Source organism: Brevibacillus formosus (genome assembly GCF_003013405.1).
Classification (GTDB): Bacteria; Bacillota; Bacilli; order Brevibacillales; family Brevibacillaceae; genus Brevibacillus; species Brevibacillus formosus.
Genome location: NZ_PXZL01000025.1, coordinates 1 through 57,671 on the forward strand (window position 1 = coordinate 1; position 57,671 = coordinate 57,671).

Annotated in this window: 55 protein-coding genes and 1 riboswitch (1 of these 56 running past the window's edge); of the genes, 18 read left to right on the plus strand and 37 right to left on the minus strand. The window is 47.6% G+C overall.

All coding sequences use genetic code 11. From position 1 onward, the window contains the following. The 6 genes from C7R91_RS20755 to C7R91_RS20780 all read left to right on the plus strand — a co-directional run. Positions 1-2,350, plus strand: a 2,350-nt coding sequence (locus C7R91_RS20755; RefSeq protein WP_106786216.1) for a discoidin domain-containing protein, incomplete at its 5' end; no start/stop codon positions are given. A 66-nt stretch (positions 2,351-2,416) separates the two neighbouring features. Then, positions 2,417-3,151, plus strand: a complete 735-nt coding sequence (locus C7R91_RS20760) for a hypothetical protein (RefSeq protein ID WP_047072295.1) — start codon at positions 2,417-2,419, stop codon at positions 3,149-3,151. A 3-nt stretch (positions 3,152-3,154) separates the two neighbouring features. After that, complete coding sequence (locus tag C7R91_RS20765; RefSeq protein ID WP_047072297.1) at positions 3,155-5,740, plus strand: hypothetical protein; 2,586 nt, start codon at positions 3,155-3,157, stop codon at positions 5,738-5,740. Then, the gene (locus tag C7R91_RS20770) at positions 5,740-8,238 is read left to right on the plus strand and encodes a hyaluronate lyase N-terminal domain-containing protein (RefSeq protein WP_047072299.1); all 2,499 of its coding nucleotides are present in this window, start codon (positions 5,740-5,742) and stop codon (positions 8,236-8,238) included. Before C7R91_RS20765 ends, C7R91_RS20770 begins: the two co-directional genes overlap by 1 nt. A gap of 86 nt (positions 8,239-8,324) precedes the next feature. Then, a complete protein-coding gene (locus C7R91_RS20775) occupies positions 8,325-8,678 on the plus strand; it encodes a hypothetical protein (RefSeq protein ID WP_047072301.1) in 354 nt (117 codons plus the stop codon). A gap of 166 nt (positions 8,679-8,844) precedes the next feature. Continuing rightward, the gene (locus C7R91_RS20780; protein ID WP_047072302.1) at positions 8,845-9,141 is read left to right on the plus strand and encodes a hypothetical protein; all 297 of its coding nucleotides are present in this window, start codon (positions 8,845-8,847) and stop codon (positions 9,139-9,141) included. An 81-nt stretch (positions 9,142-9,222) separates the two neighbouring features. Here the strand turns inward: C7R91_RS20780 and C7R91_RS20785 are convergent, their stop codons facing one another. Genes C7R91_RS20785 through C7R91_RS20805 form a run of 5 tightly spaced genes read right to left on the minus strand, consistent with a single transcriptional unit; the run spans position 9,223 to position 14,236 of the window. Then, complete coding sequence (locus tag C7R91_RS20785; protein ID WP_047072304.1) at positions 9,223-10,359, minus strand: M20 family metallopeptidase; 1,137 nt, start codon at positions 10,357-10,359, stop codon at positions 9,223-9,225. 12 nt (positions 10,360-10,371) lie between these two features. Then, entirely contained in the window at positions 10,372-11,172 is an 801-nt protein-coding gene (locus tag C7R91_RS20790) for an ABC transporter permease (protein ID WP_012684369.1), read from the minus strand. After that, positions 11,169-12,011 carry an ABC transporter permease gene (locus C7R91_RS20795; RefSeq protein ID WP_047072307.1) on the minus strand — a complete coding sequence of 281 codons (843 nt, stop codon included), beginning with the start codon at positions 12,009-12,011 and terminating at the stop codon, positions 11,169-11,171. Before C7R91_RS20795 ends, C7R91_RS20790 begins: the two co-directional genes overlap by 4 nt. A 3-nt stretch (positions 12,012-12,014) precedes the next feature. After that, a complete protein-coding gene (locus tag C7R91_RS20800) occupies positions 12,015-13,109 on the minus strand; it encodes an ABC transporter ATP-binding protein (protein WP_047072309.1) in 1,095 nt (364 codons plus the stop codon). Between the two features lie 8 nt (positions 13,110-13,117). Next, entirely contained in the window at positions 13,118-14,236 is a 1,119-nt protein-coding gene (locus C7R91_RS20805; protein WP_047072310.1) for an ABC transporter substrate-binding protein, read from the minus strand. Positions 14,237-14,464: 228 nt separating this feature from the next. On the opposite strand from C7R91_RS20805, the gene C7R91_RS20810 reads away from it, so the two are divergent. Then, positions 14,465-15,226 carry an IclR family transcriptional regulator gene (locus tag C7R91_RS20810; RefSeq protein WP_047072312.1) on the plus strand — a complete coding sequence of 254 codons (762 nt, stop codon included), beginning with the start codon at positions 14,465-14,467 and terminating at the stop codon, positions 15,224-15,226. 168 nt (positions 15,227-15,394) lie between these two features. After that, entirely contained in the window at positions 15,395-15,931 is a 537-nt protein-coding gene (locus tag C7R91_RS20815; protein ID WP_047072314.1) for a hypothetical protein, read from the plus strand. 83 nt (positions 15,932-16,014) lie between these two features. Here the strand turns inward: C7R91_RS20815 and pdxR are convergent, their stop codons facing one another. The 7 genes from pdxR to C7R91_RS20850 form a co-directional block, all read right to left on the minus strand. Next, a complete protein-coding gene (pdxR, locus tag C7R91_RS20820; RefSeq protein ID WP_047072315.1) occupies positions 16,015-17,472 on the minus strand; it encodes a MocR-like pyridoxine biosynthesis transcription factor PdxR in 1,458 nt (485 codons plus the stop codon). Between the two features lie 81 nt (positions 17,473-17,553). Next, complete coding sequence (locus C7R91_RS20825; protein ID WP_047072317.1) at positions 17,554-18,261, minus strand: ABC transporter ATP-binding protein; 708 nt, start codon at positions 18,259-18,261, stop codon at positions 17,554-17,556. 14 nt (positions 18,262-18,275) lie between these two features. Then, complete coding sequence (locus tag C7R91_RS20830; protein ID WP_007717354.1) at positions 18,276-19,052, minus strand: ABC transporter ATP-binding protein; 777 nt, start codon at positions 19,050-19,052, stop codon at positions 18,276-18,278. Between the two features lie 21 nt (positions 19,053-19,073). Then, the gene (locus C7R91_RS20835) at positions 19,074-20,357 is read right to left on the minus strand and encodes a branched-chain amino acid ABC transporter permease (protein WP_047072319.1); all 1,284 of its coding nucleotides are present in this window, start codon (positions 20,355-20,357) and stop codon (positions 19,074-19,076) included. Positions 20,358-20,366: 9 nt separating this feature from the next. Next, positions 20,367-21,413: a branched-chain amino acid ABC transporter permease gene (locus C7R91_RS20840; protein ID WP_083995144.1), complete on the minus strand. Its 1,047-nt coding sequence runs from the start codon at positions 21,411-21,413 to the stop codon at positions 20,367-20,369. A gap of 61 nt (positions 21,414-21,474) precedes the next feature. Continuing rightward, complete coding sequence (locus C7R91_RS20845; RefSeq protein ID WP_047072321.1) at positions 21,475-22,710, minus strand: branched-chain amino acid ABC transporter substrate-binding protein; 1,236 nt, start codon at positions 22,708-22,710, stop codon at positions 21,475-21,477. A gap of 216 nt (positions 22,711-22,926) precedes the next feature. Beyond that, the gene (locus C7R91_RS20850; RefSeq protein ID WP_047072472.1) at positions 22,927-24,684 is read right to left on the minus strand and encodes an adenine deaminase C-terminal domain-containing protein; all 1,758 of its coding nucleotides are present in this window, start codon (positions 24,682-24,684) and stop codon (positions 22,927-22,929) included. Between the two features lie 193 nt (positions 24,685-24,877). On the opposite strand from C7R91_RS20850, the gene C7R91_RS20855 reads away from it, so the two are divergent. The 4 genes from C7R91_RS20855 to C7R91_RS20865 all read left to right on the plus strand — a co-directional run bounded on the left by C7R91_RS20855 (position 24,878) and on the right by C7R91_RS20865 (position 27,345). Continuing rightward, a complete protein-coding gene (locus C7R91_RS20855; RefSeq protein ID WP_047072323.1) occupies positions 24,878-25,417 on the plus strand; it encodes a YgaP family membrane protein in 540 nt (179 codons plus the stop codon). Positions 25,418-25,435: 18 nt separating this feature from the next. Then, positions 25,436-25,570: an EYxxD motif small membrane protein gene (locus tag C7R91_RS29775; protein WP_255322517.1), complete on the plus strand. Its 135-nt coding sequence runs from the start codon at positions 25,436-25,438 to the stop codon at positions 25,568-25,570. Between the two features lie 171 nt (positions 25,571-25,741). Beyond that, positions 25,742-26,125 carry a MarR family winged helix-turn-helix transcriptional regulator gene (locus C7R91_RS20860; protein WP_047072325.1) on the plus strand — a complete coding sequence of 128 codons (384 nt, stop codon included), beginning with the start codon at positions 25,742-25,744 and terminating at the stop codon, positions 26,123-26,125. A gap of 11 nt (positions 26,126-26,136) precedes the next feature. Beyond that, positions 26,137-27,345 carry an MFS transporter gene (locus C7R91_RS20865; RefSeq protein WP_047072326.1) on the plus strand — a complete coding sequence of 403 codons (1,209 nt, stop codon included), beginning with the start codon at positions 26,137-26,139 and terminating at the stop codon, positions 27,343-27,345. Positions 27,346-27,432: 87 nt separating this feature from the next. On the opposite strand, the gene C7R91_RS20870 is transcribed toward C7R91_RS20865, so the two are convergent. From C7R91_RS20870 to C7R91_RS20890, 5 genes are all read right to left on the minus strand, one after another. Beyond that, complete coding sequence (locus tag C7R91_RS20870; protein ID WP_047072327.1) at positions 27,433-27,849, minus strand: hypothetical protein; 417 nt, start codon at positions 27,847-27,849, stop codon at positions 27,433-27,435. A 63-nt stretch (positions 27,850-27,912) separates the two neighbouring features. Continuing rightward, the gene (locus C7R91_RS20875) at positions 27,913-28,941 is read right to left on the minus strand and encodes a hypothetical protein (RefSeq protein WP_047072329.1); all 1,029 of its coding nucleotides are present in this window, start codon (positions 28,939-28,941) and stop codon (positions 27,913-27,915) included. 246 nt (positions 28,942-29,187) lie between these two features. Then, positions 29,188-30,465: a phosphoribosylamine--glycine ligase gene (purD, locus tag C7R91_RS20880; protein WP_047072331.1), complete on the minus strand. Its 1,278-nt coding sequence runs from the start codon at positions 30,463-30,465 to the stop codon at positions 29,188-29,190. A 79-nt stretch (positions 30,466-30,544) separates the two neighbouring features. Continuing rightward, a complete protein-coding gene (gene purH / locus C7R91_RS20885; RefSeq protein WP_047072334.1) occupies positions 30,545-32,095 on the minus strand; it encodes a bifunctional phosphoribosylaminoimidazolecarboxamide formyltransferase/IMP cyclohydrolase in 1,551 nt (516 codons plus the stop codon). A 180-nt stretch (positions 32,096-32,275) separates the two neighbouring features. Then, the gene (locus C7R91_RS20890; RefSeq protein WP_047072336.1) at positions 32,276-32,653 is read right to left on the minus strand and encodes a hypothetical protein; all 378 of its coding nucleotides are present in this window, start codon (positions 32,651-32,653) and stop codon (positions 32,276-32,278) included. 219 nt (positions 32,654-32,872) lie between these two features. Next, positions 32,873-33,041, plus strand: a riboswitch (M-box (ykoK) riboswitch). A gap of 293 nt (positions 33,042-33,334) precedes the next feature. Here C7R91_RS20890 and C7R91_RS20895 point away from each other — a divergent pair. Continuing rightward, positions 33,335-34,270: a magnesium transporter CorA family protein gene (locus tag C7R91_RS20895; RefSeq protein WP_047072338.1), complete on the plus strand. Its 936-nt coding sequence runs from the start codon at positions 33,335-33,337 to the stop codon at positions 34,268-34,270. Positions 34,271-34,330: 60 nt separating this feature from the next. On the opposite strand, the gene purN is transcribed toward C7R91_RS20895, so the two are convergent. From purN to purC, 7 genes are all read right to left on the minus strand, one after another. Next, a complete protein-coding gene (purN, locus tag C7R91_RS20900; protein WP_047072340.1) occupies positions 34,331-34,939 on the minus strand; it encodes a phosphoribosylglycinamide formyltransferase in 609 nt (202 codons plus the stop codon). Further along, positions 34,933-35,973 (minus strand): phosphoribosylformylglycinamidine cyclo-ligase, encoded by a 1,041-nt coding sequence (gene purM / locus C7R91_RS20905; RefSeq protein ID WP_047072342.1) that lies wholly within the window; start codon positions 35,971-35,973, stop codon positions 34,933-34,935. The genes purN and purM overlap by 7 nt, the downstream gene beginning before the upstream one ends. Positions 35,974-36,186: 213 nt before the next feature. Continuing rightward, positions 36,187-37,605 (minus strand): amidophosphoribosyltransferase, encoded by a 1,419-nt coding sequence (gene purF, locus C7R91_RS20915; RefSeq protein ID WP_047072344.1) that lies wholly within the window; start codon positions 37,603-37,605, stop codon positions 36,187-36,189. Next, positions 37,590-39,833 (minus strand): phosphoribosylformylglycinamidine synthase subunit PurL, encoded by a 2,244-nt coding sequence (purL, locus tag C7R91_RS20920; protein ID WP_047072346.1) that lies wholly within the window; start codon positions 39,831-39,833, stop codon positions 37,590-37,592. The genes purF and purL overlap by 16 nt, the downstream gene beginning before the upstream one ends. Further along, positions 39,814-40,506, minus strand: a complete 693-nt coding sequence (gene purQ, locus C7R91_RS20925; protein ID WP_047072348.1) for a phosphoribosylformylglycinamidine synthase subunit PurQ — start codon at positions 40,504-40,506, stop codon at positions 39,814-39,816. The genes purL and purQ overlap by 20 nt, the downstream gene beginning before the upstream one ends. A gap of 4 nt (positions 40,507-40,510) precedes the next feature. Continuing rightward, complete coding sequence (gene purS / locus C7R91_RS20930; protein WP_047072349.1) at positions 40,511-40,759, minus strand: phosphoribosylformylglycinamidine synthase subunit PurS; 249 nt, start codon at positions 40,757-40,759, stop codon at positions 40,511-40,513. Beyond that, positions 40,752-41,471 carry a phosphoribosylaminoimidazolesuccinocarboxamide synthase gene (purC, locus tag C7R91_RS20935; protein ID WP_012684340.1) on the minus strand — a complete coding sequence of 240 codons (720 nt, stop codon included), beginning with the start codon at positions 41,469-41,471 and terminating at the stop codon, positions 40,752-40,754. Before purC ends, purS begins: the two co-directional genes overlap by 8 nt. Before the next feature lie 561 nt (positions 41,472-42,032). On the opposite strand from purC, the gene C7R91_RS20945 reads away from it, so the two are divergent. Together C7R91_RS20945 and C7R91_RS20950 are read left to right on the plus strand one after the other, a co-directional pair. Continuing rightward, positions 42,033-43,232, plus strand: coding sequence for an iron-containing alcohol dehydrogenase (locus tag C7R91_RS20945; protein WP_047072350.1), 1,200 nt, complete (start codon positions 42,033-42,035; stop codon positions 43,230-43,232). A gap of 96 nt (positions 43,233-43,328) precedes the next feature. Continuing rightward, positions 43,329-44,444: an aminopeptidase gene (locus C7R91_RS20950; protein ID WP_047072352.1), complete on the plus strand. Its 1,116-nt coding sequence runs from the start codon at positions 43,329-43,331 to the stop codon at positions 44,442-44,444. 210 nt (positions 44,445-44,654) lie between these two features. On the opposite strand, the gene C7R91_RS20955 is transcribed toward C7R91_RS20950, so the two are convergent. From C7R91_RS20955 to C7R91_RS20975, 5 genes are read right to left on the minus strand one after another with little or no spacing between them, the layout of a single operon-like run. After that, positions 44,655-45,746 carry a sensor histidine kinase gene (locus tag C7R91_RS20955; protein WP_047072353.1) on the minus strand — a complete coding sequence of 364 codons (1,092 nt, stop codon included), beginning with the start codon at positions 45,744-45,746 and terminating at the stop codon, positions 44,655-44,657. 42 nt (positions 45,747-45,788) lie between these two features. Then, positions 45,789-47,942, minus strand: coding sequence for a serine racemase VanT catalytic subunit (vanT, locus tag C7R91_RS20960; protein WP_047072354.1), 2,154 nt, complete (start codon positions 47,940-47,942; stop codon positions 45,789-45,791). Next, positions 47,929-48,726, minus strand: coding sequence for a M15 family metallopeptidase (locus C7R91_RS20965; protein WP_047072355.1), 798 nt, complete (start codon positions 48,724-48,726; stop codon positions 47,929-47,931). Before C7R91_RS20965 ends, vanT begins: the two co-directional genes overlap by 14 nt. Before the next feature lie 3 nt (positions 48,727-48,729). Next, positions 48,730-49,782, minus strand: a complete 1,053-nt coding sequence (gene vanG / locus C7R91_RS20970; RefSeq protein ID WP_047072356.1) for a D-alanine--D-serine ligase VanG — start codon at positions 49,780-49,782, stop codon at positions 48,730-48,732. Between the two features lie 5 nt (positions 49,783-49,787). Next, positions 49,788-50,663, minus strand: coding sequence for a M15 family metallopeptidase (locus C7R91_RS20975; RefSeq protein WP_047072357.1), 876 nt, complete (start codon positions 50,661-50,663; stop codon positions 49,788-49,790). 144 nt (positions 50,664-50,807) lie between these two features. Here C7R91_RS20975 and C7R91_RS20980 point away from each other — a divergent pair, with 144 nt between their 5' ends. Then, positions 50,808-51,755 (plus strand): helix-turn-helix transcriptional regulator, encoded by a 948-nt coding sequence (locus C7R91_RS20980; protein ID WP_047072359.1) that lies wholly within the window; start codon positions 50,808-50,810, stop codon positions 51,753-51,755. A 65-nt stretch (positions 51,756-51,820) separates the two neighbouring features. Then, positions 51,821-52,342 (plus strand): DinB family protein, encoded by a 522-nt coding sequence (locus tag C7R91_RS20985; protein WP_047072361.1) that lies wholly within the window; start codon positions 51,821-51,823, stop codon positions 52,340-52,342. On the opposite strand, the gene C7R91_RS20990 is transcribed toward C7R91_RS20985, so the two are convergent. Next, on the minus strand, positions 52,339-53,115 hold the full coding sequence (locus C7R91_RS20990) for a DUF169 domain-containing protein (RefSeq protein ID WP_047072363.1): 777 nt from the start codon (positions 53,113-53,115) through the stop codon (positions 52,339-52,341). The genes C7R91_RS20985 and C7R91_RS20990 overlap by 4 nt on opposite strands. Before the next feature lie 207 nt (positions 53,116-53,322). Between C7R91_RS20990 and C7R91_RS20995 the strand changes: the two genes are divergently transcribed. After that, the gene (locus tag C7R91_RS20995; protein WP_047072364.1) at positions 53,323-53,883 is read left to right on the plus strand and encodes a hypothetical protein; all 561 of its coding nucleotides are present in this window, start codon (positions 53,323-53,325) and stop codon (positions 53,881-53,883) included. A gap of 77 nt (positions 53,884-53,960) precedes the next feature. On the opposite strand, the gene C7R91_RS21000 is transcribed toward C7R91_RS20995, so the two are convergent. The 7 genes in view from C7R91_RS21000 to C7R91_RS21030 are tightly spaced (at most 35 nt apart) and all read right to left on the minus strand, a layout consistent with a single transcriptional unit that may run on beyond the window. Further along, positions 53,961-55,274, minus strand: coding sequence for a VWA domain-containing protein (locus C7R91_RS21000; protein ID WP_047072365.1), 1,314 nt, complete (start codon positions 55,272-55,274; stop codon positions 53,961-53,963). A gap of 35 nt (positions 55,275-55,309) precedes the next feature. After that, positions 55,310-55,510: a hypothetical protein gene (locus tag C7R91_RS21005; protein WP_047072366.1), complete on the minus strand. Its 201-nt coding sequence runs from the start codon at positions 55,508-55,510 to the stop codon at positions 55,310-55,312. Positions 55,511-55,542: 32 nt separating this feature from the next. Continuing rightward, entirely contained in the window at positions 55,543-55,743 is a 201-nt protein-coding gene (locus C7R91_RS21010) for a hypothetical protein (protein WP_236697939.1), read from the minus strand. Positions 55,744-55,769: 26 nt separating this feature from the next. Then, complete coding sequence (locus C7R91_RS21015; RefSeq protein ID WP_047072368.1) at positions 55,770-56,438, minus strand: Tad domain-containing protein; 669 nt, start codon at positions 56,436-56,438, stop codon at positions 55,770-55,772. Further along, positions 56,438-56,884, minus strand: a complete 447-nt coding sequence (locus tag C7R91_RS21020) for a TadE/TadG family type IV pilus assembly protein (protein WP_233220600.1) — start codon at positions 56,882-56,884, stop codon at positions 56,438-56,440. The genes C7R91_RS21015 and C7R91_RS21020 overlap by 1 nt, the downstream gene beginning before the upstream one ends. Then, positions 56,874-57,596, minus strand: a complete 723-nt coding sequence (locus C7R91_RS21025; RefSeq protein ID WP_047072369.1) for a hypothetical protein — start codon at positions 57,594-57,596, stop codon at positions 56,874-56,876. The genes C7R91_RS21020 and C7R91_RS21025 overlap by 11 nt, the downstream gene beginning before the upstream one ends. Positions 57,597-57,619: 23 nt before the next feature. After that, positions 57,620-57,671, minus strand: partial view of a hypothetical protein gene (locus C7R91_RS21030; protein WP_047072370.1) — the end only. 803 nt of this gene lie beyond the right edge of the window; only the last 52 of its 855 coding nucleotides appear in the window; its start codon lies off the right edge, out of view; its stop codon occupies positions 57,620-57,622.

Below are 57,671 nucleotides of genomic sequence, written 5' to 3' on the forward strand. Positions count from 1 at the left end.
TGGGGGTGGCGGGGGAAACAATGGGGGAGCCTCGAGCAGTTCATTTGATTTACAGTCCCCAATCAATATTTTACTGAATACCTTCCGTGATGCGGAAACACATAACAGACCCGCCTATCGTCAAAACAACATGTATGTAGATGTATTTAGTGATTCCTCAGGAATTGATATCGAAAAGTCATCTTCTTTTGCCATTATAAATGGTACTGTTTCACCCGGACTTCACGATACAAACATCATCATGTCCAGTCCAACTGAACCTGCCCCTTATCACGTAACCTCGTCTAGTGAAACGTCTGGTTACCCTGGATGGAAGGGAATCAACGGAAATGTAACTGATTACTATTATTCAGATGGAGCGACTCCTCCGGCAGAAGGTCATTGGTGGCAAATTGACTTTTTCGTCCCTAAAATTATTACTAAGCTCGCAATCCGAGCTCTTGGAATCTCAAGTGGGCAATACGGTCTTGCCACGTTTACTCTGCAAGGTTCACAAGATAATACGAATTGGACAGATTTATACGCAGGATCTCATGCAAACACAGGTTCAGAGTTAGAACACAGCTTTACGAATACCTCTGCATACCGCTTTTACCGCCTGGCCAAGCTTCGAAGTTATCTCAGAGCAAACCCGGTGACTTATACTGGTTGGAACGAGATTAAATTCTATGAAACTATTGACGCTGTTACTCTCGTGACTAAGCCAGTTAATGTTGGCAGCTCTCCAAATAAGATTATTACAACTGCGGAGTATACTGACGGGGTCACCTTCGACCTGACCCTTGATGGAACAACTTGGGTAAACAACATCGATTTAAACAAGCTGCTCGATACTTCTTCGCTAAAAGGTACAAACCTCCAATTACGAGCTAACATTCCAGCTACAGGCAGTTTAAAATCTTTGGGATTTACTTGGTATGACGATAGCATGCTTGTTGAGATGCCAGGTAAAGAAGGGGGAGGCGGGGATCGTAGCAGCACCAAACCGTTAGTTGACGTCGTCGCAGCTACTAATATTTTGCGTAATACTTATCGTACTTTGGAAGGTGCGAATCAGGGAACGTCGGTTTGGCATAATTTGTATGCAGATGCATTTGTAGATACGTCTGGAATTGATGCCTCTAAGTCCGAATCCTATCAAATTGGAAACGGAAAATTCACCAAATCAGCAGGCGCCGTTTATAGCTGGCAGACACTAGGTGTACAGACTGCTTCTTCTGTTGGAGATTACAACAATAACAATACTACCTATCGACCATTCAAAGCAAATGGCACCACATCAATCTATTCTGTTGAAAAAATCGCAGACGATAATGCCGCTGTATCTCCAGGCGGATATTCTGACTACTGGCTTCAGAGTGGTACTAGTGCTGACTTATTCATGAAATGGGCGACACCCATAGAAGTATCCAAAATTATTCTTTGGATGAACGGCAGTTATGGCGCGGATCACAACTATTGCGATCATCAAATTTTCGTCAAAAATCCTTCAACGGGTAAATGGGAGGCTGTTACTCCAAGGATTAATCTCGCTTCCAAGACCGATAAAGGAGTACATGGGGACGGTTCATGGCACTACCCTATCATCCTGGATTATCTCATTAATGAGGTCAAAGTAACGGTATGGAATAAAAGCACATACATGACCGTTACTGAAATACAAATACTGCAAGCATCTGACAAAAATCCTGTCATGGTTTCCAAACCGATTCCATTGGCAAAAGCTCCGACCCATCTGGTACTGGATGCAGAGTACGAGGGTAATCTCAGCATTGATTTGTCCCTCGATGGAGGAACCACGTTCACAGCTGGTGTTCCTTTAAATCAGCTAGTTGATTTAAGCACTTTCCTACCAGGTACGTCTCTTGTCATTCGAGCCAACCTTAGCGATAAAGCAGTACTCAATAGTATTGGCTGCATTTGGTATGACAAAGACACTCTCCCGACTTATACAGATACGGTAGGCGATAGCTCCGGAGGTAACGTACCTGGCAACGCTGTTTCAATGATTCAAGTAGAAAAGTATGGAGTTACCTCCTCTCCTACTTCTCCCTCAGAAGTAAATATCATCATCCCCTACACTTCTGACTTCAAATTACCCCCTATCGAGGTTTTGAAATTTGCCCCCGGTGAACACAATTACTCTCTCGAGATTGCATCCTTTTCTAGTAACGAGGCCTCTAACTTTGACCATGATAATTATATGGAACTGGATGGTACGTTAAGGCTTAAAACCGACTACTCAATTGAATTAACAGAAGCCGTAGTGCTCCCATCTGGTAATAGTGTGTACTTATTCCCCCTTGATGTGAATCAATTTTCGCATATAGAGAAAATCAAGTTGAATTGAATATGACTACGATTAGAGATCAAATTAGTATTACGAAAAGTTCAATGAATTGTTGAGGTGAAAAAAATGCCCATTCCAGCAACAACCGGACAATTAAGATCAAAAATTTCAGATATGCAGATCGGTGACTATGTAAAGTGCTGGTACTCGTTCCATAAAACCAGTGGAAGCTTGTCAGATAGTCCAGCAGGGATATTAGTTGGGTTAGGGACAGATACTTTCTCTACGGCTGGAGAAAAGCCAGTAACAGGAGAGTCTACTACTTACAGCTCCAAATTTTTTTATTTTGTGAAAGTTGCCAAAGGATTGCTAATCGCTGACAGGGTATGTCAACACTCTATCTCTTGGGATGTTCTGAATGCCGGGAAGGTGATACAAGGGAAGCCCTATTCGTTTAGTACAAGCTCGAATATCTCACAAGGCTGTGCTTCGAGTGAGAATATTTCAGGTACACTCCGTTCGCTCACAGGTGGAGTAGCCTATGCGAATGGTAGCGGAAGCATGTCTACAACTGACAAAGAAATTGGAGCTTGGCCCATTAACAATGAATGGGACAAATATATAGTGAATTTTCCTATTGGTAAGATTCAAACAGGTAAAACAATTGATGACGTATTTCATTTTCTAAGTACCTCTACTTGGTGTCAGGATACACCAAGCCTTTCAATGCCATCTGCTCCAAACACGGCGAGAGTAGGAAGAGGTCACTTAAAAGCAAAGGAATTTGGATATATTCCAAGTATTACTGTAACAGCTAATTTGGCATGCTTTCGCCCAGTATTCGAATATAAGGAGGTGTAGCGGATGGCTACAGTTGGACAACAGTTATCACAGCCAGAATCTGGATGGAAACGATATGATGATAATGTAGTTGGATTTAAATATACAGGTAGTGGTTGGACATTAGGCACTTCTTCAAATGGTTCTGTTAATGAATATAGACAAACACAGCATTTCACAAACGTAGTTGGCGATAAGGTGTCCTTCGAATTCTCAGGGACTAAACTAAGAGTGATTGCTCAAAGGAATACAAATCGTTCTACAGTCGTTGATATTGTACTAGATGGTGTAACATATACCTATTCTGAAAATGGCTCACTACAATCACAGACTTTATTGTTTGAAAAAACTGATTTGCCTAGTGGTGTCCACACTGTAGAGATTAAACATGGTACAGGAGGTTCGCAATATATCTCACTTGATGCAATAGATATTGATGATACGGGGTCTATTAAACTTCCTCCTGGCGTCCAGTTAACATCACCAGATCAAGGGTGGAAAAGATACGAGCCAAATGCTGGTTGTTTTAAAATGGATGGATCAGGCTGGGCTAGTAATAGTGGCTTTGACTACGGAACAGCTACATTCACTGGAGCAAAATTTTCATTCTTAGTAACAAACACGACAAGCGTCCGTGTATTGACTTATCCTGCCACAAACCGAGCTGATCAAAAAATTCGATTCAATGGTGGTGCGTATACGGAATATGATAACAATGCGCTTCCATCTGCTCCTAATATGCTCGCATTTGAAAGAATAGACCTTGATCCTAATCAAACCTATTTGATAGAGGTTGAGCCAGTTTCTGGATCAGGAGCATGGTTTGGAATTGATGCTATCGACATTATGACATCTGGGCGTATTTATCATCCCGATGAAGTGACTAATGTCAAAGATTTGAGTGTGGGGAAGCGAATTCGTTTTAACTATCTTGCATTCAATGCAGCATATGGAGTGTTCTCTCTTGGAGAAGAAGTAGGATCATTTTTGCCCATTGTTCCTGTTGCTAGTGCAAATGGTGATGGCTATTTTATTATGGTTGACACAACTTATAAGGGCGATAAGATTCTTATCGCTGACCGTAATACTCAAAACTTATCATGGGATGCCTTAAATACGGCAGGGGTTGCAAGTGGAAGTGGTCTTCCTATAAAAGGATTGCATACGATTCCGGCAATGTCTGGATATTCTTCCCCGACATGCACAGTTTCTGCTTCAACCGAATTTGATCAAACAAATCACAATGCATGGAAAGCATTTGATGTATCAAGCATATCCTATTGGACAAGTACTTCTGCAACCGCAACGACAGAGGAAGTCTTAAAGATTCAATATGTATCGCCAGTAAAGATAACCTCTTACCAATTGCATGCAAAATACGGCCCAAAGCAATGGGCGTTTGAAGCTTCTAATGATGGAATCGTTTGGGATATACTCCACAGTGGTGATGAGCAAACTGCCTGGAATGAAACAATAAAGACTTTTTCATTCAATAATGATAAGACTTATTCCCAGTATCGGATTAGAGTATTGGAACGACATGTGTGGAGCAGCACTTATTACTATGTTGGATTTTACACCGTTCAGTTGTTCACTTCCCCTGAGCAAGAAATGGCAATGCGACTGTTGACAGGCGGAGTTAGCGCAACAGACAAAGACAACGAATGGGATACGTACATTACCGATGACCAGATCTGGAATAATGTAAATCACGGTTCATGGACCAGTACTACTGATCCATCCAATTCAAAGGCCCGCGTGATACGAGGTTATAACGGTCTCAAAAACTGGACATCTGGTTCGACAGATCTTACAACACCAAGTCGAGGCTTCCGTCCAGTTCTTTTAATCGAGCCCCTCCACAATAATAGATTCCTCATACTAGACGGAACAGACGTGAAAACATACACTTCTTCCGGCTGGGAAACCGTTGGTGCTGCTCCCCCTACAGACGATATGTTTCTAAATAAAGGCATGCTCGACCTCTCTACATGCGCCCCATACTTGAAAGATTTAATAGACAAGTCCAACATCAAAATCCTTGTTTCGAAACCTAAAAGAGAACACACGGTTGCTCATCTTACTGGAGTTCCTGTACCAAGGATCGTAAAAATGAAGAATGATGTTAGCTTTCTCAGCACCTCAAAAATCAACTCTTTAACCTTATCAGGTACAGAGAAAGGCGTTTTAAGAGTAGCAATAAGTACGGACAGTGGAGCAACATGGGAAGCAAAACAAAAGGATGGCTCGTGGACAACAGTTGATGTTAATAACTCTAATGATTTCAAAGCAAAAGCGATGACAATAGACGATTTCAATAGTATCTCTGAATGGGACGGGAAGATTGGCCAAGCTAGAAACTTGCGATGTGCGTTCTACTTCGAACAGTCATCATCCACAGATGAAACAAGCCTAGACTCCCTTACCATGAATGTAGACTTACTAGATTCCTGGGACATGGCCATACCTGGAGTAGATTACAAATACGAGTATAACCGAAATACAAATCTGCGAGTCCTTTTACTCTCCGATGGAGATTACAAAATAAATGTAGGCTCTGGCGGTAGCAGTGGCTCCACGATCACTGAGGTAGATGGAGGTACATTCTAATGACAATACCAATCAAATTCAAACGAGGAAAAGAAACGAATTTACCTTCTTCAGCTCCTGCTGGGGAACCGCTTTTTACTACAGATACGCATAAACTATTTATTGGAACTGGTACTGGGATTATTAGTGTCGGGGCTGATCCAGCATTAAAAGACCGGATTGATTCGATAGAAAAGCAGCGAAGCACCATTACTTATACGCACCACGAGGATTTTAGCAACCGCTCCCGTATCGATTTTGATAAGACTACGGCGGCAGTTCGGACAAACGAAGTCAGAGTTGCCAAAACAGCTTCCTTTCAAGAGAGCTTTGAAAACACCAATTACTACGACAAAATCAACTCCAGTAACATCCTGTTCGATACTTCGACCCAAAAAGCAGCACTTGCCCCCGGAAATCTGGAAGGAATCCTCTATAGCAAACCGATCCCTGTTAAAAACTCCGATACCGTCACAATAAACGCCAATACTGTCCTTCCTTCTACAATGGCGTTTTCTCACTCGGAACGTCTAACCAACGATGATACTCGCTCCTATTTCCAACCAATTGCATTTACAGATCGAACGAATCGGACATGGCACGTCGCTTTCCTGAAAACGGAGGGAGTTTATTATCGGGTTGAAAATCCGGATGGATCGCTTGCTTTTGAAAAAATATCTCCTACTCCCTTCAGTTCTGATTTTGATCCTGCTTCCTCTTATGGAAGCTTTGTTTCTAATGTAAGTTTCGTGGTCGACTATAACAATCGAGTATGGCTGGGTGTGCCGACTAGCAAAAATAACTACAGTAGACACCTGTATCTTGGGTGCATTAATAGTGATGGTAGTTTTATTAAGGATTGGCGAATCATCAGTACCGCAGGTAGTGCAGATCTTTATTACAAGTCTTCGTCTCTTTGTGTAGATAAAAATAATCATATTTGGTTTGGTTGGACATATGGATCCATGAGCACATATGTCATAAAATTCGATAGTGAAATGAATATCTTAATACCGGCGTTTCCACTACCGGGAACGAATTCTTTCGCTTATGGACACTTGATCAGCCTTAACCTTTTTTATGACAATGCGCAAGAGGCAATTGTATCCATCCATCATACAGATAGCAAGAGTGGGGTCTACCTCACAAAGATAAGCCTAACGGGCGCTCCCATACAGACTATCAAGCAACTTACTATACAGCACTTCACTGACTCCTTAGCCACTTATTTTGACCCAGATACACGTAAAATTATTATTGCCGCCGTACGAAATGCCAGTCCTCGCTCCATTTATGTTTGTACAATAGACCCTGTTTCAGGTACCTTACTTCAAGCAAAAGCACTTACCCGAACTGCCGATCGTATCCATAGCTTAGTGAAAGACGGGAATACCTATCGCTTCACCTATGACACCCAATTGACTGGAAAAATCTGCTCCTTGTCTGTGAATGCAGATACACTAGAGATCGCCGATGATGAGACAATCGTGACGAATTTTAATGGCAGCCTCTCCTATGTCTATAAGGACTCCAATCAAAATATTCGCTGTGTTTACGCATCCACCGCCTATAGTAAAAATCTCACGATGATGCGTAGTAATTTTGTATCTACCCCCTCTTCAGTAACAATGGAAATTTCCCCAGACCATGGTGCACAGTGGTTACCCGCTCCAAATGGACAGGAGATAAAGTTTTCATCCCCAACCGATACGATAAACCTTAGGATAAAGCTTATAACGCCAACAGTAACCATGACCCCCGAGATAACAAAATTCAGCCTGACAATCGGAGGAGAATCAGGCACTCTTTCACAAGAATTCGTCAGTAATCGTCTGCCGTCTGTATCTCCCATTCTTAATGCAGTGTTAACAGCGGAAGAGGATCAGAAGCATGGTACAATCAGTTGGTTTATTACTAATGACGGGGGTTCTAATTGGCTTCCTGCAACACTAGGAGAACAGATTACCTTCCCTAATCCGATCAACTCGGACCTGAGAGTAAAGGCAATTCTTCATTCTCCTAGTGGAGTTCTGGATAGTCCAGCCATCCATAGCTTCACCGTCCTTTCCTCTAATCTTGTATCCGATTTTATAGGTAAAACAGGAACCAACCTAACCGCCACCATGTCCGCCGATCAAACCCTAACCGCAGCAGATACCTTCACCAAAATTAATTTCAATCAAACCACCCACGACGCCATCCAAGAATTCGATAAAAGCCAAAGCCGCTTTGTAGCAAAAGCACCAGGCGAATACTTAATCATCGGCTCGGCACGCATCAAAAGCCCAACCACTTCACCCAACGGACTGCATCTAGAAATCCGAATCAATGGTGAACTCCATAAAGTACTCAGCAGTATTGTCTCCTATTCCAACCATGCCTGGTGTTTAAACGGCTCAAGCATCGTCCAGCTAAAGCCCGGCGACTATGTAGAGCTTTTCGGCTACTCCTTTTTTGCCAATGGCGTCATAGAAGCCACCCCCGCTTATTCCTACTTCCAAATCAAGCAGTTGTGGTAGCATTTTCACCCAAAACACTGTGAGAATTTCCCCAAACTGTCTACTCTATATATAGACCTCACAAGAGAAAGCAGGTGAATAAACGGATGATCCAAACACTACTCAACTCTTCCACTCTCCCCTTGGTAGTATCCAGTGTGCTGACGGCAATCGTCACTTATCTGGTTGCTCGCCACAACAACAAGAAAGAGTTGATGATTACAGACAGGCAACAAATCTCGCAGGAGAACCAGCAAATTCGCCAGGAGCTTCGTCAGGAAATGGACAAGCTCCGGGAAGAACTCCATGTTTGGCGCAACCGTTGCATGGAGCTTGAAACCATCGTACAGGAGTGGCGAGATAAATACACGACGCTGGTAGTAGAGAGGCAACAGCTGGAGTTTCGTGTAAAAGAGCTGGAGACCGAACTCAAAACGTACATGCAAGCGAGGATTTCCTAGACGTTGCCGATCCAGCCGTACCTCCTCCACAAAGGGTCATCTACGAAGGTGACACCTACCTGCCTTGGGGCGAGATCTCGCCCCGCGAACTAACTCCCTTCCAAATGACGGCTGGATATTTTCCCCGAAGTACACCCCGCTCTACTTGCAAAAGGAGGAACAACCTTTGATTGACATTGACCAATTCATTCACAGCCTGAGTCTGCTTACTTTTATGGCGATCTTGATAGAAGCCGTAACCGAAATTTTAAAGAATGCCTTCCCCGTACTGAAAGACCGCTCCACTTACATCCTCTCCATCCTCATCGGCATTTCGCTCTCCCTCGCTTTTCAAGTCAACCCCTTTGGTCTTGAGGGCGGCGGCTACTACGTTTCTGCCGTGCTGGCTGGTATCCTCACCAGCCGCGGAGCGAACTACCTTAATAGCTTTGTGAAAAAGCTGAATACGTCTCCGAAACAATAACCTCTTCTTCCCCACACAAAAGCACCTGCCCCGATGTAATATCACACGCATCAAGGCAGGTGCTCTTTCTCTTTTTTCTCTCTATACTTCCTCTATCAACCGCGCCAACAGCGTAGCACGCGTCGATATTTCTCCCAGTTCAATCCATTCATCCGGCGAGTGGGCGTAGCCACCCTTTACACCAAGTCCATCCAGCGTCGGTACTCCGCAAGCAGCAGCAAAATTGCCATCGCTGACTCCACCTGTACCCGACTCTTCCAAAGCCATCCCTAGTTCATTGATGCTAATCGATTGTGCAAGGGAAAATAATTTGCCTGTCTCTTCGGTTCGCTCCATCGGCGGTCGGCGAATGCCACCCTTTACGCTGATGTTTGTACCGGCAAGCACTGGCGTGAGTTCGCTCATTACCTTCTCAATGCGTAGTGCCTCTTCCATCGAGATAAATCTCACGTCTACTTCTGCTTCTGCCGAGTCGGCTACGACATTGGAGCCAATCCCCCCCTTGATGACACCCACATTGACCGTCGTTCCCTTCTCGTAATCAGTCAAGGCATGTAGAAATTGCACCTGTCTCGCCAGCTCTTCAATAGCAGAGACACCTTTTTGATGATCGACGCCCGCGTGTGAGGAAATGCCACTGACTGACAAGGTAAAATGGGCGCTTCCCTTCCGCCATGTTTTGAGTGCGCCGCTCGGTTCGGTTGGCGGCTCCAACACAAAGCTTGCCACCGAACGCGCGGCTTCTTCTTCTACCAGTCGGCGAGAAGTCGGGCTGCCGATCTCCTCGTCACTGTTTAGCAGGAGCACGATTTTTTTATCTGCTGGCAGGCGATCCAGCTTCACCAATGCCCGCATGGCAAACATTGCTTGCAAAACGCCCGCTTTCATATCGTATACGCCCGGCCCGTACGCTTTCTCATCCCGGATCGCAAACGGTCGGCGAGCCGCCTCTCCTTCTAGCCATACGGTATCGTAATGGCCGATGATGAGGATTTGTTTTTCCCCGTTGCCTAGCGTACAACGCACCTGATCGCCATACGTCTTATTCGGGATCAGCTCTGCTACTCCCCCTGTCAGCCGTTGAAACTGCAGAGCGAACCAGCCCGCCATGCGGTCGCCCAGCTGTTTGTCACGAGAAGGCGAGTCCATGTTGACTGCCTCTTCGAGTAGTTGTAGATAGTGGGGCATATTTTCTTGTACATAAGTGTGGATTGACATAGTGCCTCTTCCTTAGTGAGATTGTGAATTGAGTCCGAACAGGCGCTCTAGTCCGTACACTTTTTCCAACAAGACGATGAACACCAGACTCAGCAGGATGACCACCGAGGATATCGAAGCCACCAACGGGTCAAGTGTTTCCTGCATATAGGTGAAAATCGCGAGTGGCAGCGTCGTCGTATCCGGTGCCACCAAGAATAAGGAAACCGTCACATTGTCAAACGACGTCAAGAACGAAAAGATCATCCCCGACACGATGGCCGGACGCAACAGTGGCAACGTAATATCCCAGAACACCCGAAACGGATGGGCACCCAGCATGTATCCCGCTTTTTCCAACGTATAATCGAACGAGCTAAGCCCTGTGAGCACCAGCCTAACGACATACGGAATCGAGATCAGCATGTGCGCCAGCAAAAGTCCTGTAAACGTCCCCGCGATACCAATTCGCGTGAAAAACAGCAGCGCGGAAATCCCTATAATGAGCGAAGGAACGGTAAGCGGTGAAAGCATCAGTGCGTTAATGATGCCGCTCCCACGGAACTTGTATTTGGACAGCGCGAATGCAGCCAATGTCCCTAAGAAAGTCGCCAAAATCGCCGTTACCGTAGCTAGCTTCAGACTAATCCACAGCGAATCGATGAACTCCGGCCGATCCAAAATCATTTCATACCACTGCCACGAAAACCCTTCGGGCGGAAAAGCGAGGTATCCGGCTGCCGTAAAGGAGCTCGGGATAATGACCAGAAACGGCAGATTGACCAAAACAAGCACAAAGAACGTGATGAGTCCGAGTACGTTTATTTTTTTCATGACGCAAACACCTCTTTATACCGCTTGGTTTCAATCAGCTTTGTATACAACGTCACCAATAGAATCGTGCTGCCCAAGAGCAGGAAGGCAAGTGCCGCACCCAAAGGCCAGTTCAGTGTCGCCATGATTTGCTCATAGGCAATGACAGGCAAGACCTTCACGGAAGTCCCGCCCATTAAGGCAGGTGTCACAAAGGCACTCATCGACAAGCTAAACACCAGTGTCGTACCAGCAATAATCCCCGGTAAGCACAAGGGCAGAGTCACACTGAAAAATGTACGTATACGGGAAGCTCCCAAAATCGATGCTGCCTTATTTAAGGACGGATCGATAGCATACAAGCTGGTTGCAATCGCCAGAACCATGTAGGCAATAAAGGAATCTGTCAGACCGATCACAATACCCAGCTCGTTGTACAGCAGTCGCAATGGTTGATCGATCAAACCCAGACTGGTCAACGTTTCATTGATCCATCCTTTTTCCCCCAAAACCACTACCCAACCGAAGTTTCGAATAACAACACTGATAAGATGAGGGGCCAGGATCAGCATCGTGACGATGCCACGCATTTTCCCTGTAGCCTGCGCCATGTACATCGCTACAGGAAACCCGAGCAAGAGGCTTACCAGAACCGTCCAGAGACTCACGCGAATCGTCCGCCAAAGAATCTCCAAGTAGTACGGATCTTGTATAAATAATGAATAATTGTGCAAAGAGAACGCCTGATTCTCATCCTGAAAGCTGAGCAAAAGCATCATCAGCATCGGGAGGATGAATACTCCTAGCAGCAAAATCATCGCAGGTGCTGTCAACAATGTTACCGAGAGACGCTTGCTCATCCGTCATCCCCTTCCTGCGGGCATGACCAATACGTCGTCCGCGTTCCATTGACAGTAAACCGTCTGGCCTTCTTGACGATCCACCGAACTATCGGTCATTTGGACTTTTACCGAGAGCGTATGCTCCCCGACCTTGACCTCACATTCTGTGTACGAGCCCAGGAAGGAGGCAAGCTGCAAATGTCCTTTTACCCGATTCGCTTCCTCACTGACCGCTGAATCGGTCAGCTTGATTTTCTCTGGTCGGATAAAAATGATCACTTTTTCATGAAGTGCCACGGTTCGCTGTTGCTTTGCCGCCTTCACGAGCATTCCACCTGTCGTCCGCAGCGTGAGTACATCCCCGTCTATTCCGATGACTTCCCCTTCCAGACGATTCGTCTTACCGATGAAGGTATGTACGAATTCGGAAGCGGGTTGATTGTATATCTCCAGCGGCGTACCGATTTGCTCCACGAATCCGTGATTCATGACCACGATGCGATCAGAGAGTGCTAACGCCTCTTCCTGGTCATGGGTAACGAAAATGGTCGTAACACCGATTTCGTGATGTAAGCGCTTTAACTCATCGCGCAGCTCTTCACGAAGTTTGGCATCCAAGTTACTGAGCGGCTCATCCAACAGCAAAAGTGACGGCTCGATAACGAGCGCACGTGCAATCGCAATCCGCTGACGTTGTCCGCCAGAGAGCTGTTTTGGGTAGCGGTCTGCTACGTTTGGCAGCTTGACCAGAGACAGTACACGATTCACGCGCTCTTGCATTTCTTGCTTGTTCACTTTGCGCAATTTCAAGCCATAAGCGATGTTTTCCGCCACAGTCATATGCGGGAACAGCGAGTACGTCTGAAACACCATGCCCAGCTCCCGTTTGTACGGAGGCACGCCATTCATTCGCTGTCCTTTGATCAAAAGGTCTCCGCCATCCGGGTCCAAAAATCCGGCAATCATATTCAAGGTCGTGGTCTTACCGCAACCAGATGGGCCGAGAAACGAGATGAATTCGCCTTGCTCCACCTGCAGGTTGAAGTTTTGAACCACGACATTGCTTTGAAATTTTTTCATGATGCCGCGCAGTTCAACGTCAATCACCTTGGTCACGTGAATACCTACTTTCCTGTTTTAGGTGCGATTTCTTTGTTAAAGCGATCCAGCCAAGCAGATGTTTCCTTGCTCACAACGCTATAGTCGAAGTTAACAACCTTTGTACGATCGAATTCCAATGTTTTCGCTACCTCGTCTGGCAGCTTCACAGATGTTGCCGGATTGTAGTACAGCTTCGTTGCGTACATCGTTTGAATTTCATCTGTCAAAAGGAAATCGACAAATGCTTTTGCCGCTTTTGGACTTTTCGAACCTTTTACCAGCGTAGCTACGTTCGGTACGATGTTTCCGCCCTCTTCAGGGAAAACGAACTCCAATGGTACGCCCGCTTCTTTTTGTGTCAAGCTGCGCGCCATTGTCCAAGTGGTGTAGGCTGCGCTCTTGTTTTGCAGATTTTGCTGGAGCTGTGCTGCACTCTTCGCAAAGGTCGGCATGTATCCTGCAATCGTTTCCATTTGTTTGAAGCCTTGTTCGATGTCTTTCTCAGACCCGCCATTTGCGTACGCCAGCATGATCATCGCTGAACGTCCGAAATTGCTCGCTACGTCTGTCATCGTGATGTAGCCTTTCACTTCAGGCTTGGCCAGGTCATTCCAGGACTTCGGTACAGGCAATCCTTTTTCTTTTACGAGGTCCGCATTGTAGGAAATCCCCATCGGCGTGAAGTTTACAACTACACCGCTATCCTCCGTCACACGCAAATCTTGCGGTACGTTTTTCATGTTCGGGATATCTGTTGCGGATACTGTTTCCCACAAGCCTTCTTGACGTCCCTTCTCTTGTTCGCCGCCTTCAACGATTGTCAGGTCGATTTGCGGAGCATTTTTCTGTGCCTTAACCTTTGCTACGATCTCCGTGGAAACACCAGAAACATAGGTCAGCTTTACATTCGGGTACTTCTCGTTAAACTTCTTGAACACTTCATCCTTCATCATCTTTTCAACGGTCGCACCGTTTCCTGCCACTACCAGTGTGTCTTCCAGCTGAGCTTGTGCCTCGGTGCCGCTATTGTTGCCAGCAGCCGGTGCAGGAGCAGATGTTTGCGGCGTGGAAGAGCCACATCCAGCCAGCAAGGAACCAGTCAAAGCGAAAATGGACAAGACGGATAATGCCTTTTTCTTCATGTAAGTTCGACCCCCGATTGTCTGTATTGTTCACGAATAGAGAACAACGTTTCCTATTAGAGAACGATAATGTTATACTAGCATAAAGATACTGACTATTCAAGGTAGTCATACTAGAAGCATCATTGCCCCAATTACAGGCTTGCCAGCATTCTTTCTAATGGTAAAATTACTTCAATCGAGACTCTTCTTTTAGAGGGGCTACTGTACGTTAAAGGAGACGTTTGTATGGACCAAGTATTGTCTTCTGTTCGAAATGGCTGTCGGCTGTTAAAAATATTTCTCGATTCACCAAAGGAACTCGGGGTAACGGAGCTCAGCAAAAAGCTCCAGCTGTCCAAGGGAGCTGTTCACAAGCTCCTGTCCACGTTAGAGTCTGAAGGCTTTATCCGCCAAAATGAAAAAACCAAGCAGTATACGCTTGGCTACACGCTTTTGGAGTTGGGCACTAAGGTGCTCACGAATCACGATATCGTTGATTTTTCCAAACCGTTCTTAGAACAGCTTGTCTCACGGACAAACGAATTGGCGGTCTTATGTGTACAAGATTCCAAGGACGCGATTTATGTAGCCAAAGAGGATTCGCTTCATCCCATTCGCTTTACCGTAGAATCCTTCCGGCGTTTTCCTCTTTACTCTACCTCCGCTGCAAGGGTTTTGCTTGCCTATCAGCCTGAGGAGTTTCAGGATGAGATTTTGCAGGAGCATCCGCTGAAAAGCTACACGCCTCATTCGTACACTTCAGTCGAGCAAATCAAAGAGGACTTGGTGACAATTCGCAAGCGGGGCTATGAAATTAGCTCGAATCGACGCAATACAGGCGTGACCGGAATCGCTGCCCCGATTTTTGATTCAACTGGACACGTAACTGCATCTGTCAGTGTCATCGGTCCCTCTGATCGCGTGATGCCGAAACAAGAAGAGATTTTACAAGAAACGCTAGCTACGGTACGTGCGATGTCGGCACAGCTAGGGTATCGAATGTCTTGAAATTAGTTTAGGATGTCATGAAAAAACCTCCTGTTGATCAGTCTGCTCTGTTGACAGGAGGTTTCTGTTTTTGCAATTTTTTCATCTTAAGGAGAAACGGTTTCGTTCGTTTTCCGTCCTACTAATGGTGAATCGTATTACGTGTAATCAGAAAGGAAATGACACCCTATGAGAAAAACATATTTGCTGCTTTCTTCTTTGTTATTCTGTGCTTTGTTTGTTACTGACGCTCATGCAGTTGCACCGCAAGGAACGGCCGCACCTGTCCCTCCCCAAGTATTCGTCCCAACAAGTAGCAAGGATAAACACGGAAATACCCTTGAAAAATCAATGGCCTATGTGAAAACGTTACAAGTGAAAAATGGAAAACTAATCGTCTCGCTTGATTATATTCAATGGTTTTTCGGTGAGGCAGCAGTAAAAGCTTATCGCCAAGATCATCCATTAGAAAAAGAAGACTATCCAATGCCATATTACATCCGTAATAGCAGTCCTAAAATTAGAACGTTTGAAATTTCTCCAAAAGCATCGTTTACTCTTCAAACCAATTCTACAAAAGGTGAGAATTTCCATTGGAATGAATCAGTAAACACCGATACTTTTAAAAAGTTTGTGCTATCCAAGGGAATTCCTTATCAGATACCGTTCCACGTTGAAGTAAAGAATGGAGTCATCACAAAAATTACAGAACAGTACATTCCTTAATTATTAGCAGCACTCCCTTTTTGGGATGCTGCTTTTCCTTCACCTGATCCCTTGGATTGGGTTTTTATTTTCCCATTCCCCCGCTATGCCTCGCCTATATCCTTACTCAAATAAGGCTCCCATACACGTTTTAACAGACGAATGCCAGCCTCAATCTCCTCGATGGTCTGCCCACCGAACCCAAACTGAAAAGCCGGCAGTCCATTTTCCTGCGGATGAATCCATTTATGTGCGGTTGGATAGACACGAACGCCTGATGCAGCCGCAATTTGCGTCAGCTGTTGCGGAGTGCTCTCACTTTTCACTTCTACCGTCACGGACAGCCCGGCATCCTGACCCTTGACCCGGATATAGGCTCCAAAGTGTTCCTGCAAGCACTGAAGCAGCGCCCCATGCTTTTTGCGGTAAAGCGTCCGCATCTTGCGAATATGCCGCTCCCAATCGCCATTTTTCATGAACAGGGCCAGCGTCTCCTGATGAATACGCGATGCCGACTGGTCAAAGTCAGCCAATTTCTCCTGATACACCGCCAATAACGTTTGCGGCAATACCATATAGCTCATCCGAATCGACGGCAGCAACGCCTTGGAAAACGTCCCCAAGTAAATGACACGCCCCTGTGTATCCAGCCCTTGAAGGGAAGGAATCGGCTTGCCATGATAGCGAAACTCACCATCGTAGTCATCCTCCATGATGTAGCTCCCCGTCTGATTCGCCCAATGCAGCAGCTTTAGCCGTTTGGCATACGGCATGACAATTCCGGAAGGGTCCTGATGAGACGGGGTGATATAAACCAGCTTGGCTCCACTCTCACTGAGCGCTTCCAAATCGATTCCATCTTCCGCCAGCTTGATCGGGCGCACATCATAGCCCAAATGGGAAAACACGGCACGAACACCGTGATAGCCCGGCTCCTCCATCGCAACAGCCTGTCCCTGTGTCCCGAACAAGAACCCCAATAGGCTGATCATCACCTGCGTCCCCGCACCGATCACAATTTGTTCCGGCGTAGCTTGTACACCCCGAGCTCGTCCGAGATAGCGCGCAAGCTCCTCCCGCAGCTGCGGCTCGCCTTGTCGGTCGCCGTAGTAGAGCACATGCTTATTTTCTTCCTGCATGCATTGGTTGGTGTACTTGCGCCAACGGTCAAAAGGAAAATGCTCGGCATCTACGCGCGCTTGGTGAAAATCATATTGGATCGGGACTGCTGAGTAGGTAGGCGGAGGTGTTTGGACGTAAGCCGTTTTAGCTGGTTGCTGCCCTTTCTCTGTAGATACAGGCACCGGCCCATCCCAATCCACATCGACCACATAAAATCCGCTACGCTCCCGACTCTCAATGTAGCCTTCTGCCATGAGCTGGTGATAGGCGCTCTCGACGGTCGTTTTACTCACCTGCAAAAATCCGCTCAATGCCCGAACAGAAGGCAGACGCGTCCCGGAGATCAAGCGCCTCCCTTGGATTTCTGTACAAAAATAGCAATAAAGCTGTAAATAGAGAGGCTCGCTCCCTTCTACAAAGCGGGGACTAATATCTAGCAAGCTACATCCTCCTCGCTGACCAAATGAAAAACCGACGGAGACAAAATCCCCATCGGTACTCACGTTTCTATTACGCTAATATTACGCCAAATACGCCTCTCTTACCTGCGGATTCATCAATAATGTCTGGGCGTCGTCTTGCAAAATAATTTCGCCTGTCTGAATCACATAACCGCGATGCGCGACAGACAGCGCTTGATTCGCATTTTGCTCGACCAAGAGAATCGTCATGCCTTCCTTGTTCAGCTCCGTAACAATGTCAAAAATCTGCTCCACCAAAATCGGCGCCAATCCCATCGACGGTTCATCGAGCATGAGAATTTTTGGCTTCATCATTAGTCCGCGAGCAATCGCCAGCATTTGCTGCTCTCCACCGGACATCGTGCCACCTTTTTGACTAATCCGTTCCTTCAGTCGTGGAAAGTAAGCAAAAGCACGCTCGATTCCTTCTTCAATCACCGTTTTATCCGATACACTGAAGGCACCCATCTCCAAATTTTCGCGTACGGTCAGCTTTGGGAAAATACGGCGGCCTTCCGGGACGTGAGCGATTCCTGCTAAGGCAATATCATGTGTGCGCATCTGCGTAATGTCTTTGCCATTAAAAATGACTTTTCCTTCTTTGGCGCGGGTCTGCCCACATATCGTTTTCAACGTGGTCGATTTACCTGCCCCGTTGGAACCGATCAGCGTCACTACTTCGCCCTCGTTTACCGTTATGCTCAATCCTTTTAATGCGTGGATGCCGCCGTAATACGTATGAACGTTAGTCAGCTCTAGCAATGCCATCGATTTTCCTCCTTCTACGACACGTCCGACGCACTTTTTCCGAGATAGGCCTCAATGACGTTAGGGTTGTTGCGGATTTGTTCGGGTGTTCCTTCTGCAATTTTTCTCCCGTAATCTAGCACATGAATGTATTCGCTGAGTCCCATGACCAGCTTCATATCATGCTCGATCAAGATAATCGTCAAATCGAGCTCCTTTTTCAGCCGGCGAATAAAATCTGTCATCTCAACCGTTTCGCGAGGGTTCATCCCTGCCGCCGGTTCATCGAGCAAAATAATTTGCGGATTGGTCGCCATCGCCCGTGCAATTTCCAATCGTCGTTGCAACCCGTAAGGCAGACTCCCAGCTGCCTCATTGGCAATATGCGCGATTCCGACATACTCCATGAGCTGATAAGCCTCGACGCGCGTCCGCTCTTCCTCCTGGCGTACACGTTTGGAGTTGAACAGGATTCCGAGAATTCCGGCCGACAAGCGACTATGCACACCTACCATGACATTTTCCAATGCCGTCATTTCCTTGAACAGACGAATGTTTTGAAAGGTGCGGGTGATACCGCGACTCGCGATCTGATCAGGACGAAGCTTCTTGATGCTTTTGCCATTCAGCAGAATTTCTCCCTCGTCTGGCTCGTAAAATCCGGTAATCATATTGAAAAAAGTCGTTTTTCCGGCTCCGTTTGGTCCGATTACCGCCGTAATGCTTCCTTTTTCAATGTCAATCGAGACGTCTTGATTGGCTACCAGGCCACCAAAGCGCTTCGTTAAATTTTTTGCCTCTAACAATGCCATGCTCATTTCCCTCCTCGTCCGCTATGACTGTTTTCCAGAAGTCAATTGGGACAGTCTGCCGAGAATCCCCAGCTTTTCTTTGCCAAACTCACTCTTTTTAATCGCATCGAGATCGTTTTTCTTCCGTTTGGCCGGAATCAATCCGTTAGGGCGATACAAGGCTACGAGAATGAGCATAATTCCGAAAATGAGTCGCTGGAACTTGGATGGGTCCAGCTGGTTCGGCAAACTGATGATCCCCGCATTTTGCAGACTGTGCAGGAAATTGGAGAACTCTTTTAAGAGCTGTACCTGAAGGATTGTGACAAAAGCGGCTCCAAGCACGACGCCTGGAATGCTGCCACTACCACCCAGAATAACCATGACCAATATCCCGATCGATTCCATCAGCGTAAAGGAAGTCGGATCGATAAACGTCTGCTTCGCCGCAAAGATAACACCGACGACACCAGCGAAGGAGGCACCCAATGCGAATGCAGCCAGCTTGGTATTCAACAAGGAAATCCCCATAGACTGGGCAGCCAGCTCATCCTCACGTACGGCAATCCATGCACGTCCCAAACGGGAATGCTCAAAGCGTATATTCGCCAAAACGATAAAGGCAATCACAAACAACACGATGAAGTAAAAGTAAAACGGCGTCCCCATCTTGATCCCAAATAGCTCAGGAGACGGAATAGGCGTAATTCCCTGCGGACCGTTGGTGATGTTGATGGGCTTGTCCAAGTTGTTGAAGACAATACGAATGATTTCACCGAAGCCCAAGGTCACGATCGCGAGGTAATCCCCTTTTACTCTGAGAACCGGCAATCCTAGCAATATTCCGAAAACAGCAGCCACAATCAAGCCGACTATGAGAAATGGCCAAAACCACTCACCGGAGAGTGGGAACAGATTCCCTGCGATAAACTCATTCGCTTGCGAGGTCGAGAAAATCGCGTACGCATAAGCCCCAGCAGCAAAAAACGCGACGTAACCCAAGTCAAGCAGACCAGCAAAGCCTACTACGATATTCAGGCCCAAAGCCATCGCTACGTAGATGCCTACCTGTGAAGCTACCTCCATGTAGTATCGGTTTTCACCGGCTACCAACGGAATGATCAGGAGGAGAACGATAGCGCCAATCGCCATTTTGATCGACTTGGAGGTATTGGTGTAATAGACAAGCACAATGGAAGAAAGAATGCCGAGAAACGCGATAACCGATTTATCCATAAGGTACAATGCGGCAGAAAAAGCGACAATCCAGATCAGCGTGAATACGAGCGGAATGCCTTTGAATGATTTCCAAGCGAGATTTGCCATTTATTTCACCTACACTTTCTCTTTTACAGCTTCGCCAAACAGTCCTTCCGGCTTGAAGAGAAGCACGAGAATTAAAATACTGAACGCAAACACGTCTTTGTACTCTGCACCAAAGGCTCCGTTGGTCAACGGCCCCATAAAGGCACCGGACAAGGATTCCAGAAGACCGAGGAGTACGCCACCGATCATCGCACCACGCAGGTTCCCAATCCCGCCGAGTACGGCAGCTGTAAATGCTTTTAGACCGAGGATAAAACCGATATACGGATCGATCGTCCCGTAGTTTTGCGCAAACAGAACGCCTGTCGCGCCACCCAGGCTGGAGCCAATCAAAAACGTAAGCATGATTACTTTGTTTACATTTATGGTCATCAGCGAAGCCGTACTCTGATCTTGTGCAACGGCGCGCATGGCGATTCCCCACTTTGTTTTATTCACAAACAACGTCAACCCAATCATCATGACGATCGCAATTACAATCACGATCAATCCTTTTGTTGGAATCGTAGCAATACTTCCTAATGGAATCGAGCCTGTAAAAAGAGCAGGACTATTCAGATAAAACTCATTACGAGCCAGTGCTTCCGTAAAACGTACGAGGTCTTGCAGCAAAAACGATACGCCAATCGCCGAAATCAACGGCACAAGACGAGGTGCTCCACGCAATGGTCGATAGGCAATCCTCTCAATCCCTACCCCCAAGGCTCCAGTTAATACCATGGCAATTATGAGTGTTATGAAAAGTGCGACAAATGGATTCATACCTTCAAGTGCCCCTAGTGCATCAGAGATCAATAATACCTCTGTACCAATAAAGGCTCCGACCATGAAAATGTCTCCATGGGCAAAGTTGATAATTTCCAAAATCCCGTAAACCATTGTGTAGCCTAAAGCCACGACTGCGTACATAAATCCAAGTGTCAATCCGTCAACCAACACCTGAGGCAAAATATTGATCATGCTTTCCCATCCCTCATTTCCCTTGTAGACTTGTACAAATTTTCTGCATTCGATTCGTTGACTGGACTTGTTTTCTCGTGGAAAAGGGGCCAACACCGGCGTGCAGCCCCCTATCCTGGTATGAGGCATGGGAGTGTGTGCGCGTTGTGTGGTGTGATTACTCGGCCTTGCCTACGAAAATGGATTTGTCCTTGTCAAACTTGTAAATGAATACATCTGCATTTGTGTTGTCACCTTTTTCATCAAAGGTAACCTTGGTGAATTGACCCTGAAAATCTTTGGTTTTGTGGACTGCATCGAGGACTTGCTCGCGGGTTGGTTTTTTGCCTCCGTTCGCTTTGGCAGCTTCCAAGACACCATTGAGGATGACGTTCATGGAGTCGAAACCATAGACGGAATAGGTTTCCAGAGGCTTGTTTGTGGCTTTCTTGTACTCTTCAGCCCATTTCTTGCCCTCTTCGGTTTGCGTTACGTCCCCTGCTACTGACGTAAAGACTACCCCTTCGACAGCATCACCGGCTATTTTTATCATATCAGAAGAATCCAAGCCGTCGCCACCCATAAAATAACCCTTAAATCCCTTTTCACGAGCTTGCTTGATCAAAATTCCACCTTCTGGATAAAGACCGCCGAAAAAGATGATGTCCGGGTTTTTCACCGTTACCTGGTTAAGCACCGCGCTGTAGTCCTTTTCGCCTTGAGTAATGCCCTCGAAGCCCAGGATTTGGACCCCGTCCTTTTCGAATTGCATCTTCACTTGATCGCTCAGACCTTGGCCGTATGCTGTCTTATCATGGATAATATAGGCCGTTTTTACACCAAGTGTATTTTTTGCATAAAGAGCAGCCTTTGGTCCTTGTGCGTCATCGCGTGCACAGATTCGATGGACGGTTTTCTTGCCTTCCTCCGTGAGCTTCACCCCTGTATTTGCCGGGGATACCATGACCAGCTTGCCTTCCTCGTACTTTACAGACGATGGAATTGCAACCCCTGTGTTATAATGCCCAACTACACCGTACACATCGGGATCAGAGATAAGCATCTCCGCATTGGATACCCCAATTTTCGGGTCGCCTTGATCGTCCTGAGGGAATAGCTGGAGATCAAAGCCAAGTGCTTTAAATTCTTCCTTGCGCTGTTCGAGAGCGTAACCAGCGCCTGTCTTAATCGCATCTCCGATAGCAGAATTGCTCCCGGACAGAGGGGATTGTGTGGCAATTTTGATGAGGCCACCCTCGGTCGTTCCTCCACCACTGTTGCCTGGAGCTGGCTGACTTTGCCCCCCGCTTGCGTTACTTCCGCCGCTTGAATTACTGTTTCCTGCGCAACCTGTTAATGCCATACTCGCAGCCAATACCGCAGATAAAACCCCGACATAAGAGTGCTTTTTCATTTAGAATGAATCCCCCTTTTATCATTCTTTGTTCTTGTTTCCCAGTCCATCTACCTTGCTAGCCAGGTTGCGACTTTCCAAAACGATGACTCTTCGGGGATAAAGATAGATAAGGCTTGGTTGTTTTTATTTTAAAATAAATCTGATAATTTACAAGAAGTAAAATATATTTTAAAAACATATATCATTGATTTACAAACAAAATAAAACACTCCCTCAAGGTAGAGGAAGTGCCGGAACGACGATCTGTCCACTCTTCACGTCGACAATGCCTGTTGCCGTTAGACGTGCATACGGCAAGTGGGTAGCTGTAAAAAACAAAAGCGAATAAATCGGATCGAGATGGACATGTCCTTTGGAACGGAGCTGATTTACCAAATTTTCACCCATGCTGATTACTTCCTCCATCGGTGCGGACGCGAATTTTCCAGCAAGAGGCAATGGGCATTCGCAGATGATTTTTCCTTCATCGATCAAGACGACCCCGCCTTTTATTTCCCGAATACGCTCCAGTGCTTGCGCCATCGCTTGGGGATCGCGTCCGATTACGATCCAATCGCCAGAAGCTGAATAGGTGCTGGCCAGCCCTTCGAGATGCTTACCGAAGCCGCGAAGCACTGCCATTGTTCGGTTGCCTCCAGTCGCATCAATAATGGCGATCAATGCCAACTGTGGATCATGCTGCAAGGATACGTATCCTTCCTGATCAACGGGCATGTCCTCTAGCGACAGCCGCGTGATCACGGCATTCAGCATCTGTAGCACAGGGGCCTTGCCGTCCTTATCTGGGCGCAAGCGGAACCAATCGGGCTGTGCTTGCTTTTTCAATGGATCTATCAAACGTAACGAAGCTTCCTCCCATTGTGGCTGAACGGTTGGGACGAGCAGGGTTCCTTTTTCTGCCACCCGTTGTCCATTCGCAATCACGATGGATGGAGTTGGTCGATCCTTTGCCGGCAACAACAGCATATCGGCGATTCGACCCGGCGCAATTCCTCCGATCTCCGCGTCCAGCCCATAATAGACAGCCGGGTTCAGTGTCGCCATGACATACGCTTCCTCTGGCGCCATCCCCGCTTCAATGGCAACACGGATCGTACTGTCCATGAACCCGTCTCGATGCATCGGCGGCGTGCTTCCATCCGATGTCAGCATCATCCGTGAAGACCACGGCACCCCCAACTCCAGCCAGCCCTTCACCAGTTCCGGCAGATCAGGGCGAATAGAGGAATGGCGCAGTGTCGCATACATGCCCAAACGGATACGCGACAGCAAATCGGCTGCATGAATGGCCTCATGACAAGCTGTTACGCCGGCTGCTGCGGCAATGTTCAATGTCTCGTAAGACGCCCCCGGATGATGCCCCTCCATCCTTTTGCCCAAGTCCCGCGAATGCTTCAAACCAAAAAGCAGCGTCTCATCCTCTTGTAAAACACCGCCCCAATTCGTCAACTCCCCGCCCTGGAGCACACGTGGATGCTCCAGCATTCGCGCCAAATTTTCCTTGGTGAACGACGGATGAGCTTTCCCTGTCTGCGGATCGAGTCTGCCCCAGAAAAATTGCTTCACAGGATGTGCTGCCAAAGAATCCATGATTGCTGCCGTTTGCGAAAAGGGCAGATGCATGAGCATTAATGTGTCCGACACCATCCCAGTCGTTCCCGTTTGCAAAGCAAAGTCAGCCAACGTGTAAGGGTTATACCATTGAAATGGATGCGCGTGAGGCTCGATGTAACCCGGCACCAGATATTGCCCAGCCGCCTCCATAATCACGGTCTGGTCATCGACCAGCGGCTCTTTTTCTCCTACATAAGCAATACGTTCTCCTGCCACTACGACGTGATGCTCTTGCCATTCTTTTGTGTACACATTCAGAACGCTTGCACCTTTTATCCAAAGGCTTGCCGGTGCCTGACGTCTGCTCACGCGAATCATGTTCAAGTAATCACGATCTGATATGGCTCGTACGCGCATCATTTCTTCTCTCCTTGCTGGTCTCCCGATGTTTTTTCAAAATGAACGACCGTTCATCACTCTCTACAGCTTCGCTGCCCATCATTCATTCCCCTGCAAGCTTGGTAATGGTAGTAACAATTCCCACGGGTGTCTTGTCGCCCATTATTACACACTAGGGAATAGACGTAATTGCGACAGGAGGACAACTCTCATGCATAAAAACGTAGGTAGAACTGATGCCTTGATTCGTATGACTGGTGGTCTGTTGGGCTTGGCGTACGGCATCGGAAGAATGAGTCGTCGCCCATACAACACTCCATGGCTGCTCATGGCTTTTTCAGCAATGAAAGTAGCAGAAGGAGCTACTCGCTTTTGTCCGATGTACGCAGCGATGGGCATCAATACGACAAAAGGGAATGGCATGCAAGGCATGATGGATCAGCTCAAGAAAAAAGGCGTGCAGATGGCGGTCAACCAGTTTACTCGCTCTATGAATATTGCGCCCATCAAAGACTCGAATAACAGCCAAGATGATGAGAGCAACACGCCAGCAACAACGAATAAGGCAAACATACAGTATTCTGCAAGCCCACAATTATCAGCGAGCCAGGTGAACCAACCAATCAACAATCAGCAAAATGCGAAGCTCACCCCCGAGGATCAGCTTCTCGAAAAGGCCGCAAGGGAGATCATTTCTTTTCGCTCCCAAGAAAATAACAACAGCAGCAATCCATACCCCACGTACACATAAGGAGAGGAGGCACCGCATATGCTTGTCGGCCCCCAGATGTATGAATGGATGTCCCATAACTTCTTTGTTATTGCCACAATCATTGGCGTCATCGGCGTAATGGGTTATTACTTCTTTCGCACCTCGCGAAAAAGAGGGAGATATCGTCAGTAAAGGAACAGCAACCAACCGCCTGTAATTGGGCGGTTTTTTCCATTTACAAAAATAATTGCTATACATATAATTGTCATTGCAAGTATTTTTGAACGAAAGAGGGTCATTCCCCTGATCGATCATTGGCAAAAAGAACCGGTTGGATTTCTCATCGGAAATACATACCGGAGAATGATTCATTATGTTTCCCATTTTTTAAAGGAGTTTGATTTGACCACGGAGCAGTTCGCCGTCCTTTATCGGCTACGAGAGGAAGAGGGCATCAATCAAAAAGAGCTGGCCCAGCGCTCTGCCAAGGATCAGCCTTCGATGACACGCATTTTAGACACACTCGCCAAAAAAGGCTTTATCGAAAAGACGTTGAGCGAACAGGACCGCCGCGCCTACATCATTACCCTTTCCCCGAAAGGACGGGAATGGATTGAGCAGGCTATTCCTGTAGAGGCTCAGGCCGTTGCAGACATTTTGGAGGGGATTTCTCCTGAAAAGCTGGCTTTCTTGCGAGAAATCTTGCTGGAGATTAACGAGAACATCAATAGAAAAACGACAGACTAGGAGTGACAGCATTGGGAGAGAGTAGAGAGAGACTGTGGACGAGAGATTTTGTCCTGTTAACTGTATGCAATTTGTTGTTGTTTCTTACCGTTCAAATGCAGACCCCTACCTTTCCTGCCTATGTGAAGGAAGCGTATCAGGCCAATGATTTTGTTGTCAGCCTGGTTATTAGCTTGTTTTCACTTGCAGCAGTGATCGCAAGGGTGTTTACCGGGGAAGCATTGAAAACGAAAAGCAGTAAGCTCTTGGCGATTGTAGCACTGGGATTCGTCGCGATTTTTAGCGCAGGCTATTACTGGGCGGGAAGCATTGTTTTCTTTCTTCTGCTGCGAATCTTGGTCGGCATTGGCTTTGGGATGGGCAGCACGACCTTTCCGACGATTGTCTCCAATGTGATTCCTGCTAGACGAATCGGTGAAGGCATGGGGTATTTCGGCTTATCGACCAGCTTGGCTATGGCACTCGGCCCGTTAATTGGACTTGGAGTGTTAAATGGGTTTGGGTTCGGATCGATGCTCATGGTTCTCGTATTGTTAGTTGCTATTATTTTTCCGTTGATGCATTTTATCCGTGCCTACAATCAGCTTCCTGTGTCGTCCAGGAACGCACAAGCTGTCACAGGCATTCGCCGATTTTATGATAAAAAGCTGCTGCTTCCAGCTGGACTGAATTTTTGTTTGTCCATTACGTATGGCGGCATTCTCAGCTTTTTGGCCTTGTACGGAAAAGAAGCCCACATTGAGAATGTCGGCTGGTTTTTCCTTACGAACGCACTGGCGATGGTGTTGATTCGTCCGTTTTCCGGCAAGCTGTATGATCGCAAAGGACACATTGCTGTCCTGCCTCCGGGTGCGATTTTCGTCGGGGTCAGCCTCTTGCTCCTGTCCCTGACAACGACAGAGTCCTTGCTTCTCGTCTCCGCTGCCTTCTACGGGCTTGGCTATGGCATGATTCAGCCATCTATCCAGGCGTGGATGGTGAAGGTCGTCACACCCGAGCAACGCGGCATGGCGAATGGACTGTTCTTTAATTCCATCGATCTGGGAATCGCGGTCGGCTCTATGCTCCTCGGCGTCATCGCGACACATTCGAGCTACTCTGTCATGTACCGCTGGTCGGCGGCTTGCTTGCTGCTGTTTCTCATTGTTTATCTCCTTTCGCAGGTGGCTGCGGCCAAAGCGAAAAAAGCGGGGCTGGCGAGTGAGAATGTCGGTCTGTAGAACATCTCGCCCGCGGTATGACGGAATGCTTCATTGGTTTACTTGGCGTGTTGCTCACGAGTATATTGGCTCTCTCATGACCTTCAACTATGGTTTTACTTCTTGCATACTCTGACCGATTTCTATACGTTCGATTCCCCAATTGAGGATTGAATTTTTTTGTAGTGTAAAAACCATATTTCCACCGTATATTTTGTTTACAGAATTATCTCCTTTATAACTTACTACTTGAAAGTCGGCAATTACCTGACTCTGGTTATTTGAAGTCACTATTTCTCTATATTTTACCTCAGGTGTCCCAAGTTGATTGTCCTTAACAAATGAGAAAAATGAGTCGATCTTCGCAATATCTTCAGGTTTAATATTCACATTTTGTTTAGAACCAATTTGAACGCTTTCGATTGTAGTTTCTACAACCTGGATTGGAGACTGATAAAAGAAAAAAATCACAAGAAAAGCAAGTAAAATTGCAATACTTATTGTATACGCTGTGCGCTTGCCCATAAGTTGCACCTCACAATCTTTTAATAGAAAGAGAGCCCTAAAAATTTAGAGCTCTCTATAGACCTAATAGTTCATCCTTCCTTTTGCTTTCCAATCAGATCGATAATTCTCGGTTCTATAAAAGTCTCGTGCAGGAGTAGTACCATTTGGATTTAGAGAGTACTGATACAAAGCAACGTCTTGAATTCTTGTGTTGTTATTAAAATCAGATGTTGTTGCCCAAGAGAACGGCAAGTACCCTTGATCGTCTGGGTAATACCAAGCTGTACTAGCATTTTTTACTGTGTTATTCGCATTGTAACTTAATTGATCATGTTTCCAATACCACTCTCTTTGGTAAGTATCATAATAGGTTTGCCACTTATTCTTATGATACACTTGACCCAATTTATGAACGATTCGATAAGCCGAAACAGCATCACCTTTTCCTTGCAAAGAATTTTGCAGGTCAGTAAGCACTAACCCCGTAAAGTAACCTGCAATTGGATTAGAAACTGCGTACCCAGAGGTTATATCAAATGCTTTACGATAGTATTCTGCACTAAATGCAGTCCACACGTTTTTGGTACTTGAGTCGAACTTAGAACCGGTCAGTAACTTTTCGAATGTCACATCAATTCGAACATCTCCTTCAGTAGGAGTTACTCCAAGTGGTTCTATCATTCCTTCTTGAGATTGACTAAGAGCTTTGGTTTCATCAATTAGACTTTGAACTTCCTTAGCTTCTTTTGAATTCTTAAAGTTTACACTGTAGTATGTAACTATATGGTAGTTCCCTTTTGCGTCTTCATATTCCTCTTTCTTTATTTCAGTGAGATCCTTAACAATATTTCCTGCGTGAGACTGATCTTCTGGCATTCCTTCCCCAATTTTATCGTAATAATTAGCGATTTCTTTGTCTGTCAATTCGACCTGATAAACTCCCGGTTCTACTTCAATTGATCTGTCGTTTTTTTGATTACCATCTTTACCTTCAACTGACATTGCTGTCGTTGATGCTAATGCTATTGTTAATAGAAATACAGATAGCTTTTTAAGCATTTTTTCCCTCCAATCATTGAGCATGAAATCCTTAACCACTGCCTTCGTCATATGATCCTTCCCAAAACACAGATCCTGTTCACTACCACCTGCTTTCATCTGCACTATTGAAATATTAACTCGTCAGAAATTTAAAATAGTTACAAATGATTAACATTTTACATATCAGATAATTATTTCCATAATCTATGATTAGTTCTCCTGTGTAAATGTAGTGTGGTAACTTCATTTTATCTGTCTCAAAAAAAACTGTTCCATTGGCGGATATTTCCACCAGCGGAACAGTTTCTTTTGCCTTTACGACTTCTGCTGATACTTCATCGCTCGTGCCGCAATATCCGTGCGATACTGCGCTCCATCAAACGAGATCCCTTGCACCTTCGCGTACGCTGTCTCACGTGCTTGCGCCAAATCCGCTCCTGTTGCCACGACGCCAAGCACACGGCCACCGCTCGTAACGATTCCTTCCTCGGTTTCCTTCGTACCTGCGTGAAACACCGTAGCTCCCTCGTTTGCCTGACCCAGTCCATGAATCAACGCGCCCTTTGGATATTCTCCCGGATAACCCGGCGCTGCCATGACGACACAGACAGCACTTCCTTTTTGCCATGTCACATCGACTGCATCGAGCTCGCCATTGATTGTTCCGACAAAAATATCGAGCAAATCTGTTTCGAGCAATGGCAAGAGCACCTGTGTCTCTGGATCGCCAAAACGCGCATTGAACTCCACGACTTTTGGACCTTGCTCTGTAATCATCAGACCTGTGTAGAGAATGCCTTTGAACGGAATGCCATCCTTGGCCATCCCTGACGCCATCGGCTGGACAATCGTTTTGACGATCTCGTCCACCAGTTCAGCAGACATTTGCGGTACCGGGGCGTATGTTCCCATGCCGCCTGTATTCGGGCCGCGGTCATCATTGAAGATTCGCTTATGATCCTGAGAAGTAATCATCGGCTTAACTGTCTCTCCATCGACGAAAGACAGCAGCGACAGCTCTTCGCCGAACATGCACTCCTCAATGACCACGCGCGCGCCCGCTTCACCAAAGACGCTTTCCTGCATGATCTGACGGAGTGCCTCTTCTGCTTCTTCCACCGTCTCTGCGACAACGACCCCTTTCCCCGCTGCCAAGCCATCCGCTTTGACGACGATAGGAGCCCCCTGTTCTCTCACGTACGCACTCGCCGATTCGTAATCCAGGAACGATTCATAGGCCGACGTTGGAATATCGTAGCGTTTCATTAAACTTTTCGCAAAAGACTTGCTTCCCTCGATCATTGCCGCTTTTTGGTTCGGGCCATAGATCGGCAGATTGCGCTCCTGGAAAAAGTCCACAATCCCCGCCAGCAAAGGATCTTCCGGGCCAACGACAGTCAGATCAATTCCCTCATCCTTGACGAATTGAACCAGTGCAGCAAAATCATGGACGCCGATCGGTACGTTTTGCGCGATTTGGGCGGTGCCCCCATTTCCTGGTGCACAGTATACCTTTGTCACTTTAGAACTCTGCAACAGCTTCCAGGCAATCGTGTGTTCTCGACCGCCGCCACCGACCACTAATATTTTCATTGTATTTCCTCCTGTGTGAGAGGTAATCCACTCTTTCATACGTCTTAAAAAAGCGAAAGTTACTCCCGAATAGCCTCTTTTAGTGCTTGAAATGACGCGTGCCGGTAAAGATCATCGCAATGCCCGCTCGGTTGCATGCATCAATCGATTCTTGGTCGCGAATAGAGCCACCTGGCTGGATGATAGCCGTAATCCCTGCTTTGGCTGCCGCCTCCACGGTATCTCCCATCGGGAAAAACGCATCCGAGGCCATAACTGCGCCACTTGCCAATGCACCTGCTTGTTCGATGGCGATTTTCGCTGCCCCAACGCGGTTCATCTGGCCTGCACCCACGCCGATGGTCATATTGTCTTTTGCCAAGAGAATCGCATTTGATTTGACGTGCTTGACGACCTTCCACGCAAATTTCAGCTGTGCCAGTTCCTCTTCCGAAGGCTTGCGGTCTGTGACCACTTGAATCTCGCTTTCTTCGATCTGCTTGTAGTCGAAGTCTTGAATGAGTGCCCCGCCTGCAACAGGAGCCACGCGGAACAGATTGTCCACTTTTTTGGCTGGTTCATTCAGCGCAGGAATACGCAAGAGACGCAGGTTCTTTTTCTCAGCCAGAACAGCCAACGCCTCGTCGGTGAAGTCTGGTGCGATAATAATTTCCAAGAAGATCTCTTTCATCGCAAGTGCGGTGTCACGGTCAATCGGGCGGTTTGCTGCTACGATCCCACCGAAAATAGAGACAGGGTCTGCTTCGTACGCTTTTTGGTAAGCGGCGCGAATATCAGTGCCGATCCCTACTCCACAAGGGTTGGAGTGCTTGATCGCAACGACAGCAGGTTCAGCGAATTCGCGTACAATCGCCAACGCTGCGTCTGCGTCATTGATATTGTTATAAGAAAGCTCTTTTCCTTGCAGTTGACTCGCGTTCCCGATGCTCAACTGATCGGACAACGGCTCACGGTAAAATGCCGCACGTTGATGTGGATTTTCTCCATAGCGTAAATCCTGTGCTTTCTCGTAAGTCACCGTGTAGCTCTCAGGCAGCAGTTCGCCTACCTGCTCACTCAAATAGCGAGAGATCAAGGCATCATAGGCAGCTGTATGACGGAAAACTTTTGCAGCCAGCTTGCGGCGGGTTTCTAGCGTAGTATCGCCATTTGCTTCAATTTCTTTTGCTACTTTTTCATAATCGGCTGCATCGACTACTACACTGACGAATGCGTGATTTTTCGCAGCAGAACGCAGCATCGTTGGTCCACCAATATCAATATTCTCAATGGCATCTTCATATGTCACGTCTGGCTTCGCTATTGTTTCCTTGAAAGGATAAAGGTTCACAACAACCAGATCAATGGTCTCAATCCCAAGGTCTTTTAGTTGCTGCACATGTGCTTCACTGTCCCTTACAGCCAAGAGGCCGCTGTGGATATTGGGATGCAACGTTTTGACGCGACCGTCCAATATTTCTGGAAATCCAGTCACTTCAGAAATGCCAATGACGGGAACTCCCTCTGCTTTTAAAAGAGAAGCCGTACCCCCGGTAGAAATGATCTGTACCCCGGCGGCTGCCAATCGACGGGCAAACGGAATCAATCCTGTCTTGTCAGAAACGCTGATCAACGCTTTTTTCACACTCACGGATAGAACCTCCTGAATTTTAGTGAAAACATGAGTAACTATTGACCAAAACACGAACAATACTTACTTATTATAAAATAATTGTACGCTATTATCAACAACTTCATTAGGAAAACAAACGCAGCCGCCCATGCCTGTTCGGCACTTGCGACTGCATCACCTGCATTTGCTTTGATGAAGTTATCTTTTTTTCTTGCCTTTGCCTGATAGCTTTTTGATGCGATCTGACAGTAAGACTGTTTTGCTTTTGGCAGTCGCCCTGATTGGCTTGATCGGCTTCTTCGACTTGCGGCTCTTCGCCTTTACTTCTTTGGGCATTAAGTTCCCTAGCTCTTCCATGGAGATGGATTGGCCGTCTTTTACACGATCTCTGACGCGCTCTTTTGTTTCCTCTGGCACTTCGAATCCCATATTTCCCAGCTCATCGAGCAGCGCATCTACATTGGCTCCGCCCTTCGGCATTTTTTCCGCTAGCTTCATAATATCGTTAAGCGTCCATTGCCGCCCTGTTTTTTGGCTTAGCTTATCGAGCAAGTTCGAAACAAAATCTCCGCTCAAGTCGGCCCCTCCCTTTGTGGGAATATCCCTCTCTTACTGTATGTCAAAAGAGTTGATTTGGTTTGTCATGATTCGCGGAAGAAGAATAGCAGCAAAATAGGGTGAGTGGGTCATAGTTAGAAGCCGACACCGTACGAAAGGACATGAATAACATGCATGTAGGACGAGAAAACATGATTGACAAATTCTGGTGACAGGAATAAGATGGCAAAGTCAATCATTTATCCTCGTTAGGTGAGGCTCCTATACAAACATAGGCCACTGCCCGGAAATATCGAAAGATGCCAATGGGTAGAACAGGAACTGCCGAGCTAAGGCTTTTCTTAAGGTGGCTAAGGAATGTTTCCTTTACGTTGTATAGTGCCAAAGCTCTGGTAGGGGGAGAAAAAGTGGTGTTATTTGTGCACTTTTCTAACCCTCTAGATTTCTGCTAGAGGGTTTTTATTTTCGAAAGGGGGGAACGTTTTTATGGACAGTAGTCCAAGTTGCGGAATGAATAACTGCAATCAGTATTGTGTACGGAGAATTTTCCGGCCTTGTGGCGCTGCGGCATGTTCCCCATACCTTATTTGACATTCTCCCTTTTTATGGGACGAGTGTTTGTAAGTATGTTTAAATAGACATGCTTGCGCAACATGGTCGTATCCCTCCGATCCTTATTTGCGAAAGGATGAGAAAACCATGTTGAACATTTACAAAACGAATGCCATGGGAAAAATAGAAGAACTGCATCAATTTGAAAAAGGCTGCTGGATCCATCTGACCGATCCTTCTGAGCAAGAAAAGCAACAAGTCGTCAGGGAGTTGTCGATTGACCTTCAGTTTTTGCAGGATGCCCTTGATGACGAAGAAATCGGACGGATCGACAAGGAAGGAAACCGTGTGATGCTCTACGTAGACATCCCGATCTCCACGAAGGAAGGGACGAAGGACAACTACACGACAGTTCCTCTGGGAATCATGGTAATGGAAGATTATATCTTAACCGTTTGCTTGGTAGAAACGGCTGTCGTGAATGAGTTCATCCAAGGAAAAGTGAAAAGCTTTCACACACACATGCGAAACCGGTTCGTTCTGCAAATTTTATCAAATGCATCCCACTATTATTTGCAGTACTTGAAAAAAATCAACAAACAGACAGAAATGCTGGAAAAATCGTTGCGGCAATCGACGAAAAACAATGAACTGCTTACCTTGCTTGAATTGCAGAAAAGCCTCGTTTATTTTTCGACGTCTCTGGAAACGAACAGTCTGTTGATCTCCCTGCTTCGGAGCAGCAGTTATTTAAAAATGTACGAAGAAGATAAGGAACTGCTGGAAGAAGTAAAAATCGAAACCAAGCAGGCCATCAAAATGACGGAAATCTATACCGCCATTTTAGGGAACATCATGAATGGCTTTGGCTCCGTCATCTCCAACAATCTGAATCGCGTATTGAAGCTGTTGACCGCCATTACCATTGTCATCACCTTACCTATGGTGATCGGCACCTTTTACGGGATGAACGTCGCGCTTCCTTTTCAGAATCATCCATACGCATTCACGATCATTATGATCATGTGCACCACCATTACGTCAGTAACAGCCCTCCTGTTTTGGAGGAAGAAGTATTTCTAAAACGGATGACCAAAAAACCGACATCGCAAAAGGATGTCGGTTTCTTCTTTATCTCTCGTTTTACGTCAGCTGGACAAGCCTTCCTTCCAGCTTCACTCTCTCTTCTGCTAAATAGCCAATGACCTTTACCAAAAGCTCATGCTCCACAGCATGGATGCGAGCCGCCAAAGTCTCAACCGTATCTGCTTCTTGCACCGCTACGGGAATCTGGGCAATGATCGGCCCTGTGTCCAGACCGGCATCAACCAGATGTACCGTTACCCCCGTTATCTTTACCCCATATGCGAGTGCCTGACCAATCGCGTCTTTTCCTGGGAAAGCAGGCAAAAGCGACGGATGCAGATTAATGATTTTTCCTTCGTAGGATGACAAAAGAGTGTCGCCCACCAACCGCATATAGCCTGCCAGCACGACCAGCGATATATCGCGTTTTTGAAGCTGCGCCACTATTTCCCGCTCAAAAGCAGCCTTGTCTGCATACTCCTTCGGTTGAAAAACAAAGGCGTCGATCCCTAATCGCTCTGCACGTTCCAAAACCTTGGCGCCGGGCTTGTCGCACACGAGCAAGGCAACTTCTACACCTGCGAGCCTGCCGTCCTGTACAGCCTGCACGATCGCTTCAAAATTGGAGCCGCTGCCTGAGGCGAAAATGGCCAGCTTTCTCACCATTCCACCCCGTTGTATACGACTTTGCGCTCTCCCGCTTGAATATGTCCGATCAAATACGCCTGTTCTCCCAGCTCTTGCAGCTTTTCCATAATACTCACTGCGTCTTCCGGCTTCACGACAAGCATCAAGCCAATTCCCATATTGAACGTTTTGTACATATCTGGGTAAGAGATGTTACCCGTCTCTTGTACGAGCTCAAAGATCGGCAGTACTGGCCAGGAACCAACGTTGATCACAGCCTGCATTCCTTCTGGAAGCACGCGTGGAATGTTTTCAGTAAAGCCGCCGCCTGTGATGTGTGCCAGAGCCTTCACTTCATGCGACTCAAGAACGGATAGCACTTGCTTCACATAAATGCGGGTCGGTGTCAGCAGCTCTTCGCCGAGCTTTTTGCCCAATACGTCAACATGATCATGCAGGGACATGCCTTTGTCTGCCAAAAGAACCTTGCGAACGAGCGAGAAACCGTTGCTATGCACGCCGCTGGAAGCCAGACCAATCAGTACATCGCCTGCCGTCACGGACGCTCCTGTAATCATTTTGCTCTCGTCCACGACACCTACGGTAAAGCCTGCGATGTCGTATTCGCCTTCTGCGTACATGCCAGGCATCTCGGCAGTCTCCCCACCAATCAACGAGCAGCCGGACTGGGAGCAGCCTTCCGCGATCCCTTTGACAATCGCTTCGATTTTTTCCGGAATGACCTTATCTACTGCCAGATAATCGAGGAAAAAGAGCGGCTCTGCCCCTTGAACCACTACGTCATTGACGCACATAGCAACAGCATCGATGCCGATTGTATCGTGTTTGTCCATGGCAAAAGCGAGCTTCAGCTTGGTTCCTACCCCATCTGTGCCAGAAACGAGAATCGGCTTCTCGTATTTTTTGGTATCCAGGCGAAACAGCGCTCCGAACCCGCCCAAATCAGTCATAACTTCGGGCCGGAATGTTCGTTTGACGTGCTTTTTCATGCGTTCGACGGCTTCGTTGCCCGCATCGATGTCTACGCCAGCTTGTTTATATGCTTCACTCATCGTTTCTCCCCCTAGCAAGAGGTGCTTGTATTAGCGGTTGTTCAAAAAGTCATCTTTTGATCACGAAGTAATCATGAAAGCAAATTCGACGTCGAAAGTAACGTTCACCTTCGAAGTCCGGTGCTCATGTAGGTCCCCTACACTCCGCTCCTCCTTCTTCAGGTTCTCGCTACTTTCTCGGTGCTGAAAAGACGACTTTCTGAACAGGTACGGTTAGCATTTGAGCGCAGGTAGCGCTTCTTCGAACTCAATCTCTGTCGGATATTCTCCGTTAAAGCATGCGAGGCAGTGTCCTCTATTGGGAGCCGAATCGGTACGGCCAATCGCATCGATCATTCCTTCAACAGACAAGAACGACAGTGAATCCGCCTCAATGATTTGACGAATTTCCTCTACGGATTTGGTCGCCGCAATCAGTTCCTCACGCGACGAGGTGTCGATGCCGTAAAAACAAGAATTCATGACAGGTGGAGAGCTGATGCGCACATGCACTTCTTTGGCGCCAGCCTCACGCAGCATGCGGACAATCCGATTACTCGTCGTGCCGCGGACAATGGAGTCGTCAATCATAACGACGCGCTTGCCTTCCACTACTTTGCGAACCGCAGACAGCTTGAGATAGACAGCGCGCTCACGCAGCTCCTGACTCGGCTGAATGAAGGTACGTCCCACATAGCGGTTTTTGATCAAGCCGATTTCGTACGGAATTCCTGTCGCCTCCGCAAATCCGATAGCAGCAGAAATACTCGAATCTGGTACACCTGTGACGACATCAGCATCAATCGCCGATTCCAATGCCAGCTGCTTTCCCAGACGTTTGCGCGCCATGTGGACGTTGATTCCGTCGATGTCACTGTCTGGTCGGGCAAAATAAATGTATTCAAACGTACAAATCGAACGCTGTGTTGCTTCGGTATGCTTACTTTCGGTAATGCCATCCTTGTCGATGACGATCAGCTCGCCCGGTTGCACGTCACGCCAATACTCCGCGCCAATGATATCGAACGCACAGGTCTCGGACGCGACAGTGATCGCATCTCCGAGTCGTCCCAATGACAGCGGACGCAAACCATTCGGATCGAGGGCGATCACGAGCTGATTCTCGTTCATGACGAGAAGTGCATACGCTCCTTTGATGTATTGCAAAGCATCCTTTACCGCTCCCGGCAAATCCTTGCTCTCAGAGCGAGCGATCAGATGCGCGATTACTTCTGTGTCACTGGTCGTCTGGAAAATGGAGCCTTTTGCTTCCAGCTCTTTTCTAAGCACGGCGGCATTCACGAGATTCCCGTTGTGGGCAACTGCCATGCTGCCTTGTGCATAGCGGAAAAAGAGCGGTTGGGCGTTTTCAATCTTGCTCGAACCAGCAGTCGTATAACGGGTATGACCAATCGCGATATGACCGCTGAACTTCTCCAGATCACCCTTGCCAAAAGCCTCTGACACGAGACCCATTCCGCGGTGCTTATACCATTTCTCGCCGTCGGAGGCGCAGATACCTGCGCTCTCCTGACCGCGATGCTGAAGGGCGTGCAGACCCAAATAGGTCAATTGGGATGCTTCTTTGTGGTTGTAGATGCCAAAGACGCCGCATTCTTCGTTCAATTTGTCCCAGATTAGCCGATCAAACATGGAATCGCATCCTTCCAGGCTGCTTTCACCTCTTGAGTCGAAGCGTTGATCGCTTCTGTACCGTTTACGTTCACTACCAGACGATCGCCGCCGACCGTACCGATGTTTTCAGCAGGTACGCCATGTTCACCTGCCAATGCGAGAATCGCCGCCGCATGCTCTCCAGATGCACTGAGCAAGATGCGAGATTGAGATTCACTGAACAGGAGCACGTCAGCACGCAGCTCGGACGCAAGAGTCACCTGCGCACCGAAGCCTTTGCCGAAGCAAGATTCAGCCAGTGCGACACCCAGACCACCTTCGGACAGATCGTGTGCGGAGTTCACCAGACCTTGGCGAATCGCTGTGAGAACCAGCTTTTGTACTGCCGCTTCCTTGGTAAGATCGATTTGCGGAGGACGTCCGGAAATGCTGCCCGTAGCCATCTTTTGATACTCACTGCCGCCCAGCTCAGCGAAGGTCTCGCCCAACAGAATGATCGCATCGCCTTCATTTTTGAAATCCTGGGTCGTAATATGGTCAACATCAGTGATCAAACCGACCATTCCCACCGTTGGGGTTGGATAGATCGCGTCACCGCTGCGTTCATTGTAAAAAGATACGTTTCCGCCGATGACCGGAGCATCGAGTGCTACGCACGCTTCGCTCATGCCCTCGCACGATTTTTCAAATTGCCAGAACACCTCAGGCTTTTCCGGACTTCCGAAGTTCAGGCAGTCCGTAATCGCCAGCGGCTCCGCACCGGAGCAGACAACGTTGCGCGCAGATTCTGCAACCGCAATGGCACCGCCCACTTTTGGATCGAGGTACACATAGCGACCGTTGCAATCCGTACTCATGGCAAGGGCCTTGCGAGTACCGCGCACCATGACAACAGCAGCGTCAGAACCAGGCTTTACAGCTGTGTTTGCCCGCACGATGTGATCATATTGCTCGTATACCCACGCTTTATTCGCCACTGTTGGCTGAGCCAGCAAGCTTTTCAGCGTAGCATTCAGATCTTTCGGTTCTTGGATGTCTGCCAGCACATCTACATTCGCGTTTTCTTCGTAGTAAGCAGGCACCGCAGATGGACGATGGTAAACAGGCGCGTCGTCCGCCAAGCTGTCTACTGGTACCTCTGCTACTACCTCACCTTGGTGCAACAGGCGCAGCTTGCTGTCTTCGGTTACTTTGCCCACGACAGCGGACGCCAAACCCCATTTGTCAAAAATCGCAATCGCTTCTGCTTCTTTGCCTTTTTCCACGACGACGAGCATACGCTCCTGAGACTCAGACAGCATCATTTCGTAAGCAGACATGCCAGCTTCGCGCTGTGGCACCAGGTCCAGATTCATTTCGATTCCGTTCCCTGCCTTGGATGCCATCTCGGAGCTGGAGCTCGTCAAGCCAGCCGCTCCCATGTCCTGAATCCCGACGACGATACCCGTGTCGATCAGCTCCAGGCACGCTTCCAGCAGGAGCTTTTCCATGAATGGATCGCCGACTTGTACTGCCGGGCGTTTTTTCTCCGACTCTTCCGTGAGCTCTTCGGATGCAAAGGTCGCCCCGTGAATACCGTCGCGCCCCGTGCTTGCGCCAACGTAGATAACAGGGTTGCCGATACCGGACGCTACCCCTTTTTGAATCTTCTCGTGGTCGATCAAGCCGACACACATGGCGTTGACAAGCGGATTCCCTTCATACGTAGGGTCGAAATTCACTTCGCCACCCACAGTCGGAATCCCGATGCAGTTCCCGTAGCCTGCGATACCTGCAACGACGTTTTCGAACAAATATTTGACGCGAGGAGACTTGAGTTCCCCGAATCGAAGCGAGTTGAGCAGCGCAATCGGACGCGCGCCCATCGAGAATACGTCACGGATGATACCGCCTACGCCAGTCGCTGCCCCTTGGTACGGCTCGATCGCAGATGGGTGGTTATGGCTTTCTATTTTGAAAACAACCGCCTGATTGTCACCGATGTCGACAATACCCGCACCTTCCCCTGGTCCTTGCAAAACGCGAGGTCCTTTTGTCGGGAAACGACGCAGGACAGGCTTGGAGTTTTTGTAGGAGCAGTGCTCCGACCACATGACGCTGTACAGACCTGTCTCCGTCCAGTTCGGCTTGCGGCCGAGAATTTCTACGACACGCTGATATTCTTCGTCAGTCAGACCGATTTCTTTGTATAGTTTTTGATCGGCAATTTGTTCGGCTGTCGGTTCTTTATGCGTGAGTTGTGACACTGTTCTGCTCCCTCCAAGTCTTCAGGATCGAGGTAAACATGCGGCGTCCGTCATCGGAAGTCATCCAAGAGTGGACGGCACGCTCCGGGTGAGGCATCATGCCAAGTACGTTTCCACGTTCGTTGCAAATGCCCGCGATGTCATCCAGTGAACCATTCGGATTCTCGCCATGATAGCGGAAAACGATCTGTTTGTTCGCTTTGAGCTTCGCCAGCGTTTCTTCATCACAGTAATAGTTTCCTTCGCCGTGCGCGATCGGAATTTGGATGACTTCCCCTGCCGCGAAATCTCGGGTAAAGGAGGTATCGTTGTTTTCCACACGCAATTCGGACAGCTTGCAACGGAATTTCAGTGAACGGTTACGCAAGAGTGCTCCTGGCAACAGCCCGACTTCGGTCAGGATCTGGAAGCCATTGCAGATTCCCATGATCAGCTTGCCTTCTTCCGCTGCTTTCACTACTTGCTCCATGACGGGTGAGAAACGAGCGACCGCGCCGCAGCGCAGATAATCTCCATAAGAGAATCCGCCTGGCAAGAGAATCGCATCATATTTAGAAAGATCCGTATCGGAATGCCATACGTAATCCACAGGCACTCCCATTACGTCTTCAACTGCGTTAAACAAATCAATGTCGGCGTTCGAGCCTGGAAAGACGATAACGGCTACTCGCATATCCTTAGCCCTCCACGATATCAAAGCGGTAGTCTTCTACCACCGTATTGGCCAACAGCTTTTCGCACATTTCACGTACACGCTCTTCTGCTTTCGCACGGTCAGAAGTGTTCAACTCCAGCTCCATGTACTTCCCGATGCGCGCATTGTTTACTTCATCAAAACCCAAGGTGTGCAGAGCACCTTTTACAGCGTGTCCTTGCGGGTCCAAAACACTCTCGCGCAATGTTACATAAACAACAGCTTTAAACATGTACGTCTCCTCCTAGTCTCGTAAGCATTTCTTTGTAAGCTTCCTCCACATTGCCCAAATCGCGGCGGAAGCGGTCTTTGTCGAGCTTTTCATTCGTAACTGAATCCCAGAAACGGCATGTATCCGGGGATATTTCATCGGCGAGGAGAATCTCCCCGTCCGCTGTTTTTCCGAATTCCAGTTTGAAATCGACCAAGGTAATGTTGCGCTCGCGCAGGTAAGGTACGAGGACCTCGTTTACAGCAAGACCCATGCGCTCCAATGTCGCTTGGTCACTCTCGCTTGCAATCCCCAACACTTTGATATGGGAGGCATTCACCAATGGATCTCCCAGTGCGTCATCCTTGTAGTAAAACTCGACAACGGGCTGCGGAAGCACAGTTCCTTCTTCCATGCCAAGACGCTTGGCCAATGAGCCTGCTGCGATATTGCGAACGACTACCTCCAAAGGGATAATCTCCACTTTGCGAACAACTTGCTCTGTGGCGGACAGCAGACGGACAAAATGGTTGTCGATGCCCCGCTCCTTCAGCATGGTGAAAAAGATTGCCGTAATGCGGTTGTTCAACTCACCTTTTCCGGTGATTTGCGCCCGTTTCTCTCCATTAAATGCTGTTGCGTCGTCTTTGTACTCTACCCAGTACTGATCAGGCAAAGATGTCCGATAAATACGTTTTGCCTTACCTTCGTAGAGTTGTTCCTGTTTTTCCACCGTAGGAGTCACCTTCCCAGTCAAAAAGGTTGAGTTTAGGTTAATTCACGAACGTTTCAAATACATTAAAACACAAACATACGCATTTATCAACGAAAAATGCTGGAATAGACTTCGACAAACGTTCGGGAATTACTGTATGTTTTTCGAACAGTAGATGTTAACATTCGTTTACATGTTCTCCATACTAGCTTTACATCTCCTGATTACAATAGTCCTTATTCCCGGTACTTTTCGACCATCCACTTATCAGGAGGCAACTGGAGATGCACGCTATCTTTCGCCATTTACTCACTCCCTTTTCTCGCTGTTGCCATTTCACAAGAGACCAAAAGCAGCACAGAAGAAATGCTGGTCGCCTCGCGCGAACAGCTCACTTCCATTGAAAAATCACGTCAATTGGCAACAGAGCTTCTATCCTTATCTGAGCGGCTGCAAGAAATCAGCGATCGCTTTCGCGTTGCATGAACATGATGAGCCTCCCTCTCGGGCAGGCTCTTTTCTTTTGTTTATGATAAACTTGTCAGTGGTACAACCAATACGTGAAAGAAGGAATTTCAGATGTTTCCATTTGAAGTGTCTTTTCCTACCAAAATTTACTTTGGCATGGGCGAACTGGAACGTTTGGGCCAAGAAGCAAAATCGATGGGCCAAAAAGCATTGCTCGTCACAGGCGGCAATGCGGCCAAACGTACAGGACTTTTAGACCGCGCCAAGGCTCTGTTGCAGGAAGCTCAAGTGGCGTATCTTGTTTTTGACAAAATCGAACCGAATCCTCGTACATCAACGGTTGATGCCGGAGCTGCTCTTGCCCGTGAGCATCAGTGCGACTTCATCCTGGCTATCGGTGGCGGCTCCGTGATGGATGCCTCCAAAGCGATTGCGGCAGTAGCCGTTTCCGGACGCCCGATTTACGATTACATGCGGGGAAATCCGAGCGGCTCTGGTCAATTGCTGGTACCCGTTCAGGAAGCATTGCCGATCATGACCGTCCCGACAGTAGCCGCTACAGGTTCGGAAGCAAACCATATCAGCGTCCTGACTCATTGGGACACACATGAAAAATCTTCGATCAACGGTCCAGCACTTTACCCGAAGATTGCCATTCTTGACCCGTCTGTCACCTTTACCGTTCCAGCTCGCGTCACAGCGGAATCTTGCGCTGATATCTTTTCCCATCTGTTTGAAAACTATTTGATCAGCGCGGAAGGAACCCACGTTCAGGACGGTATTTCCGAAACACTTATTCGTCTCGTCGTCGAGCACTCCATCACAGCGATCCAGCAACCAGACAATGCAGAAGCACGATCCACCCTTTTGTGGGCGAGCACGCTGGGCATCAGTCCCTTCGCTGCTGGTGGTCGCGGTGCTGGTATGCCGTTGCACGGAATTGAACATCCGCTGAGCGGAATCTACGATATGGCCCACGGTCGTGGACTGGCGATCCTGTCCCTTCCTTATTTCGAACAGGTGATTTTGCAAGACCGTCCCGAGAGACTAGCCCGTATGGGACGTCATTGCTTTGGCGTTACCGCGGAGGACGAGGGCGAAGCAGCACGAGCAACGATTGAAGCCGTTCGCCATTGGTATGAGTGCATGGGAATCACAGAACGTCTGTCCGACTTCGGTGTGACCAAACAATCGCTGGCCCAAATGGCTGAAGAAGCTGTCCGCATCGGCGGACGTGGAATCGGGTATCTGCCTAGCTCACGAAAATTGAATGAATCCGATGTGATCGCGATCTACGAGGCTTGCCTGTAATCGAAGCATCAAACATACTGGCGAGCCTTCGCTCAGTTATGTAATAATACAAATTAATCATTAATCAAAATTATTTTACTACGGAGGTTACCACCTATGGCAGATCCACGCATTAATGAACTGGCAAGCCGTCTCGTCCGTTACTCGCTCAATTTGCAAAAAGGCGAAAAAGTTCTGATCGAAAATACAGGCCTGCAACCTGAACTCGTTCGTGCACTTGTGCGTGAATCATTTGCAGTTGGGGCTCTGCCTTTGGTCACCCTGAAAGACCAGGAAATTATGCGTGCACTCTATCAAGGCACGAGCGAAGAACACATGGCTCTGATGGCAAAATACGAGTATGACCGGATGAAGGACATGGACGCTTACATCGCCATCCGCGCTTACGACAACATCAACGAATATGCCGACGTACCGGAAGACAAAATGGGCATTTACGCTCGCGTCCTGTATCAACCTGTACATACGAACGAGCGCGTTCCGAACAAACGCTGGGTTGTACTGCGCTACCCGAACAAGTCGATGGCGCAGCTGTCCAAAATGAGTCTCGAGGGCTTTGAGGACTTCTACTTCTCCGTCTGCAATCTGGACTACGCGAAAATGTCCGCAGCCATGACTCCGTTGAAAGAGCTGATGGAGCGCACCGATCGCGTACGCATCGTCGGTCCAAAAACGGACCTGCGCTTCTCCATTAAAGGAATCAATGCCATCAAATGTGACGGCAAACGCAATATCCCGGATGGCGAAGTATACACCGCTCCTGTGCGTGATTCCGTTGAAGGAACCATTTTCTACAACGCGGCATCGATCTACAACGGCATTACCTTCAATGATGTGCAATTCACTTTCAAAGAAGGCAAAATCGTGGAAGCGACCAGCTCCAATACCAAAGCATTGAACGACATCCTCGACACTGACGAGGGCGCACGCTATATCGGGGAATTCGCGATTGGCTTCAACCCGCACATCCTCCACCCGATGCTGGATATCCTATTTGACGAGAAAATTGCGGGCAGCTTCCACTTCACGCCAGGGAATGCTTACACAGTAGCAGACAATGGCAACCGCTCCTCCATTCACTGGGACTTGGTCCAAATCCAACGCCCTGAATACGGTGGCGGCGAAATCTGGTTTGACGATGTGCTGATCAGAAAAGATGGGCGTTTTGTGTTGCCAGAGCTGGAAGGCTTGAACCCGGAGAATTTGATTTAAACAAAATGAATGAAAAAATGGGTTAGGGAATGAGGTTCCCTAGCCCATTTTCTATTTTTCAGGCTTATTAACTGCTTCAGCTTTTACAAATGGTATAGTTACAAGAATGTTTTACCAAAACTAAGTAAATAGTTGCGCACACCACCCAGAATTGGGATCCCCATTTTTATTTATGCTGGAAGTTTATATACTATTGCTTGCTCTATCATTTCATCCATACGGCAGCCTGACCTCAAAACACGTACGAATCAAATCACTTTGAACAGAAATTGTTCCCCGATGCTTCTCGACGATATTTTTCGCAATAAACAGGCCGAGCCCTGTGCCTCCTCCTAGATGAGTTCGCGCTTTGTCGCCCGTAAAAAACATTTCAAAAATATGCGGCAGGGCTTCCTCAGGTATCTGGTCACCGTAATTCATGATTTGTACAACCACTTCATCGCCCTCACGATAAGCGTTCAAATCGATAAATTGACCATCGCCCCCGTAGCGTATCGCGTTGGTCAGAATGTTCTCAAATACGCGCGCCAAAAGCTCCCCATCTCCCACGATCACTAATTGAGCCGCAATCGCACACCGCGAGACCAGCTCATTTTTCTCAAAGGAGGGATACATCTCATCATTTAACTGGACAAGCAATTCACTCAAATCAATGACCTTTTGCTCGATGTTGACCATGCCGTAATTCATTCTCGTAATTTCGAAGAGCTCATCAATCAGCTTTTCCAATCGTTGCGACTTAGTAAAAGCAATCGTCGAATAATGCCGCATCTGCTCTTGTGTCATCTGCTCATCTCGCAAAATGAGATCCAGATAACCCAGTACGGATGTCAGTGGTGTACGCAAATCATGCGCGAGATTCAAAACAAGCTGATCTTTGCTGCTTTCGGCGAAATCCCCTCTTTCTACCGCCTTTTGCAGCATTTCGCTTGCTAGATTGATATCCTTGGCGATTTCTTCAAACTCATCATTGGATGGAATATGGACATGCCGTGTAAAGTCTCCACTGGCGAGATAATGAATGCCCGTAGAAATCTCCCGAAAGTAGCCAGCATACCGTTTGGTCAGGAGATAGAAAAACAAGATCGCAATGGGAGCAAAGACAATCAAAAAGAAATTGATATCCCCCATCTCCCTGATGAAATAGCGAACCTGTGCGAGCCGATCTTCGTACTTAACCCCCGCCTTATAGTAAAACTGGAGCACTTTATAGAGCAGATAGGTTACGATACCGGCCAGAAGCATGCCAAGCCCAAGAAGCCCAAGCATTTTGGAACGAAAACTATGTCTTCTCTTTACCATGGAAAAAATGAACCACTCCCTATACTCGTTTTCTTCCAGGGCTCAATCATGATAGACTTTTTTGACACGTTCTCCCAAACGGCTTACCAGCTCGTTCGTAATCGTTTTACATTGATGGGCCATTTCCTCGGGAGTGATATCCTCTTCTTGATCACTGCCGATAAAGGTCACAACATCCCCTTTTTGCACCCCTTCCATATCTGTAATGTCTACGATAAGCTGATCCATGCAAACAAAGCCAATAATCGGTCGCCTTTTTCCTTTGATCAAGCAGGTAGCGCCCGATTGTGACAGCATGCGCGGAACCCCATCTGCATATCCGATGGATACGATGGCAATCTTACTGTCTTTCTGCGCTGTGTAGGCGCGTCCATAGCCTACGGATGCTCCTGTTTCCAATTGTTTCACCTGCACAACTCTTGCTTTCAGTGATAGCACAGGTCGTAGGTCGACGCTTGTTTTCACTTTGTCTCCCTGCTTGCTCAACATCCCGTAGAGAGCGATCCCAATCCGAGCATAATCGTATTGCAGCTCCCCATAATTCAGCACGCCGTAACTGCTTTGAACGTGCAGCTTCTGTGGATCAATCCCCTTTTCTTTCAGCTGTTCGATCACTTTCTGGAAACGGGCGATTTGATTTTTCGTGTATTCGATATCCAAAGCTTCCAAACTGTCAGCCACACTTAGATGCGTAAAGGTACCGCATACCTGCAAATTTTTATATTGATACATGTCCGCAATTTTTTCCGTGCGTTCCCAAGATTCCCCGAGTCTCCCCATCCCCGTGTCGATCTTGATATGAACAGCGATTTTCACGTTGTAGCCATTCAGTTTTTTAGCATATTCGTCATCTACTACGGTTTGCGTCAATTTGAACCGGGCGATTTGGCGTATCCGTCGCTCATCGGTATACCCGAGAACCAGGATTTCTCCTTTTACGCCCTTCTTCCTTAGCTCGATTCCTTCATCGATTGTGGCAACTGCGAAGTGGTCAATCCCGAGCTTGTTTAAAAAACGCGCGATTTGCCATCCGCCGTGGCCATATGCCTGCGCCTTGACGACTGCCATCACTGTACAATCCTTGGGGAGAACCCGCTGGATTTCCCTGACATTATGCTGGAGATGAGGAAGATGGATATCCGCCCATGCTCGCCCGGTTTGATCCGGTTTCCCACCTCGAAAGTGCTGGATCACCTTCATCACTATCACCGAGAGAACAAACGACAGTACCGTGACCAGCGTAAAATGCACCAAGCTGTTTTCAACAAGCAGCCCTGTCAGTCCCGTTACTTTTGCCACTCCGCGAATGAGCACAATACATAGCGGATGGATGACATAAACATACAGGCTCAGCTTTCGTAACGCCGGGCGATTTTTGCCTTTCCAGAACAGCAAAAGCTGAAAGAGAAAATACATGCACGGTATTAAAAAAATATACATACTGTCATGGCGTTGCAGCTGATAAGCGTGCAAAAGCAAGCCTTCCATTACCAGCATGGTTCCGAACAAAACAAACCCGATTGCATACGGTGTGATCTTTTTCTTTTTCCGCCTGCGGTTATTGGCAGTCATCCCTCCCATGACAATAAACACAGGGGCAAAAAATATACCGTTCCGCGTGTAATCAAACAAGGTAAACATCGATTGGTAAATACTGTCCACATACGGACTCATCTGTGCCAAGCCATAATAGCTGTCTCCCAATAGCCCGATGCCATACAGCAGCAAAGTCACCCAAAACGTATTCCACGTCGATAGTCTTGTATACAAAAAAGTACTGATACACACCCCCAGCATGATGCCAGGGAAATACCACAGATGATACAAGGTCCCGTTAAACAAGAGGTCTTTCACTGCTGAAAATACGGTAAATCCATCCGTAAAATACCCTGCATACACATTCACAGGAAGATAGAGAAGGATCGAAAGCAAATATAGCTTTCCTACTTTCCATAAAAACTGCTTCAGCATAGACGCATTTCTGCTGCGATCTGTGCCAAGCTTTTGCAAGAAGAAAAATCCTGTGCACAGAAAGAAAAAGGGAACCGCCACCCTGGCTATTGTTCGTGTCAATGTAAAGTCAGCCCATTCGTTTATGGACAGCAGGGGAGAAGTATGGATTGCGATGACAAGGATCGCTGCCATGATTCGAAATCGATCCAGCCCGCCATACTGCTTTTCACTACCCGCGTTCATTACATGCCTCCTGATGAAACACCGTAATGATAAAGCCATCCACATTGTTGCCCGATATTTCGTAGCTCTCACCAGCCACAACCGGGATGTGCGTAACTGTATCGATAGCCTTTACATAGTAGATTTCAATGCTGTCATCATCTACTAGCAAATGCTCCTGATGAAATTCATAGTTTTTCACATACTCGATGTACTCTTCCAGACAAAGCTGGAGCTTTTCCATCAAAACTGCATGCGGATAGCCCACATAACGAAAATGCCAAGGCTCATCCGAAATCCCTGTCAGCTGTTCCTTGCCTTTGTCGTAGCGTTTGATAAACCCATATTGACTGGCGCGTTGGCGAAACATTCGGCATACGCCATGATCGGGAAAAGATGGGCAGATAAAATCGATCTCTCCCTTCTTTTCCCCTACATCTATCGCAAGCCCTGTCTGATGCTCGCTTTCATTTGGACGCGCGACATATTGACTAGTAAACACCTGTCCATTTTCGAGCAAGGATTGATCATATATATCCTTTTGTTCCGCCTTACTGCGAAAACCACTGACAGGCACGATTGTATGCTCCGCGTTGCAGGCTTTCAGCAGTTTGGCAAACATCTTTGCAGCCGTGTTTTCCAGCATCATATTGTTGTGTGCTCCGTCAATCAGCCGCATGCGGTTCAGCAGGATACCATCATCTGTCTGCCAGCGAATCGGGTACTGGCGATTCACCAATATGAGATGGCCGTGATGCAGATTGTCGCTGTTCAAAGTAACCGTAAAGACGTGAGGTTGTGTCATCGGTTAGTCCTCCTCCAACGCTAGCATAATCAACGTATCAAGAAGCTCTTTATAGGAAATCCCCGCAGCACGCAGCATGTTTGGATACCTGCTTTTCGAGGTAAAGCCGGGGATCGTATTCACTTCGTTAAACACAATGTCTCCGTCTGGTGTGACAAACATATCCACGCGAGCGAAGCCACGACAGCCAAAAACCTGATAGAGATGAGTCGCTGTTTGCTTGATTTTATGAGCGAGCTCTTCTTCAATTCTTGCTGGAACATGGATATGGGCAGTCTCCAATGAATACTTTTCTGTGTAATTGAAGAAGCCCTGGAGCAATTCGATCTCATCCACTTCCCCCACAATGACCTCACGATTTCCGAGTACCGCGCAGCCCACTTCAAATCCCGCGATGTTTTCCTCGATGACCACTTTGTCATCATGCAGAAGGGCGTTTTCTATACCAAAGAACAATTCTGATGGGCTGTATGCTTTCGTAATCCCAATGGAGGACCCTGCCTTTGCCGGTTTGACATACAAAGGGAATCCCAATGGTTCGGTGGCAGCTTGAACAGTTGCAAGATCAGTATTCGGATAAACAGTAACGGATCTTGGCGTTTTGATACCGGAGCTTTCCGCCAGCGTGTGGGCGATATCCTTATCCATACAAATCGCTGAGGATAGCGTGTGACAACCGACAAACGGAATTCCTGCGAGCTCCAATAGTCCTTGTACCGTTCCATCCTCTCCGTTTTTGCCATGTAAAATCGGGAACACCACATCAACCTTCGTGATCGTCATGGCACCGTTCTCCTGTGCAACAATCCCCCTCACCTGTCTGCAAGGAGAGAGAAAGGCAGGAACACACTTCTCACTTTGATGCCAACTGTCATTCCGAATGCTTTCAATGTTGCCGGTATATCGCAGCCATTGCCCTTCCCTCGTAATTCCTAGCAAAATTACCTCGTACTTTTCCAGACACAAGCTTTCCAGCACCGAACTCGTAGATTTAAGGGATACTTCATACTCTGAGGAACATCCCCCAAACAAAATCGCGACAGTCAATTTCTTCATTAGATTCACCCCTTCTTTTCTTCGTTCACGCAGCTTGTAACAATCACGCCGCCCATGTTGTCACCCGAAATCTCATAGTTGCTCGAAATCGGTACCTTGATCGTCATCTCTTCATCGACAGGGTAGTAGTTAATTTCACAGATCTTCCCATCGTTTGTCACGGAGATCCTTCTTTTTCCTTTTAGGTAATCCAAGTATTCTTCCAGCGAAAAGTTGTTTTGCTTCATGATCGCGCTATGCGGCAATCCGACATATCGGAAATGCCAAGGCTCGAATACCGTTCCTGTAATGGCTACCTTGTCCTTTGGGTAGCGCAAAATAAAACCGTATTTCCACGAATGATCTTCCAGCCACTTGCCTTCAGGGGCGTGCTCCATTTTCATTTGCGTCGATCCAATATCCAGCGCGGAGCCTACATTATGTTCGCTGTAACCGCTCGGCATCGCGTACGCTGGTCCCATTTCTTCATATAGCTTTTCTTGTTCTTCCATGCCTCGATAACCGCTGTTCAGGATAAAGTGAGTCACGTTATCTTGCTGCGCTGCTTCGACCATCTCCAAAAATACTTTGGCTACACGCTCTGACACTTCGATTCTGTCATCGAGCAAACGATAGCCTTGTAACAGTTCTTCATGCTCAGACAACCGAACAACATCGCTTTTTACCCCTGCCTCATGAACCGGATAGTCTTTGTTGACCAAGAGAAGGTCTCCCTGATAAATTTGGTCCTTTGCTATTTGTAGCGATTGGTACTCCACACCGGTGGCCTCTCTCAACGTTTCCATGTGTCCCCCAACATTAGGTGGTCCATCTGCTATTTTTTGAAAAACGATATATCCAAACAGCAATAAAATGACAAGCCAAAAAACCCTCTTTTTCATTCACAGCTTCCTCCTTCACTTACACATGTAGGATAGGAAAAACTGTTAAAATAAAAAGTAGGGTAAATATAAAATAATTTTAAAGATATCCGTTCATTTTTATAAAGTTGATTAGCTGGATAGAGAGGGGGTCAGCAGCCTAGCATGAACAAAACAGATCGTTTGTTGGCAATCGTTCTGGAGTTGCAGAGAAAAGGTACGATACGCGCAGAAGATTTGGCCGCGACCTTCGAGACGAGCGTCCGGACGATTTATCGTGATATGCAGGCATTGAGCGAAGCAGGCGTCCCTATCGTTGGCGCACCGGGTCAGGGCTATTCCTTAATGGAAGGGTATTTTCTGCCGCCCGTCAGCTTTTCGGTAGAAGAAGCCGTTGCACTTTTGATCGGAGCAGACTTGGTCGAGCAAGTATTCGACCAAAACTTTGGCAATAGCGCGAGAGCTGTACAGCGCAAAGTAGAAGCGATCCTGTCGGCGGATGTAGGTGAACAAGCCAGCCGTATCCGTTCAACCTTTCGCCTCGTAAGCCCCAGAGCAAACAATCTGCGCGAGCAGGAAAAAGCGCATGCACAGCTCATCCACGATGCGATCATCAATCAGCGGAAGGTACGCTTCCGCTATCGGAGGGGCACGCTTGGGGAGGGTGATGATCGTGAAACAGTGCGTGACGTTGCCCCATATGGCCTGGTACTGGTTCGGGGTTCTTGGATACTGCTCGCTCATTGTGATCTGCGACAGGATATTCGTCGATTCCGCCTGTCCCGCATGAGCGGCCTGGTCGTATTGGAAGACCGCTTTATCCTCCCTGACCATTTCAATTTTGATGAGTACAAGCCTCTCGACGATCGGTCCCTGGAGGTGCAGATCGTTATCAGCACAGCTATTGCTGATCGGGTAAAAGAATCGGGCTATTTTTTTATCGAAGAGATTACGGAGCATCCGGACGGCTTTCTCGTCAGATTGCGCGTCAGACAAATCGAAGAAATATTGTCTTGGGTGCTTGGGTTGGGGGCAGATGCGGTTGTTCTTACGCCTGAATCCTTGCGTATCCGAGTTCGTGATGAAGCCAAAAAATTATTCGAACGCTACTGACATACTGCTGTCAGTAGCGTTTTTATATGATGAAAGCAAGAAAACCAAGAGGAGCTGATTCGCCCATGAATACAAAAGAAATCGTGAACAAATTTGAAGACGTGACAAACCACTACCTGCATGAATTAGAAGGCTTCACCATGGAACAACTACTGCAAAAACCAAGTGAAGAGGAATGGTCGATCGGTCAAATGTACCTTCACTTGATCCAATCTGCCCGGTATTTTCAACTGGGAAGTATCGAGAAGTGTAGACAAGGGGGGCCTGCTGTCACAGAAGCAGGTACCGAAAAATCCGAGATCGGGCAGGCGATATTTGCTCAAGGCTCCTTGCCTCCCGTTCGCGTGAAAGTCCCTGCCTCCCCGGAGTACACACCTGCACAACCAGAAAGCAAGGAGCAACTGCGTGATGGACTCATCAGCGTGCTCGCACAAATGAAAGAGCTGGAGCCGACTCTGGATGAAATTCCTGCGCATCACACGGTGGCTCACCCAGCCTTCGGTCCGATGACGGCCAAGGAATGGTTTGCCGTTGTAGAAATGCACTATCGCCATCACCTGCTCCAGCTCAACCGACTGAAGGGTTAGTTTTTTTCTCCAAACATCTCTGCAAGCTTTTGATAGGTCGGCGGAAACTCTGCCTGATAGCGCAAGAAGGACGGGATCGGGTAGCGGATTCCGCCTTTTTGCGTTCCCGCTAATCCCTCGACCAGCTCAGCGGCATCGCGAAAATGAAAGCTGAAGGCCATCTCATGATCCTGTGTCTGGGCAAACAATCTGTCGCCATAACACGGTACGATCACTTGCGGCTGTCCTGTCTGAATCGGCTTGATTGCAATGTCTGCACAGTCTGCCCGACTGGAAAAGGTGGAAGGAATCGATCCACCGCGCTTGTACAGCATTCCCGCCACCAATCGCATAACCTGTGCTGCATTGCCGTAAATCACAACGACATCTGGCTCAATCTGTGCCCGCTCCAGCGGAAACGATACGTAGTAGCCGCTTTCTTCTGCTGAAAATTTCGGAACATCCAGCTCACTTTTCGCCCCATTTTCCAATGAATCTGTATACATCCCACAGGCGAGATGACCCTCTGTATAAAACGCCGGCTGCTCTTCATACCCAAAAGCCACCTGCGCGATCGGACAGGACAGGTCGGCTCCATTCATCGCGATGCTCCAGCCATAACGCCGTGAAAAACCGACAGCTTGGCAAATGGTAATCGGATAACCCAGGTCACGGACAGGTCGCTTTGCCTTTGACGGCAGAGCGGCTTCTTCTTTTCGGATGCTAACTCCTACGGGAAAGGTCTCAGTCCTCACATACATTTGAAGCGCTTGATTCAGCTCGATGGCGTTCATTCCACTTGCCCCCTCGTTTTTCACATACATTACACATACTCTGAATTTTTCGTCTTTTTTACCCGAAGTCCTGTCACTCCCTACATTTTTCTCAAAGCTTACAACATCGTAAGGTAATGGAAAGGTTAATCGATAGGGAGTCGAAACAATCCCTGTTAGGATAAAAAAAGATTACACGTATTACTTGGGATGGCTGGAGGGTTCACAATGAAAAAGTTCGCATGGCTGGGCACGGCGCTTCTCGTCTTTCTGTTAATGGGATGCTCCTCCAGCTCACCAGATGCAGTGCTAGGGCTCGGAAAAAAAGAAGCGGCGCAAATCGCTGCAGCCGCTGTTAGACAATACTATCAGGTGGATGTCGATACGACTGATCGGGAAATCACGCTGGAGGACCCAACCAATTCGGTATACAGAGGAGTCCCTGTTCACGCCATACTAAAACGCGAACCTGTGAGTGGCGATGTCCATGGCTTTCACGCGATCATCGAACCGAAGTCAAAGCAAATCCTTTCCCTGTCGATTGACGTTATTGGAATAAACGGAGAAATGGCGACAAAAACGATGACAGAAGCAGATTTGGAAAAGACGGCATCTGATTTCATCCGCTCGAAAAACCTTCTTGCTACAAACGACTTCCAATTGGTGAAAGCTTCTGACGCTCATTCCAATGACGCCAAGCGTTATTTTTATTACACAGATGGCCTAAAAGACGTGGCAATCGGAGTGGACCCAGGCCTGAAACAGGTCGTTACGTTCACATATGATTGACGCACCCTATCCCTTTACATTTACAGTGGGTTCTCCGTTGCGACCGCAATCGCTTTTGTACGGAGAACCCATTCCTGTTAGTTTCCACTGTATTTATCCTCAATTTCCTCTCTCATTTCCTGATAGGTCTCGGTTGTGAGACTCACCAAGTAATTGGTAAGCTCCTCCTTGGACTGTGTGGCCAACGCTTCTCTTTCTTGCCTTTTCCCAGTAAGGTACTCTCTCGCTTCATTGCCAATCTTGCCACTTGCAGACAAATACTCGATCGCCATTCCGATGTTCAGGCTCTCCCGCCAGTTTTTCTCGTACCAGTCTCGGTCGTAAGCATCCACCCATTTTTTACGGTCGATCAAGACAGCGTCCGCTTCTGTCAAAGCCTCCCGTTTCCACTGCTCCCACTTCTGGGCAATTTCTTTCGCACGTTCCAGCTCTTGCTTGAACTGCTCGCGGTTCGTCACATTTGCATACAGACCTTCTGACGCGTGGGCAATCTCCTTCAATTGCTTCTGCCCTTCTGCATTCACGTCAAAGCCGATAACGTTCAGCAACGGCATAATTTTGGACTGGGACAATTCCTTGGCTACTGCCACTGGATTGCCATCGCACGTCTCGATACCGTCACTGACCAGATAGATGACATTCGTATTTTTATCCGCTTCGAATCCCGCCAAATCCTCCTGAGCGAGACGCAAAGAGTGCGCAATGGATGTCCAGCCCGTCGGCTCAAACATGTCAAGTGCTTGCTCAAGACCCTTCGCATCGTAGGCTTGCAATGGATAGACCATTTCACTGCTGCCGCAGGAAAGCTGCTTATGTTCATCAGCATTGCTGCCCTTATGACCATACACGCGCAGCGAGATTCTCGCCTCTTCAGGCAGTGCTTCCGCGAATTCCTTGATCGCTTCCTTGGCGAGCTGCATTTTCGTTTTGTCCCCAATTTTCCCGGCCATACTGCCGCTTGCATCCAGGATGATTTCTACGTTGAAATTTTCCCGAAACTGAAATCGGGCGTCCTCGATGTCCGGACTCCCATACGAAGCCATTCTCCAGCGGTCTACAACCATTTGGGGACTGAGGTAATCCTCGGCAAACAGGGTAAGCAATTGATTCCAGTACAAATCCAGGTAAGCATCATTCATCCCGTCGACCACGGTAGGCATTTTATCCAAAACCTGTATGATCTCCGCTCGATGCGGATAAGCTGCGTGAAAAAATTGCGTGCCGGCAAGCGGTCCGGGCTGTGAAGCAATCAATTCCTGTGTCGTCTGCGGCCATTGATTTTGTCCGAGCCCTGCACCCGCTCCTACTGCACCCAGAGAACAACCGGTAAGCAGAAGCATGATCAAGATGCTGTTGATCAAGAGCGACATCCGTATTTTGGTGTTACGCATTCGGTCATATCCTCCTTGCCTTGTTGCCATGTTGATCAGATCGCCGCGTTTTTCTTTCGGATGAACGCCAGATGGTTTCTTTTGATAAAAGGCATACCGATGGCGAGGATGAGCAGCTGCAACGGGAACTCTTCTCGATAAAATGCGCCGATGATCGTAGCCGGCAAAATCAGGGCGTAGAAGTAAATCATCATGTATCGCCAAAAGCGCTGCCAGTTTCGTTCCTGTCTGGACATGGCTTACACCTTCCTTCTCGTACACTTGATCATCACCGATTCATTTCTTTTCGGTGCAAATGGTCCATGCCAGCCTGTTCAATATAAGGAAGGGCAAACATAAAAAAGAACAATGCATACGGGAGCTTTTCCCCCAACGCCATGAACAGACAGGACAACGGCAGGAAAACGCCATAGATGATCACCGTCATTACATTCCAGAACCGCTGCATTTTTTGTAGCTTTCTTGTCATGCCATTTCCTCCAATGCTCGCCGTTCCTACATAGGGATATGCAGATTCGCCCATCCGCTTACTTCATCAATAAAACCGATCCGCCTGCTTTCACCTGTCTGGTAGATTTGCTCGGAATAGGCGGGAATGAAGTCAAACCCCATCGATTCCGATTCGTACTTTACAGAAGTAGTTACTTCAATCCGATTGTCGCTGTTGAACAATTGGACGGACGAGCCGCTGAGTGTTGCTTTGTTGTCTGATAGCACTTTGGCAACCACTCCAGGAATTTTTGCTGTTGCCGTTTGCAAGCCCGCGTAGACATAAGTCTGCAACTCAACATCGCCTGGCAATGCGCTGCTTAATACCGAGTCAATCGCACCGTATTCAATCTCGCTATGGGACCAATCAGGGTGCGCTGCTCTCAGCTGGCTCCTGGCAACTGCTACTCTGGGACCGAGATAATTTTCGTCATAATACCGTTTGGGTGACAAATCATATATTTTAATAGCCGCATCCATCTCATCATATATATCCTTCACCGCCGCAATACTCGCCTGCTGCGCACTGTTCGATGCCTGCTCCTTGTCTACAAAAATGGTCGAAAAGTTGAAAAGCGCAACAAACACCAGCATGAACATAAACCAGTAAATCGTCAGGGTGAAGATCGTCATATTTCCACGTTCATTTTGCAAGTGACGCAGTATACGTACCATTAGTTCATCACCCTGCTCGTTATTTCCCGATCAAATGAGATATATCTGTCTTCCTTCTCGATATATAGCCAGTCAGGGAGAAACGCCAGCTCCATCTGTACGCCGACCTTGGCGGTAAAATATCCGCTACCATTCCCCGTGATATCACAATCATTGAAGGAAATGTAGCCTCCTGCCGCGTTCACCACGTTTTTGGCAGCTTGCATGGCTTCTCCCGAATTCCCCGTTATGGCGTACACCTTCGCCGCCTCATTGGCTGCCGACTGCGAGATGATTACGCCGTAGACACCCACAAGAAACTGCCAGCAAATCAGCATGATCAGAAAGACGAACGGCAGTATGGCGATAAACTCCACGGTGACGGAGCCCTTTTCATTCGCAACAATCCTCTTCAGGCGCATTCTTCGCTCATCTCCTTTCGCGCTTATTTGCAAGCTACCTCTCATCAAGCAGCAATCCTCCCGACACAGCGGCTTCTGCTCCTGCCGCTTCTTCTTTCCACTTATTCACGTACATCATGAACATGACCGCGAAAAACGGAAGAACAATCACGTTGAGCAAAAGCTCAATAAACATAACCGCTCCGAAGGTCGAGGTGATGGACGTGACGAGGAACAGACCCGCCAAACTGATTAGCCATTCCACCAAGCTCACTAGCAACAGTAAGCCAAAGATTTGCAAAAAATGCTTTTTCCCCATTTCCAGGGCACCTCGCCAAGAGCGCCAAGCTGATTGTTTTTTCAGCACCACGAAAAACGGAGTCAAATAAAATAGAACCAGAATGATCAACCCAGGTATCATGAATAGCATCATTCCTGCGGATACAAGAAAGCTAAACACGATCCCGAAAACGAACACGGAAAAGCTGTGTTCGAAAAAGGCTCGAAATGCCTTTCGAACCGGGCGCTCATCTCCGTCCAAATCACTCTGGACATACTGGGCGAAAGGGATCTGTAGGATCAGCAAAAACAGAAGAAGTAAAAAAAGATTGAAAAAGCTTGCTACGAATTTGGCACCCGTGATCGCGGCGATCAGGTTCAGGTAGTTCAGTGTAAAGTTGTGGATGATAAAAAATGGAACCACGAGCACGGCGGACAAGAGCAGCAAAGATTCGATGTTCCGTGCATAAAAACGAATGCTTTCTTTGAAGGGATGCATATGGGTTTCTCTCACCTTTCCTGTTATGGGTTTCGCAGTTTATCCATCAGCCCGTTTTCCAAGATGGTCATATTA

Bases quoted from the DNA above. Each gene is read 5' to 3' on its own strand.
- C7R91_RS20980 (WP_047072359.1), top strand. From the start codon at position 50,808: ATGAACAAAACAGATCGTTTGTTGGCAATCGTTCTGGAGTTGCAGAGA.
- C7R91_RS29775 (WP_255322517.1), top strand. From the start codon at position 25,436: ATGCTTGTCGGCCCCCAGATGTATGAATGGATGTCCCATAACTTCTTT.
- vanG (WP_047072356.1), bottom strand. From the start codon at position 49,782: ATGAAGAAATTGACTGTCGCGATTTTGTTTGGGGGATGTTCCTCAGAG.
- C7R91_RS20765 (WP_047072297.1), top strand. From the start codon at position 3,155: ATGGCTACAGTTGGACAACAGTTATCACAGCCAGAATCTGGATGGAAA.
- C7R91_RS20795 (WP_047072307.1), bottom strand. From the start codon at position 12,011: ATGAGCAAGCGTCTCTCGGTAACATTGTTGACAGCACCTGCGATGATT.
- C7R91_RS21005 (WP_047072366.1), bottom strand. From the start codon at position 55,510: ATGTCCAGACAGGAACGAAACTGGCAGCGCTTTTGGCGATACATGATG.
- C7R91_RS21020 (WP_233220600.1), bottom strand. From the start codon at position 56,884: ATGAGAGGTAGCTTGCAAATAAGCGCGAAAGGAGATGAGCGAAGAATG.
- purQ (WP_047072348.1), bottom strand. From the start codon at position 40,506: ATGCGAGTAGCCGTTATCGTCTTTCCAGGCTCGAACGCCGACATTGAT.
- C7R91_RS20830 (WP_007717354.1), bottom strand. From the start codon at position 19,052: ATGGCATTGTTAGAGGCAAAAAATTTAACGAAGCGCTTTGGTGGCCTG.
- C7R91_RS20975 (WP_047072357.1), bottom strand. From the start codon at position 50,663: ATGAAAAAGAGGGTTTTTTGGCTTGTCATTTTATTGCTGTTTGGATAT.
- C7R91_RS20805 (WP_047072310.1), bottom strand. From the start codon at position 14,236: ATGAAGAAAAAGGCATTATCCGTCTTGTCCATTTTCGCTTTGACTGGT.
- C7R91_RS21015 (WP_047072368.1), bottom strand. From the start codon at position 56,438: ATGGTACGTATACTGCGTCACTTGCAAAATGAACGTGGAAATATGACG.
- C7R91_RS20775 (WP_047072301.1), top strand. From the start codon at position 8,325: ATGATCCAAACACTACTCAACTCTTCCACTCTCCCCTTGGTAGTATCC.
- C7R91_RS20945 (WP_047072350.1), top strand. From the start codon at position 42,033: ATGTTTCCATTTGAAGTGTCTTTTCCTACCAAAATTTACTTTGGCATG.
- C7R91_RS20770 (WP_047072299.1), top strand. From the start codon at position 5,740: ATGACAATACCAATCAAATTCAAACGAGGAAAAGAAACGAATTTACCT.
- purN (WP_047072340.1), bottom strand. From the start codon at position 34,939: ATGGTGAGAAAGCTGGCCATTTTCGCCTCAGGCAGCGGCTCCAATTTT.
- purF (WP_047072344.1), bottom strand. From the start codon at position 37,605: ATGTTTGATCGGCTAATCTGGGACAAATTGAACGAAGAATGCGGCGTC.
- C7R91_RS21010 (WP_236697939.1), bottom strand. From the start codon at position 55,743: ATGACAAGAAAGCTACAAAAAATGCAGCGGTTCTGGAATGTAATGACG.
- C7R91_RS20950 (WP_047072352.1), top strand. From the start codon at position 43,329: ATGGCAGATCCACGCATTAATGAACTGGCAAGCCGTCTCGTCCGTTAC.
- C7R91_RS20860 (WP_047072325.1), top strand. From the start codon at position 25,742: ATGATTCATTATGTTTCCCATTTTTTAAAGGAGTTTGATTTGACCACG.
- C7R91_RS20855 (WP_047072323.1), top strand. From the start codon at position 24,878: ATGCATAAAAACGTAGGTAGAACTGATGCCTTGATTCGTATGACTGGT.
- C7R91_RS20995 (WP_047072364.1), top strand. From the start codon at position 53,323: ATGAAAAAGTTCGCATGGCTGGGCACGGCGCTTCTCGTCTTTCTGTTA.
- C7R91_RS20845 (WP_047072321.1), bottom strand. From the start codon at position 22,710: ATGAAAAAGCACTCTTATGTCGGGGTTTTATCTGCGGTATTGGCTGCG.
- C7R91_RS20850 (WP_047072472.1), bottom strand. From the start codon at position 24,684: ATGCGCGTACGAGCCATATCAGATCGTGATTACTTGAACATGATTCGC.
- C7R91_RS20875 (WP_047072329.1), bottom strand. From the start codon at position 28,941: ATGACGAAGGCAGTGGTTAAGGATTTCATGCTCAATGATTGGAGGGAA.
- C7R91_RS20895 (WP_047072338.1), top strand. From the start codon at position 33,335: ATGTTGAACATTTACAAAACGAATGCCATGGGAAAAATAGAAGAACTG.
- C7R91_RS20790 (WP_012684369.1), bottom strand. From the start codon at position 11,172: ATGAAAAAAATAAACGTACTCGGACTCATCACGTTCTTTGTGCTTGTT.
- C7R91_RS20810 (WP_047072312.1), top strand. From the start codon at position 14,465: ATGGACCAAGTATTGTCTTCTGTTCGAAATGGCTGTCGGCTGTTAAAA.
- C7R91_RS21000 (WP_047072365.1), bottom strand. From the start codon at position 55,274: ATGCGTAACACCAAAATACGGATGTCGCTCTTGATCAACAGCATCTTG.
- C7R91_RS20825 (WP_047072317.1), bottom strand. From the start codon at position 18,261: ATGGCATTGCTAGAGCTGACTAACGTTCATACGTATTACGGCGGCATC.
- C7R91_RS20785 (WP_047072304.1), bottom strand. From the start codon at position 10,359: ATGTCAATCCACACTTATGTACAAGAAAATATGCCCCACTATCTACAA.
- purD (WP_047072331.1), bottom strand. From the start codon at position 30,465: ATGAAAATATTAGTGGTCGGTGGCGGCGGTCGAGAACACACGATTGCC.
- C7R91_RS20760 (WP_047072295.1), top strand. From the start codon at position 2,417: ATGCCCATTCCAGCAACAACCGGACAATTAAGATCAAAAATTTCAGAT.
- C7R91_RS20990 (WP_047072363.1), bottom strand. From the start codon at position 53,115: ATGAACGCCATCGAGCTGAATCAAGCGCTTCAAATGTATGTGAGGACT.
- C7R91_RS20985 (WP_047072361.1), top strand. From the start codon at position 51,821: ATGAATACAAAAGAAATCGTGAACAAATTTGAAGACGTGACAAACCAC.
- C7R91_RS21025 (WP_047072369.1), bottom strand. From the start codon at position 57,596: ATGCATCCCTTCAAAGAAAGCATTCGTTTTTATGCACGGAACATCGAA.
- C7R91_RS20965 (WP_047072355.1), bottom strand. From the start codon at position 48,726: ATGACACAACCTCACGTCTTTACGGTTACTTTGAACAGCGACAATCTG.
- purS (WP_047072349.1), bottom strand. From the start codon at position 40,759: ATGTTTAAAGCTGTTGTTTATGTAACATTGCGCGAGAGTGTTTTGGAC.
- vanT (WP_047072354.1), bottom strand. From the start codon at position 47,942: ATGAACGCGGGTAGTGAAAAGCAGTATGGCGGGCTGGATCGATTTCGA.
- C7R91_RS20835 (WP_047072319.1), bottom strand. From the start codon at position 20,357: ATGGCAAATCTCGCTTGGAAATCATTCAAAGGCATTCCGCTCGTATTC.
- purM (WP_047072342.1), bottom strand. From the start codon at position 35,973: ATGAGTGAAGCATATAAACAAGCTGGCGTAGACATCGATGCGGGCAAC.
- C7R91_RS20815 (WP_047072314.1), top strand. From the start codon at position 15,395: ATGAGAAAAACATATTTGCTGCTTTCTTCTTTGTTATTCTGTGCTTTG.
- C7R91_RS20870 (WP_047072327.1), bottom strand. From the start codon at position 27,849: ATGGGCAAGCGCACAGCGTATACAATAAGTATTGCAATTTTACTTGCT.
- C7R91_RS20955 (WP_047072353.1), bottom strand. From the start codon at position 45,746: ATGGTAAAGAGAAGACATAGTTTTCGTTCCAAAATGCTTGGGCTTCTT.